The 57,671-nt window shown below is 61.0% G+C and carries 45 protein-coding genes, 1 pseudogene and 1 riboswitch (2 of these 47 running past the window's edge); of the genes and pseudogenes, 19 read left to right on the forward strand and 27 right to left on the reverse strand.

Annotated features, from left to right (window positions below; genetic code table 11):
• A protein-coding gene (locus J3P77_RS01570; RefSeq protein ID WP_434679159.1) for an NINE protein crosses the window boundary here: on the forward strand, positions 1-223 show its 3' portion. It extends 182 nt beyond the left edge of the window; 223 of the gene's 405 nt are visible here — the last part of the coding sequence; the start codon falls outside the window, past its left edge; its stop codon occupies positions 221-223.
• Positions 224-418: 195 nt separating this feature from the next.
• Here the strand turns inward: J3P77_RS01570 and J3P77_RS01575 are convergent, their stop codons facing one another.
• The 7 genes from J3P77_RS01575 to gshB all read right to left on the reverse strand — a co-directional run bounded on the left by J3P77_RS01575 (position 419) and on the right by gshB (position 6,441).
• A complete protein-coding gene (locus tag J3P77_RS01575; RefSeq protein WP_434679161.1) occupies positions 419-1,690 on the reverse strand; it encodes a dihydroorotase in 1,272 nt (423 codons plus the stop codon).
• Complete coding sequence (locus J3P77_RS01580; RefSeq protein WP_434679163.1) at positions 1,687-2,691, reverse strand: aspartate carbamoyltransferase catalytic subunit; 1,005 nt, start codon at positions 2,689-2,691, stop codon at positions 1,687-1,689. The genes J3P77_RS01575 and J3P77_RS01580 overlap by 4 nt, the downstream gene beginning before the upstream one ends.
• Positions 2,692-2,703: 12 nt before the next feature.
• Positions 2,704-3,222 (reverse strand): bifunctional pyr operon transcriptional regulator/uracil phosphoribosyltransferase PyrR, encoded by a 519-nt coding sequence (gene pyrR / locus J3P77_RS01585; protein WP_434679164.1) that lies wholly within the window; start codon positions 3,220-3,222, stop codon positions 2,704-2,706.
• Positions 3,223-3,315: 93 nt separating this feature from the next.
• A complete protein-coding gene (gene ruvX / locus J3P77_RS01590) occupies positions 3,316-3,756 on the reverse strand; it encodes a Holliday junction resolvase RuvX (RefSeq protein ID WP_434679165.1) in 441 nt (146 codons plus the stop codon).
• Complete coding sequence (locus J3P77_RS01595) at positions 3,756-4,325, reverse strand: YqgE/AlgH family protein (RefSeq protein WP_434679166.1); 570 nt, start codon at positions 4,323-4,325, stop codon at positions 3,756-3,758. The genes ruvX and J3P77_RS01595 overlap by 1 nt, the downstream gene beginning before the upstream one ends.
• A 74-nt stretch (positions 4,326-4,399) precedes the next feature.
• On the reverse strand, positions 4,400-5,302 hold the full coding sequence (locus J3P77_RS01600; RefSeq protein WP_434679168.1) for an energy transducer TonB: 903 nt from the start codon (positions 5,300-5,302) through the stop codon (positions 4,400-4,402).
• A gap of 185 nt (positions 5,303-5,487) precedes the next feature.
• Positions 5,488-6,441, reverse strand: a complete 954-nt coding sequence (gene gshB / locus J3P77_RS01605; RefSeq protein ID WP_434679169.1) for a glutathione synthase — start codon at positions 6,439-6,441, stop codon at positions 5,488-5,490.
• Positions 6,442-6,694: 253 nt separating this feature from the next.
• On the opposite strand from gshB, the gene pilG reads away from it, so the two are divergent.
• The 7 genes from pilG (at position 6,695) to trhA (ending at position 17,351) form a co-directional block, all read left to right on the forward strand.
• Positions 6,695-7,105, forward strand: a complete 411-nt coding sequence (gene pilG / locus J3P77_RS01610; protein ID WP_434679170.1) for a twitching motility response regulator PilG — start codon at positions 6,695-6,697, stop codon at positions 7,103-7,105.
• Positions 7,106-7,148: 43 nt separating this feature from the next.
• The gene (gene pilH / locus J3P77_RS01615) at positions 7,149-7,514 is read left to right on the forward strand and encodes a twitching motility response regulator PilH (RefSeq protein WP_434679171.1); all 366 of its coding nucleotides are present in this window, start codon (positions 7,149-7,151) and stop codon (positions 7,512-7,514) included.
• Positions 7,515-7,528: 14 nt separating this feature from the next.
• Positions 7,529-8,068, forward strand: a complete 540-nt coding sequence (locus tag J3P77_RS01620; RefSeq protein ID WP_434679172.1) for a chemotaxis protein CheW — start codon at positions 7,529-7,531, stop codon at positions 8,066-8,068.
• 70 nt (positions 8,069-8,138) lie between these two features.
• Positions 8,139-10,181, forward strand: a complete 2,043-nt coding sequence (locus J3P77_RS01625; RefSeq protein ID WP_434679173.1) for a methyl-accepting chemotaxis protein — start codon at positions 8,139-8,141, stop codon at positions 10,179-10,181.
• Positions 10,182-10,228: 47 nt separating this feature from the next.
• The gene (locus J3P77_RS01630; RefSeq protein ID WP_434679174.1) at positions 10,229-16,198 is read left to right on the forward strand and encodes an Hpt domain-containing protein; all 5,970 of its coding nucleotides are present in this window, start codon (positions 10,229-10,231) and stop codon (positions 16,196-16,198) included.
• Positions 16,191-16,658 carry a chemotaxis protein CheW gene (locus J3P77_RS01635; RefSeq protein ID WP_434679175.1) on the forward strand — a complete coding sequence of 156 codons (468 nt, stop codon included), beginning with the start codon at positions 16,191-16,193 and terminating at the stop codon, positions 16,656-16,658. Before J3P77_RS01630 ends, J3P77_RS01635 begins: the two co-directional genes overlap by 8 nt.
• Before the next feature lie 75 nt (positions 16,659-16,733).
• A complete protein-coding gene (trhA, locus tag J3P77_RS01640) occupies positions 16,734-17,351 on the forward strand; it encodes a PAQR family membrane homeostasis protein TrhA (protein WP_434679176.1) in 618 nt (205 codons plus the stop codon).
• Positions 17,352-17,839: 488 nt separating this feature from the next.
• On the opposite strand, the gene J3P77_RS01645 is transcribed toward trhA, so the two are convergent.
• Entirely contained in the window at positions 17,840-18,559 is a 720-nt protein-coding gene (locus J3P77_RS01645) for a 16S rRNA (uracil(1498)-N(3))-methyltransferase (protein WP_434679177.1), read from the reverse strand.
• 78 nt (positions 18,560-18,637) lie between these two features.
• Positions 18,638-20,044 (reverse strand): adenosylmethionine--8-amino-7-oxononanoate transaminase, encoded by a 1,407-nt coding sequence (locus J3P77_RS01650; RefSeq protein ID WP_434679179.1) that lies wholly within the window; start codon positions 20,042-20,044, stop codon positions 18,638-18,640.
• Positions 20,045-20,267: 223 nt separating this feature from the next.
• Here J3P77_RS01650 and J3P77_RS01655 point away from each other — a divergent pair, with 223 nt between their 5' ends.
• Positions 20,268-22,082, forward strand: coding sequence for a flavin monoamine oxidase family protein (locus J3P77_RS01655; protein ID WP_434679181.1), 1,815 nt, complete (start codon positions 20,268-20,270; stop codon positions 22,080-22,082).
• A 72-nt stretch (positions 22,083-22,154) separates the two neighbouring features.
• On the opposite strand, the gene J3P77_RS01660 is transcribed toward J3P77_RS01655, so the two are convergent.
• Positions 22,155-22,289, reverse strand: coding sequence for a hypothetical protein (locus tag J3P77_RS01660; RefSeq protein ID WP_434679182.1), 135 nt, complete (start codon positions 22,287-22,289; stop codon positions 22,155-22,157).
• Positions 22,290-22,935: 646 nt separating this feature from the next.
• Between J3P77_RS01660 and J3P77_RS01665 the strand changes: the two genes are divergently transcribed.
• Together J3P77_RS01665 and J3P77_RS01670 are read left to right on the forward strand one after the other, a co-directional pair.
• Positions 22,936-23,484, forward strand: a complete 549-nt coding sequence (locus J3P77_RS01665) for a cytochrome b (RefSeq protein ID WP_434679183.1) — start codon at positions 22,936-22,938, stop codon at positions 23,482-23,484.
• A gap of 25 nt (positions 23,485-23,509) precedes the next feature.
• Positions 23,510-24,088 carry a YceI family protein gene (locus J3P77_RS01670; RefSeq protein WP_434679184.1) on the forward strand — a complete coding sequence of 193 codons (579 nt, stop codon included), beginning with the start codon at positions 23,510-23,512 and terminating at the stop codon, positions 24,086-24,088.
• Positions 24,089-24,300: 212 nt separating this feature from the next.
• On the opposite strand, the gene J3P77_RS01675 is transcribed toward J3P77_RS01670, so the two are convergent.
• From J3P77_RS01675 to ahcY, 3 genes are all read right to left on the reverse strand, one after another.
• Positions 24,301-26,178 carry a DEAD/DEAH box helicase gene (locus tag J3P77_RS01675; RefSeq protein WP_434679186.1) on the reverse strand — a complete coding sequence of 626 codons (1,878 nt, stop codon included), beginning with the start codon at positions 26,176-26,178 and terminating at the stop codon, positions 24,301-24,303.
• Positions 26,179-26,486: 308 nt separating this feature from the next.
• Complete coding sequence (metF, locus tag J3P77_RS01680) at positions 26,487-27,332, reverse strand: methylenetetrahydrofolate reductase [NAD(P)H] (RefSeq protein ID WP_434679187.1); 846 nt, start codon at positions 27,330-27,332, stop codon at positions 26,487-26,489.
• 163 nt (positions 27,333-27,495) lie between these two features.
• Positions 27,496-28,905, reverse strand: a complete 1,410-nt coding sequence (ahcY, locus tag J3P77_RS01685) for an adenosylhomocysteinase (protein ID WP_434679188.1) — start codon at positions 28,903-28,905, stop codon at positions 27,496-27,498.
• 23 nt (positions 28,906-28,928) lie between these two features.
• Positions 28,929-29,037: riboswitch (S-adenosyl-L-homocysteine riboswitch) on the reverse strand.
• Positions 29,038-29,289: 252 nt separating this feature from the next.
• Here ahcY and J3P77_RS01690 point away from each other — a divergent pair.
• The gene (locus J3P77_RS01690) at positions 29,290-31,161 is read left to right on the forward strand and encodes a patatin-like phospholipase family protein (protein WP_434679189.1); all 1,872 of its coding nucleotides are present in this window, start codon (positions 29,290-29,292) and stop codon (positions 31,159-31,161) included.
• An 84-nt stretch (positions 31,162-31,245) separates the two neighbouring features.
• The gene (locus J3P77_RS01695; protein WP_434679191.1) at positions 31,246-31,641 is read left to right on the forward strand and encodes an acyl-CoA thioesterase; all 396 of its coding nucleotides are present in this window, start codon (positions 31,246-31,248) and stop codon (positions 31,639-31,641) included.
• Between the two features lie 129 nt (positions 31,642-31,770).
• On the opposite strand, the gene J3P77_RS01700 is transcribed toward J3P77_RS01695, so the two are convergent.
• The 9 genes and pseudogenes from J3P77_RS01700 to nhaA form a co-directional block, all read right to left on the reverse strand.
• Positions 31,771-35,541: a hypothetical protein gene (locus J3P77_RS01700; RefSeq protein ID WP_434679192.1), complete on the reverse strand. Its 3,771-nt coding sequence runs from the start codon at positions 35,539-35,541 to the stop codon at positions 31,771-31,773.
• A gap of 181 nt (positions 35,542-35,722) precedes the next feature.
• Positions 35,723-36,505 (reverse strand): 2-oxo-tetronate isomerase, encoded by a 783-nt coding sequence (otnI, locus tag J3P77_RS01705; protein ID WP_434679194.1) that lies wholly within the window; start codon positions 36,503-36,505, stop codon positions 35,723-35,725.
• Between the two features lie 35 nt (positions 36,506-36,540).
• Positions 36,541-37,998, reverse strand: coding sequence for an SLC13 family permease (locus J3P77_RS01710; protein ID WP_434679195.1), 1,458 nt, complete (start codon positions 37,996-37,998; stop codon positions 36,541-36,543).
• 177 nt (positions 37,999-38,175) lie between these two features.
• Positions 38,176-38,814: an aldolase gene (locus J3P77_RS01715; protein WP_434679197.1), complete on the reverse strand. Its 639-nt coding sequence runs from the start codon at positions 38,812-38,814 to the stop codon at positions 38,176-38,178.
• Entirely contained in the window at positions 38,814-40,103 is a 1,290-nt protein-coding gene (gene otnK / locus J3P77_RS01720; protein ID WP_434679198.1) for a 3-oxo-tetronate kinase, read from the reverse strand. The genes J3P77_RS01715 and otnK overlap by 1 nt, the downstream gene beginning before the upstream one ends.
• 9 nt (positions 40,104-40,112) lie before the next feature.
• Positions 40,113-41,009, reverse strand: coding sequence for an L-threonate dehydrogenase (ltnD, locus tag J3P77_RS01725; RefSeq protein WP_434679199.1), 897 nt, complete (start codon positions 41,007-41,009; stop codon positions 40,113-40,115).
• 303 nt (positions 41,010-41,312) lie between these two features.
• Positions 41,313-42,134 carry a DeoR/GlpR family DNA-binding transcription regulator gene (locus tag J3P77_RS01730; protein WP_434679201.1) on the reverse strand — a complete coding sequence of 274 codons (822 nt, stop codon included), beginning with the start codon at positions 42,132-42,134 and terminating at the stop codon, positions 41,313-41,315.
• A 189-nt stretch (positions 42,135-42,323) separates the two neighbouring features.
• Positions 42,324-42,928 (reverse strand): annotated as a pseudogene (locus J3P77_RS01735) (cation:proton antiporter domain-containing protein); the annotation flags it as partial.
• Positions 42,929-43,048: 120 nt separating this feature from the next.
• Positions 43,049-44,404: a Na+/H+ antiporter NhaA gene (nhaA, locus tag J3P77_RS01740; RefSeq protein WP_434679202.1), complete on the reverse strand. Its 1,356-nt coding sequence runs from the start codon at positions 44,402-44,404 to the stop codon at positions 43,049-43,051.
• 222 nt (positions 44,405-44,626) lie between these two features.
• On the opposite strand from nhaA, the gene J3P77_RS01745 reads away from it, so the two are divergent.
• From J3P77_RS01745 to J3P77_RS01765, 5 genes are all read left to right on the forward strand, one after another.
• Entirely contained in the window at positions 44,627-45,580 is a 954-nt protein-coding gene (locus tag J3P77_RS01745) for a TAXI family TRAP transporter solute-binding subunit (protein ID WP_434679203.1), read from the forward strand.
• 52 nt (positions 45,581-45,632) lie between these two features.
• Entirely contained in the window at positions 45,633-47,660 is a 2,028-nt protein-coding gene (locus tag J3P77_RS01750) for a TRAP transporter permease (RefSeq protein ID WP_434679204.1), read from the forward strand.
• Positions 47,657-48,043 carry a DUF1850 domain-containing protein gene (locus J3P77_RS01755; protein WP_434679206.1) on the forward strand — a complete coding sequence of 129 codons (387 nt, stop codon included), beginning with the start codon at positions 47,657-47,659 and terminating at the stop codon, positions 48,041-48,043. Before J3P77_RS01750 ends, J3P77_RS01755 begins: the two co-directional genes overlap by 4 nt.
• 107 nt (positions 48,044-48,150) lie before the next feature.
• Complete coding sequence (locus J3P77_RS01760) at positions 48,151-50,031, forward strand: DUF294 nucleotidyltransferase-like domain-containing protein (protein WP_434679207.1); 1,881 nt, start codon at positions 48,151-48,153, stop codon at positions 50,029-50,031.
• Entirely contained in the window at positions 50,028-50,750 is a 723-nt protein-coding gene (locus tag J3P77_RS01765; RefSeq protein WP_434679208.1) for a 3'-5' exonuclease, read from the forward strand. Before J3P77_RS01760 ends, J3P77_RS01765 begins: the two co-directional genes overlap by 4 nt.
• 56 nt (positions 50,751-50,806) lie before the next feature.
• Here the strand turns inward: J3P77_RS01765 and J3P77_RS01770 are convergent, their stop codons facing one another.
• On the reverse strand, positions 50,807-52,462 hold the full coding sequence (locus J3P77_RS01770; protein WP_434681832.1) for a BCCT family transporter: 1,656 nt from the start codon (positions 52,460-52,462) through the stop codon (positions 50,807-50,809).
• A 433-nt stretch (positions 52,463-52,895) separates the two neighbouring features.
• On the opposite strand from J3P77_RS01770, the gene J3P77_RS01775 reads away from it, so the two are divergent.
• On the forward strand, positions 52,896-53,297 hold the full coding sequence (locus J3P77_RS01775; RefSeq protein ID WP_434679209.1) for an MAPEG family protein: 402 nt from the start codon (positions 52,896-52,898) through the stop codon (positions 53,295-53,297).
• Between the two features lie 236 nt (positions 53,298-53,533).
• Here J3P77_RS01775 and J3P77_RS01780 read toward each other — a convergent pair whose 3' ends face one another.
• The 4 genes from J3P77_RS01780 to J3P77_RS01795 form a co-directional block, all read right to left on the reverse strand.
• Entirely contained in the window at positions 53,534-53,944 is a 411-nt protein-coding gene (locus tag J3P77_RS01780; protein WP_434679210.1) for a DUF1090 domain-containing protein, read from the reverse strand.
• 63 nt (positions 53,945-54,007) lie between these two features.
• Positions 54,008-55,708, reverse strand: a complete 1,701-nt coding sequence (gene ligB / locus J3P77_RS01785) for an NAD-dependent DNA ligase LigB (RefSeq protein ID WP_434679211.1) — start codon at positions 55,706-55,708, stop codon at positions 54,008-54,010.
• Positions 55,709-56,049: 341 nt separating this feature from the next.
• Positions 56,050-57,240, reverse strand: a complete 1,191-nt coding sequence (gene metK, locus J3P77_RS01790) for a methionine adenosyltransferase (RefSeq protein WP_434679212.1) — start codon at positions 57,238-57,240, stop codon at positions 56,050-56,052.
• A 22-nt stretch (positions 57,241-57,262) separates the two neighbouring features.
• Positions 57,263-57,671: the end of an ArsR/SmtB family transcription factor gene (locus J3P77_RS01795; RefSeq protein ID WP_434679213.1), read on the reverse strand. 587 nt of this gene lie beyond the right edge of the window; the window shows 409 of its 996 coding nt (coding positions 588-996); its start codon lies off the right edge, out of view; it ends in the stop codon at positions 57,263-57,265.

The raw sequence follows: 57,671 nt of genomic DNA on the forward strand, positions 1-57,671 counted from the left end.
TCGTCAGGCGGATCTGCGGTTTACCCAGGGGTCAACCGACTACAGCGTGGCGTGGGTCCTGCTGACCTTTCTCGGTCTGTTCGGCCTGCATCGCATGTATCAAGGCAAATGGATCACCGGGATCATTTACCTGCTTACGGGCGGCTTGTTCCTGGTAGGCGTGCTGTACGACTTCTGGACCCTGAACGACCAGATTTCCATGAAGAACGCACAGCGCGGGTGAGAGCCGGCAGTGCTATCGCCAGCAAGCTGCCTCCCACGAAGCTTGCGGTAACTTTGAATTGTGGGAGGGAGCTAGCTCGCGACTTCGATTTGCGTGCCCCCGCAGTACTGAATGACACAGTGCTGTGGCCAGCAAGCTGCCTTCCACAAAACAGCGAGGCAGTTGCTGGCTTTTACAAGTGCCGCGCTGCGGCGATCAGGCGCTGTGGCAGATCCTTCCATCCACCAACGTGTAGCGGACTGCGCCCGGCAGGCAATGGCCCATGAACGGGCAGTTGTCGCCCTTGGACAACCAGTCCTCACCGGCTACGGTCGATGCTGCGGGATCGAACAGCACCAGATCGGCCGCCGAGCCAGCAGCCAGCTGACCTGCCGGCAGGCGCAGGGCAGCAGCGGGGCCTGTGCTCAGACGAGCGATCAGGGTCGGAAGATCCAGCAAGCCGTCTTCGACCAGGGTCATCGCCAGCGGCAACAGCAGCTCCACGCTGCTGATGCCAGGTTCGGTCGCGCCGAACGGCGCCAGCTTGGCATCGCGCTCGTGTGGCTGGTGGTGGCTGGATATCGCCTGAATCACCCCGGACTTCACTGCTTCGCGCAGGCCATCGCGGTCTGCGCGAGTGCGCAGTGGCGGCTGCACGTGATAGAGGCTGGAGAAATCGATCAACGCCTCATCGGTCAGGATCAGCTGATACAACGCTACATCAGCCGTCACCGGCAGACCGCGCGCTTGCGCCTGGGCAATAAGCGCCGCGCCGCGAGCGCTGGTCAACTGGCTGAAGTGCGCACGCACGCCGCTCTGTTCCACGAGCAGCAGGTCACGGGCAAGTGCCACGGTTTCAGCGGTTTCCGGGATGCCGGCCAGGCCCAGGAAGCTGGCCGTTGGGCCTTCATGCGCCAGACCGCCTTCAGCCAGATCGCGGTCCTGGGAATTGAAGATCACGGTCAAATCGAAGGTCGCCGCGTATTCCAGCGCCCGACATAACGTGCGGCTATTGCTGAAACTGCTCAAGCCGTTGCCGAATGCCACGCAGCCCGCGTCGCGCAAGGCTACGAGCTCAGCCAGTTGCTCGCCCTCCAGCCCTTTGCTCAAGGCGCCGATCGGGAACACCTTGCTGTTGCCGGCTTCACGGGCGCGGTCAAGGATCAGCTCGGCGACAGCCGACGTGTCGAGAACCGGCCTGGTGCGCGGTGGGCAGCACAGGCTGGTGACACCGCCTGCGACTGCGGCACGGGTTTCGCTGGCAATGGTGCCTTTGCGGCTATAGCCCGGCTCGCGCAACGATACGTTGAGGTCGACCAGGCCGGGCGCGGCCACCAGGCCGTGTGCGTCGATGGTCTGAGTTGCTTCGAACCCGGCCGGAGCAGCGCCGATTGCGACGATCTTGCACGCTTCTATGTGCAGGTCGGTGACCTTGTCCAGGCCGCTGTTGGGGTCAATGACGCGAGCGCCGAGAATGCTGAGCTTCACAGGGCGTTCTCCTGCTGGAACTGACGTTGTGCGGTCTGGCCGCTCATGGCCATGGACAGAACCGCCATGCGCACGGCGATCCCGTAGGTGACTTGATTGAGAATGACCGAATGCGGACCGTCGGCTACTGCCGACTCGATCTCCACGCCGCGATTGATCGGGCCGGGGTGCATGACGATAGCGTCAGGCTTGGCACCCGCCAGCCGCGCGGTGGTCAGGCCGAACAGCCGGTAGAACTCGCCTTCGCTGGGCAGCAGTCCTCCAGTCATGCGCTCGCGTTGCAGGCGCAGCATGATGACCACGTCCACATCCTTCAGGCCTTCGGCCATGTCGGTGTAAACCTTGACTCCGTACTGCTCGATGCCGATCGGCAGCAGGGTTTTCGGCCCGATGACCCGGATGTCCGGACAGCCCAGCGTCTTGAGCGCCAGCATGTTGGAGCGCGCCACCCGTGAATGCAGGATATCGCCCACGATGGCGACCGACAGGTTCTCGAAGCCGCCCTTGTGACGACGAATCGTCAGCATGTCCAGCATGCCCTGGGTCGGATGCGCATGGCGGCCGTCGCCGCCGTTGATGATCGCCACCTCCGGCGAGACGTGTTCGGCAATGAAATGCGCCGCGCCGGAGTCGGCGTGACGCACCACGAACATGTCCGCCGCCATCGCCTCAAGGTTGCGCAGCGTGTCGAACAGCGTCTCGCCCTTGCTGGTCGATGACGTCGAAACGTTCAGCGTGATCACGTCCGCCGAAAGCCGCTGGGCCGCCAGTTCGAATGTGGTGCGGGTGCGGGTCGAGTTCTCGAAGAACACGTTGCACACCGTCTTGCCGCGCAGCAGCGGGACTTTTTTCACCGCTCGGGCACCGACCTCCAGAAAGGAGTCGGCAGTATCGAGGATCTCGGTGAGCAGCTCGCGGGGCAAGCCGTCCAGAGACAGGAAATGGCGCAGCTGACCCTGATGGTTCAACTGCAACGGGCGCTTGGCGTCGAGAGGCGTCATCGCAAAGGACTCTTATAAGGCGGTGGCGGTGGAGAGGTCTTGTATTTCCAGAGCCAGCGGCGCGGGGCCGCTGAGCTTGACGCGTTCTTCAGGGGCCAGCGACAGCGTCGCACCGACCACGTCGGGACGGATCGGCAGCTCACCGGCGTTCAGGTCGAGCAGGCACACCAGCGTGACGCTGGCTGGGCGGCCGTAATCGAACAGCTCGTTCATGGCGGCGCGAATGGTCCGGCCGCTCATCAGCACGTCGTCGATCAGCACCAGATGCTGGCCTTCGATTTCGAACGGCAGCTCGGAAGGACGCACCTGTGGGTGCAGGCCGTTCTGGCTGAAATCGTCACGGTAAAAGGATACGTCGAGGGTGCCTAGAGACGCTTCGCTGCCCAGGGTTTCGAGCAACGCCTGAGCGACCCAGACGCCGCCTGTGCGGATGCCGATGAAGCGAGGGTCGCTGATGCCGCGATGGCTGAGGTGAGCGTTCAGGTCAGAGGCCATCTGACGAATCAGTTCGGCGGGGTTGGGCAGACTCATGATTGCTCCTTTGAGGCCCGAGCGGCATCTGTTGGCGCTGCTCAGGCGGAAACTTGGAAATCCGGGTATCTCAGTGGTGGCAGGCGGCAGGCGTCACGCACCCAACAAGTCGGTGTTCGCCTCAAGCCAGCCTTGCAGCAGCAGTGCGGCGGCGATGGCATCCACCGGGTTGTCACGGTAACTGCCGCGCTGGCCGCCGCGCGCCATGCGCTCGCCCTTGGCCTCGAATGTGGTCAGGCGTTCATCATGGGTATAGACCGGGATGTTGAAGCGGCCATTGAGCTTGCGGGAAAATTTCTCCGCGCGGGCGCTCATCTCGCTGGGCGTACCGTCCATGTTCAGCGGCAGGCCAACCACGATGGCGTCGGGTTTCCACTCGGTGATCAGGGCCTGGACCTTGTCCCAGTCCGGAACGCCGTTCTGCGCCTTGAGTGTGCAGAGCTCGCGGGCCTGACCCGTGATGGCCTGGCCGACCGCTACGCCGATCTGTTTGGTGCCGTAGTCGAAACCCAGAAGCAGACGCAATGCAGCCATCAGGCGTGGCCCGCCTGAGTCGAAAGCAGGTTCAGGTTGATCCCCAGACGTGCCGCCGCCGCATCGAGCCGCATGTCGCTGTCCACGTCGAACAGAATGGCCGGGTCGAACGGGCAAGTCAGCCATGCATTGGCCGCCATTTCGGCATCCAGCTGGCCTGCGTCCCACCCGGCATAACCCAGCGTGATCACGCTCTGGTCAGGGCCGTAGCCATCGGCGATCGAAAACAGCACGTCCTGAGAAGTGGAGAGCGAGATGCCGCCAAGGTCCACGGTCGCTTGGAATACCTGGCCGCTGGGGTGCAGGACAAAGCCCCGGTCAGTCTGCACCGGCCCGCCGAAATGGATCGGGATGTGCTGGCAACGAGTCGGCGCCGGTAGCTCCGGTCGCAGTTGTTCAAGGACATCAGCCAGCGTCAGGCTTTGCGGGCGGTTGATCACCAGCCCCATGGCGCCATTGGCGTTGTGCTCGACAACATAGGTCAAGGTCTGGGCGAAGTTCTCGTCGTGCATATGCGGCATCGCGATCAAGAACTGATGCTTGAGATAACTCGGGGAGACTTTTTTCATGAGTCCTAGTGTGGCGCTGCGCAGCAGACCTGACAACTGCCAGATGCGCAGGCGTACCGGTTTCCGTCGGCCGATCAGTTGCTCGACAGTTTGTCGCCGCGGGCAAACTTCCAGGTGCGGATGATTTCCAGGCGGTCGATGTCGGCAAGATCGCCGGTGAACGGTGCAAATGGCGCAGCCAGACGCACTATTCGCTGCGCCGCCTGATCCAGCAGCGGCTGCCCCGACGATTCCAGAACCAGCACTTCGTAAAGCGAACCGTCACGGTTGATCGACACCAACAGGCGCAGGTTGCCGTAGATATGTTTGCGTCGTGCTTCTTCCGGGTAGTTCAGGTTGCCGACCCGCTCGACCTTCTTGCGCCAGTCGTCCTTGTACCAGGCACCCTTGTCGCGCATGGTCGAGGCGGCATTCAGGCGATGGATCTTCGGGCGTTTGGCGTACAGCTGCTGTTCGGCCGACAGCTCCGCCTCAAGGCTGGCGATCTCGTTGCTGAGTTCGGCGCTGTCGAAAGTCGGTGTCTGCCGCGCTGCCGGCTCCGGTTTGACTTCTTCACGCTTGGCGACGGTCTTGTTCGGGCTTGGTGCGACGGTCGCCACGGCAGTTTTCGGGGCCTGCTGTTTCACTACCGGCTTGCTGGCCGGAGGCGGCGTGACCTTGTTGACTTTGGTGTCCTGGTACGGCGCGATTTCAGTGGTCTTGAGCGTCTCGGCCTTGTCCAGCGTGCCGCTGCCTTGCTGATCTTCCTGAGCCAGAAAGTCGGCCTGTTTGGGCTTTTCGGTGCTCTTGAACGTGGCGAGGGTGATCTCAAGGGTTTGAGACACCTGCTCGGGTTTGACGTAAGTGAAACCGACGCCAAGGATCACCGCCAGATGGATCAGCGCCGCGATCATCATGGTGAAACCCAGACGATCCACCGGACGTACGCCCGTTTGGGAAAGCTCGAAGGGTAAGTCGTTTCTGGCCATCGACGTCATCAGCGGTTCAGCATCTCTAAAGCCTGCCTGTCAAAATCCGGGTTGCCTGCTACAGGTCGCGCATCATAACGCACAGTGGGCCATGCGCCGCTCGCGTATCGGATGAAGGGGCGCTAGCGGCCGCGCCCCTTTGCATCCTGTGTGCGACCCACGCACAAACGCGTGCAGCGCGGCAGTTGCGATGATCAGCGCGCCTGCAGCTTCTTCTCGATGGCGTCCATCAGCAGACCGCCAATGTTGGTGCCGTAGGCGTTGTCGATCTCGCGGATGCAGGTCGGGCTGGTGACGTTGATCTCTGTCAGGTGCTCACCGATCACGTCCAGACCCACGAACAACAAGCCTTTCTCACGCAAGGTCGGGCCGACCTGAGCCGCGATCCAGCGGTCCTTGTCGCTCAACGGGCGCGCTTCGCCACGTCCGCCCGCCGCCAGATTGCCACGGGTTTCGCCGGCGGCCGGGATGCGCGCCAGGCAGTAAGGCACAGGCTCGCCGTCGATCATCAGAATGCGCTTGTCGCCATCCTTGATCGCCGGCAGATACCCTTGAGCCATGATTTGCTGAGTGCCGTGCGCCGTCAGGGTTTCCAGGATCACCGAGAGGTTCGGGTCACCTTCGCGGTGGCGGAAAATCGAAGCGCCGCCCATGCCGTCCAGCGGCTTGAGGATGACATCACCCTGCTGACGGGCGAATTCGCGCAGGATGTCCGGGCGGCGGCTGACCAGCGTTGGCGGCGTGCATTGCGGGAACAGCGTGGCGAACAGCTTTTCATTGCAGTCGCGCAGGCTCTGCGGCTTGTTGACCACCAGCACGCCAGCCCGCTCGGCCTGCTCCAGCAGGTAAGTCGAGTAAACGAATTCCATATCAAACGGCGGATCCTTGCGCATCAGGATCACGTCCAGGTCTTCCAGGCCATTGTCGACTTCGGCGTCCAGCTCGAACCATTTCACCGGGTCGGCGTACACCTTGAGCGGTCGCATGCGGGCACGGGCCTGGCCGGCGGTCTGATACAGGTCGCGCTGTTCCATATAAAACAGGGACCAGCCACGCTCCTGAGCGGCAAGCAGCATGGCCAGCGAGCTGTCTTTCTTGTAGGAGATGCCCTCGATGGGGTCCATGACAATCCCTAAGCGAACGCTCATGGGCAATATCCTCTGATCGTTGGGGCCGCGAAGGCCGTGAAATGGCGTCAGGGTGGCGCTCTGAAAGCCTGGGGTCAAGGGGCAGTCAGAGGCCGGTCTCCGCAGCGGCGCACTTTATGGATTGCGCCTGGAGAGTGTGCTAAAAAGGCTCGGCACCGGGTCGCAAGCCCCGCAGTTCAGTGAAGCGTCACCATCAGGCCTTCAGGGCCACGCAGAACGCGCAAAAATTCGCTGCGGCGATGGAAGAGCAGACATGGAACAACACGCCACAGCATTGAAAGTCATGGTCATCGACGACTCGAAGACCATCCGCCGCACCGCCGAAACCCTGCTCAAGAACGCAGGTTGCGAAGTCATCACCGCAATAGACGGTTTCGACGCGCTGGCCAAGATCGCCGACAATCACCCAAGAATCATCTTCGTCGATATCATGATGCCGCGCCTTGACGGTTATCAGACCTGCGCGCTGATCAAGAACAACCGTGCATTCAAGTCGACTCCGGTCATCATGCTGTCTTCCAAGGACGGGTTGTTCGACAAGGCCAAGGGGCGGATCGTCGGCTCCGACCAGTTTTTGACCAAGCCATTCAGCAAGGACGAACTGCTCAGCGCGATCAAGGCCCACGTGCCGGGCTTTGTTGCAGTGGAACAACATATTTCGTGAGGCCTGCGCCCGGCGCGGGCCCGCACTCTGACGGGGAACACCCATGGCTCGAATACTCATCGTCGATGACTCGCCGACCGAGATGTACAAACTCACCGGGATGCTTGAGAAGCACGGCCACGAGGTCCTGCAGGCGGAAAACGGTGCCGACGGTGTGGCCCTGGCACGTCAGGAAAAACCCGATGCCGTACTGATGGACATCGTCATGCCCGGCCTGAACGGGTTTCAGGCCACACGTCAATTGACCAAGGACGCCGACACCAATGCGATCCCGGTCATCATGATTACCACCAAGGATCAGGAAACCGACAAGGTCTGGGGCAAGCGCCAGGGCGCAAGGGATTACCTGACCAAGCCGGTCGACGAAGAAACCCTGATGAAGACCCTGAACGCGGTGTTGGCCGGCTGATTGCCGGAATGACCATGGCCGAACCTCGTACCGCCTTTGAGCTGCTGCTCGACATCGACCAGCGTTGTCGTGCGCGGGCGGCCGGGCTGCCGTTGCAGGAAGCTCATCAGCAGGATTGGGCCGGAATCGGCTTTCGTCTGGGTGAACAGCGTTTCGTGGCACCCATGAGCGAGATCGCCGAAATCCTCCATGAGCCTCGCTATACGCCAATGCCGGGTGTAAAACCCTGGATGCTCGGCGTCGCCAACCTGCGCGGGCGGTTGTTGCCGGTCATGGACTTGTGCGGCTTTTTCGGACGAGAGCTGTCACCGGCGCGCAAGCAAAGGCGGGTGCTGGTAGTGGAGCATCAGGATGTGTTTGCCGGGTTGCTGGTGGATGAAGTGTTCGGCATGCAGCATTTCAGTCAGTTGAGCCTGATGCCGCAGGCTTTCGGGGAGATCGACCAGCAGATAGCGCCGTTCTTGCGCGGGCAATTTCTGCGCGAGCAGGCCTGGCAGGTGTTCAGCCCTTTTGCGCTGACGCGCGCTCCTCATTTCATGGACGTAGCATTCTAATTCGACGGGCCGGCCTTGCCGCGCGTGTTGTGTACCTCGAATCGCAGTGGGTCCAGGCGGGGGCCGGATAATGAGTAATACAGGCAGGTCACTGGAAGGCGCGCAGAGTCGGTTGCAGATCACTCTGCTGTTCATCGCGCTTATCGTCTTTATCATGTTGCTGTTCGCCAACTTCGCTTACCTCAACACTCAGTCGAACTACGACAAACAGTACATCGGCCACGCCGGCGAGCTGCGCGTCTTGTCGCAGCGCATCGCGAAGAACGCGACCGAGGCCGCATCCGGCAAGCTCCAGGCGTTCAAACTGCTGGCCGAGGCGCGTAACGACTTCGAGCTGCGCTGGGGTTACCTGAAAAAGGGCGACCCGGCGACCGGGCTGCCGGCCGCGCCGTCTGGCGTTCACGACGAGCTGCGTAATGTGCAGAGCGATTGGGACACTCTGCGCAAGAGTACCGATGTGATCCTGGCCAGCGAGCAAACGGTGCTGTCATTGCATCAGGTCGCCGCGACGCTGGCTGAAACCGTTCCCCAGTTGCAGATCGAATACGAGAAAGTCGTCGAAATCCTGCTGCAAAACCGTGCGCCGACCAGCCAGGTGGTTCTGGCTCAGCGTCAGGCGTTGCTGGCGGAGCGGATTCTCGGCTCGGTCAATACCGTGCTGGCCGGCGACGAAACCGCCGTGCAGGCAGCCGACGCATTCGGCCGTGACGCCACTCAGTTCGGTCGCGTGCTCAGCGGTATGCTCGACGGCGACCCGAGCTTGCGCATTCCCCAGGTCGAAGACCAGGACGCCCGCGCCCGTCTAGGCGAGATTGCCGAACTGTTCCAGTTCGTCTCCGGCTCGGTGGATGAAATTCTCGAAACGTCTCCGGAACTGTTTCAGGTGCGGGAAGCGTCGGGCAATATTTTCAACAGCTCTCAGACCTTGCTGGAAAAGACCTCGATCCTGACCAACGGTCTCGAAAGCCTGGCCAGCCGCCGCACGGTCAACTCGGTGGGCGGTTACGTGCTGGGCCTGCTGGCGCTGATGTCGATCATCCTCATCGGTCTGGTCATGCAGCGTGAAACCAACCGCCAGTTGCGCGAGACGGCCCAGAAGAGCGAGCGCAATCAACACGCGATCATGCGCCTGCTCGACGAGATCGAGAGCCTGGCCGACGGCGACCTGACAGTGACCGCTTCGGTGACCGAGGACTTCACCGGCGCAATCGCCGACTCTTTCAACTACTCCATCGACCGGTTGCGTGAACTGGTGGTGACCATCAACCACACCGCCGAACAGGTCGCGACAGCCGTTGAAGACACGCAGGCCACCGCCTTGCAACTGGCGGCAGCGTCCGAGCACCAGGCGCTCCAGATCAGCGCGGCGTCTACCGCCATCAACGACATGGCCGCGTCCATCGATCAGGTGTCGGCCAATGCGTCCGAATCTTCCGCGGTGGCCGAGCGTTCGGTGACCATCGCCAACAAGGGCAACGAAGTGGTGCACAACACCATTCACGGCATGGACAACATCCGCGAGCAGATTCAGGACACCTCCAAGCGCATCAAGCGTCTGGGTGAGTCGTCTCAGGAAATCGGAGATATCGTCAGCCTGATCGATGACATCGCCGACCAGACCAACATCCTCGCGCTCAATGCGGCCATTCAGGCGTCCATGGCTGGCGACGCCGGTCGTGGCTTCGCCATCGTGGCCGATGAAGTGCAGCGACTGGCCGAAAGATCATCGTCCGCGACCAAACAGATCGAAACCCTGGTGCGCGCCATCCAGAACGACACCAACGAAGCGGTCATCTCCATGGAGCAGACGACCAGCGAAGTGGTGCGCGGCGCGCGGCTGGCCCAAGACGCCGGCGTGGCGCTGGAGGAAATCGAAGGCGTTTCCAGAGTGCTGGCCGAACTGATCGAAAGTATCACCGACGCGGCGCGGCAACAGGCGGCGTCCGCTGGACAGATATCCCAGACCATGACCGTCATCCAGCAGACCACCACGCAAACCACGTCGGGCACTGCGGCAACGGCGGAAAGCATCGGCAACCTGGCGAAAATGGCCAGTGAGATGCGCCGCTCGGTTTCGGGATTTACCCTGCCGCCCTCGAATGAACTCGGGTAATGTTCAAGCAATGAACACATGTGAGCAGGAAATAGGCAGGGTTCGTCATGGCTGATCGTCACGACTACGTTGCTCTGGAATGGCTCAAGGGCGAAATCGCCGAGACGCTGACGCAGGCGCGTCTGGCGCTGGACGAGCACGTCGAGCAGCCTGGCGACACGGCGGCAATCGATCGATGCCTGGGCCTGGTGCATCAGGTGCATGGCAGCTTGCAGATGATCGAGTTTTACGGCGCGGCACTGCTCGCCGAGGAAATCGAACAGCTGACCCTGGCATTACAGCGCAACGACGTCGCGCATCGCGGCGAGGCCGTGGAGCTGCTGAGCCAGGCGATGACTCAGTTGCCAGCGTATCTGGACCGTATTCTCGACGCGCGCCGTGACCTTCCGCTGGTGGTCCTGCCGCTGCTCAACGACCTGCGCAGCGCGCGAGGCGAAAGCCTGCTCTCGGAAACCAGCCTTTTTGCTCCTCAACTGGCCACCTTGCCAAGGCTGGACGCCGAAGAGCTGGCCCGACGCAACACCCCCGACCTGCCGAATCTGCTGCGCAAGTTGCGCCAGACCCTCCAGGCGGCGCTGGCCGGGTTGATGCGCGAACAAGGGGTGCAGACCCAACTCGGTTACATGGCCAAGGTCTTCGCCAGACTGGAACAGCTGTGCGAGGACGCACCGCTGGGCGCTTTGTGGCGTATTACCTCGGCGCTGGTCGAAACGATGGTCAACGGCAATTTCACCAACAGCCCGGCGCTGCGCAGCCTGCTCAAGGATGCCGACAAGGAGCTCAAGCGCCTGGTCGAGCAGGGCATAGAAGGGATCAACCAACCTGCGCCAGAAGAATTGCTGAAAAGTCTGCTGTTTTACATCGCCAAGTCCGACAGCCAGGCGCCGCGCATGCAAGACCTCAAGGATCAGTACGCGCTGGCCGAAGCCTTGCCCGGCAACGAAGTGGTCAATGAAGAGCGGGCGCGCATGGCCGGCCCGGGCCGCGACGCAATGCGCTCGGTGATCGTCGCGCTGTGCGAAGGTCTGGTGCGAGTCAAGGAACGTCTGGACGTATTCGTACGGGGAGACCGTCAACACGTCAGCGAACTCAATGCGCTGTTGCCGCCGTTGCGCCAGATTGCCGATACCCTGGCGGTGCTGGGTTTCGGGCAGCCGCGCAAGGTGATCATCGACCAGCTGAGCGTCGTCCTTGGTCTGGCCCAGGGGCAACGCGAACCCGGCGACGCCGCCCTGATGGACGTCGCGGGCGCACTGCTCTATGTCGAGTCGACCCTGGCCGGGATGATCGGCACCGAGCCTGCGGGCCGTGAAGAAAGCCAGTTGCCTACCACGGACCTGACCCAGATTCATCAGGTTGTCATCCGCGAATCCCGGTTGGTGCTGCAACAGGCCAAGGACGTGATACTCGATTACATCGAGGGTCAATGGGACCGTGAGCGGCTCGAACCTCTTTCGGCGCTGCTGGTGCAGGTGCGCGGCGCGCTGGCAATGATTCCACTGGCGCGCGCGGCCAGTCTGCTCGCCGCCTGCAACGACTACATTCTCGAACGGCTGAAGGTCGACAAAACCCGGCCCGACTGGCTTCAGCTCGATTCCCTCGCCGATACCCTGACCGGCATCGAGTATTACCTCGAACGCATGGGCGAAGACCCGAACGCGCCCGGCGACCACATCCTCGATATGGCTCAGCAAAGCCTGGCGCGCCTGGGTTATACGCCCGAGCCTGAAGACGTGCCGGTGCTCGAAGAAGTCGTCACTCAGGACGAGCTGCTGGAGCTCAACGCCAGACATGCGCTGGTCAGCCCGGCGCAGACCATTGCTCAGGTGCTCGCCAGCCCGGTCTCGGCCGTCAACCCGCCAGCCCGTGATTTCCCGGCCAGCCTGTTGCCGCCACCCGGCGACGAGCCGCCGGTGGACGCCGAGTTGCGCGAAGTCTTCCTGGAAGAAACCGAGGAAGTACTTGATGCACTGCGCGAGTACCTGCCTCGCTGGCGCGCCGCGCTTGAGCAACCGGGAACAGGCCACGGCAGCGCGCTGACCGAAGTGCGCCGGGCTTTTCACACGCTCAAGGGCAGCGGCCGCATGGTTCGGGCGCTGGTTCTGAGCGAGCTGGCCTGGGCCGTGGAAAACCTGCTCAACCGGGTGCTGGAAGGCGATGTGCAGCCGGACGCGCAGTTGCATCAGCTGATGGACGAAGTGCTGGCCCTGCTGCCAGCGGTCATTCAGGATTTCGCTGACGGCAGACAGCGCCAGCGCAGCGACGTCGATCAACTGGCCGCGCGTGCGCGTGCACTGGCCAACCCCTCGATGGTCGGCACGCGGGCCGCGGCAGCAGCCGGCTCATCGAGCGAAGAACTGGACCCGCATTTGCTGGAGATTTTCCGTCAGGAAGCGCAAGGGCACTTGAACGCCCTCGGGCAATTTCTCGACGCCGCTGGCGGGAGCGAGTCGCCGCCCATTACCGACAACCTGCTGCGGGCGTTGCATACCCTGAAAGGCAGTGCACACATGGCGGGCGTACTGCCGGTCGCCGAACTGGCGAGCCCGCTCGATCAGCTGGTGCGTGAATACAAGGCCAATCTCATTTCGCTGGGCAGCGCGGAAGTCCTGCTGTTGCGCAGCGCCGAGCCGCTGCTGCGCAAAGGGCTGGATCAGCTCGACAGCACGCCGCTTGCCGCTATTCCGGGTGCGATCCGGGTGATCGAGAGCGCCGCCACGCTGCTCAGCGACCGGCTGACGGCTGCCTTGCGCGACTCGGATAACGGCCTGCGGATCAAACACAATCCGAAGCTGATCGAGACCTTTCTGGCCGAAGGCATGGACATCGTGCTCGATGCCGAGAACCTGCTCCAGCGCTGGCGCGCACACCCTGGCGAGCGCCAGGAACTCAGCGCGCTGCTCGACGAACTGACTACCCTGGGCCACGGCGCGCATCTGGCTGATCTGCCGCAGGTAGACGAGCTTTGCGAAGCCTTGCTCGATCTCTACGGTGCTGTCGAAGAAAGCAGTCTGGCGGTCAGCGAATGTTTTTTCGATGAAGCAGAGAACGCTCACGCCGCGTTGATTGACATGCTCGATCAACTCGCCGCTGGCCAGAACGTCGACCCACGCCCCGAGTGCGTCCGAGCGCTGCATGGCTTGCTGGACGAAGCGCTCGATCCTTCCGAAACGGGCCTGGTTCGGCGCGAAGGCGGGCTGACGACGAGCATCACCGCGCTCGACAACGCCACCCGCATGCTGGAGCATCAGGCACTCGACGCCGATCTGGCGGACCTGGACGACGGGATCGTCGAGATATTTCTGGAAGAGGCCTTCGACATTCTCGAAAGCGCCGGGCGCGCTTTACAACGCTGGCTGGATGAGCCGGAAAACCCTGCGCCGCTGCCAGCGCTGCAACGTGACCTGCATACGCTCAAGGGCGGCGCGAGAATGGCGTCGGTTGCCGCGGTCGGCGATCTGGGGCACGAACTTGAGAATCTGTACGAAAGCCTGCTGGACCGGCGCTGCAGCCATTCGCCAGCGCTGGCCGAGCTTCTGCTCAAATGTCATGACCAGCTGGCGACCATGCTTGAGCAGCTTCAGCGCAATGTCCCGCTCGATGACCCGGCGCCGCTGATCGAAGCTCTGATCGCGTATCGTCAGGGCATCGCACCGCAGCCAGACGCTGAACCGCTGTCGCCCATGGAGACGTCCGCCGAGGACCATCCCGAGCGCGATCCCGAGCTGCTGGAAATCTTTCTTGAAGAGGGTTTTGACCTTAGCGAAAGCTCCGCCGCCGCGCTGGCACGGTGGCAGGCCGACCCGCAGAACCTGCTGGAAGTCGAAAATCTGTTACGCGACCTGCACACGCTGAAAGGCGGGGCACGGATGGTCGAGATCACGCCTATCGGCGATCTGGCCCACGAGCTGGAATCGCTTTACGAAGGGCTGTCGACCGGAACAATGCACCCCAACCCGATGCTCATGAGCTTGTTGCAGAGCGGCCATGACGTGCTGGCCGATATGCTCGACGCCGTGCGCAAGGGCAAACCCCTGCCCAACGCAACGTTGCTGATCGACAGCATCCGCGCTTTCGCCAGCCTGGAACCTGCGCTTGCTGCACCGGATGCCGCGGGTCCTGAGCCGGAGACCGTGGAGACGCCAGCGCCGGCAGCCGAGGCCGAGCCTGAAAGGGTCGTACCGGAAACCGTCAAGGTGGTGGCCGAGCAGCTGGAAAATCTGGTCAACCTGGCCGGTGAGACCTCGATTTTTCGAGGTCGCATCGAACAGCAGATCTTCGATACCCAGGCCACACTGGCGGAAATGGAAACCACCATCGAGCGCATGCGCGATCAGTTGCGGCGGCTCGATATGGAGACTCAGGGCCGCATCCTCAGCCGCGAGCAAGCGCAGGCCGAGCGCCTGGGCTACGAAGAATTCGATCCGCTGGAAATGGACCGTCACTCCCAGTTGCAGCAGCTGTCCCGTGCCTTGTTCGAGTCCGCGTCCGACCTGATGGACCTCAAGGAAACATTGAGCGCCCGCGCCCAGGTCGCCGAAATGTTGCTGTCCCGTCAGGCCAAGGTCAATACGCAGTTGCAGGAAGGCCTGATGCACACGCGCATGGTGCCTTTCGAGCGGCTGGTGCCGCGTCTGCGCCGGGTCGTGCGTCAGGTGGCTTTGGAGCTGGACAAGAAGGTGCGCTTCGATGTCGGCAATGCCGAAGGCGAAATGGACCGCAGCGTGCTGGAGCGCATGGTCGCGCCGCTGGAACACATGCTGCGCAACGCCGTCGATCATGGCCTTGAAAGCGGCGAAAAACGCCTCGCCGCAGGCAAGCCCGAGCAGGGACAGATCACGCTGAATCTGATGCACGAAGGTGGAGACATCGTCATTGAACTGAGCGACGACGGCCCAGGTGTCGACCTCGCCGCCGTGCGCCGCAAGGCCATCAAGCGTGGCCTGATTCACCCGGACGCCGAGCTTTCCGATCATGAAGTGCTGCCGTTCATTCTGCAGGCGGGCTTTTCCACCACCGACATCATCACCCAGATCTCCGGGCGCGGCGTCGGCATGGATGTGGTGCATGCCGAGGTCAAGCAACTGGGTGGCTCGATGGTCATCGATTCAACTCCGGGCAAGGGCACGCGCTTCCGGATTCGCCTGCCATTCTCCGTGTCGGTGAACCGCGCGTTGATGGTGGTGTGCGGCGAAGAGCAGTACGCCGTGCCGCTCAATACCGTCGACGGCATTGTGCGCGTCATGCCCGGCGAACTGGAGGCTTACTACCAAAGCAGCCCGCCACGTTATCAATATGGCGGTCGCAGCTATGAACTGCGTTATCTGGGAGAGCTGCTGAACAACGGCCAGCCGAAACTGGTGGGCCAGCTGGAGCCGTTGCCGGTCTTGCTGGTGCATCTGCAAGACCAGTGGGTGGCGGTGCAGGTCGATGCGCTGGCCGGCTCGCGGGAAATCGTGGTGAAAAGCCTCGGTCCGCAGTTCTCGCGGGTACAGGGCGTTTCCGGTGCGACCATTCTGGGCGACGGCCGGGTGGTGTTCATTCTCGACCTGATGGCGCAGATTCGCCTCTTGCAAGGACGTTTGCAGGCGCAGCAGCTAGCCGGGCTGAACACCCCGCCGTACACCGAAGTCGAGCACGTCCGGCCTCTGCGGGTTATCGTCGTGGACGACTCGGTGACCGTGCGCAAAGTGACTGGCCGGCTGCTGGAGCGCCACGGCATGCACGTGGTAACCGCCAAAGACGGCGTCGATGCCATGACCCTGCTGCAGGACTTCACGCCGGACGTCATGCTGCTGGACATCGAAATGCCGCGCATGGACGGTTTCGAGGTTGCCGCGCACATTCGCAACGACGAGCGGCTGCGGGACCTGCCGATCATCATGATCACCTCGCGTTCCGGCAAGAAGCACCGCGACCGCGCGATGAGCATCGGCGTCAACGAATACCTCAGCAAGCCCTATCAGGAAAACATGCTGCTCGACAGCATCGCCCACTGGACCCAGGTCAATGTCTGAACGCCCGCTGCAAACCACCCGCCTGACGACGCTGACCGGGCTGCTGCTCGCACTGAGCGACCGCAGCCTGCTGCTGCCCAATGTCGCGGTTGCCGAACTGATCGACTATCAGGACTGCAGCGCGGACCCTGACGCGCCTGCCTGGTACCTGGGCCCTATCAGCTGGCGCGAACTGACCTTGCCGCTGTTCAGCTTCGAAGCGGCCTGCGGTGGCCGGACGCTGGTAGGCGGCAGAGCCCGCATCGTGGTCCTCAATGCCCTCGGCGGCCGCGACGACCTGCGCTTCATCGCCCTGCTGGTCCAGGGCATCCCGCGCTCCTGCAAAGTGGACAGCCAGCTGAGCTACGTCGACGTGCCGCTCTCCAAGCTCGAACTGGCAGCGGTCCAGGTAGGCGAGACCGTGGCACGCATCCCCGATCTGGTCGGGCTTGAGCAGTGGTGGGTGGATTCGGGGCTGTAGGCTGAAGATATCTTGCGCGCAGCCTGATTATTCGGGAGCCTTCACGACTGTGTCTGGCAAGCGGATAACGCACCGATGTATTACGGAGAAAAATTCAACGCCTGGTCGCATCTGATCGGCGCCGTGCTGGCGACGCTGGGCGCGGTTTTTATGCTGATCAAGGCCAGCCTGCATGGGGATGTCTGGAAAATTGTCGGTACTGGCGTTTATGGCGTGTGCCTGGTCGCGCTGTACAGCGTGTCGACGGTTTATCACAGCGTGCGCGGACGGACGAAAGCCATCATGCAGAAGGTTGATCACTTTTCGATCTATCTGATGATCGCCGGCAGCTACACGCCCTTTTGCCTGGTCACCTTGCGTGGTGCCTGGGGCTGGACCCTGTTCGGCATTGTCTGGGGGCTGGCGCTGATCGGTATCCTGCAAGAGATAAAACCCCGGTCAGAAGCGCGGGTGCTGTCCATTGTGATTTATGCGGTGATGGGCTGGATCGTGCTGATCGCGGTCAAGCCCTTGCTGGCGGCGCTTGGGCTGAGCGGTTTCATCTGGCTGGCCGGCGGCGGCATCCTGTACACCGTCGGCATTCTGTTCTTCGCGTTCGACCATATCCGCCACTGGCACGGTATCTGGCACTTGTTCGTGATCGGCGGCAGCCTCATGCATTTCGTGGCGGTCTGGTTCTTTGTGCTTGAGTGATAGCCGGCCCAATCCCGCGGGAGGCAGCTTGCTGGCGAAAGGGCCGCGGCATTCATCGCTGCTTTATTGCCCTTGCGTCAGTCTTCGCCAGCAAGCTGGCTCCCACAAAGATCGTTTTGCTGTCTGCGTGCTGTGCTGGAACACCCAGTCCGTGGGAGGCAGCTTGCTGGCGAACGGGCCGTGACATCCATCGCTGCTTTATTGCCCTTGCGTCAGTCTTCGCCAGCAAGCTGGCTCCTACAAAGATCATCTTGCTGTCTGCGTGCTGTGCTGAAACAGGCAGTCCGTGGGAGGCGGCTTGCTGGCGAAAGGGCCGTAACATCCATTGCTGCTTTATTGCCCTTGCGTCAGTCTTCGCCAGCAAGCTGGCTCTCACAAAGATCGTTTTGCTGTCTGCGTGCTGTGCTGGAACACGCAGCCCGTGGGAGCCAGCTTGCTGGCGAGAGGGTCGTGACTGCCACCGCTAGCGCCCACAGAAACGTACAGCGCTAGAAATCGCCCCACAGCTGCTGCGCCACGCTCAGCGCCACCACCGGCGCGGTTTCGGTGCGCAACACGCGCGGGCCGAGGCGCGCAGCGTGGAAACCGGCGTCTTTGGCCTGCTCGACTTCCGCATCGTTCAGACCACCTTCAGGACCGACAAGAAATGCCAGCGTGTCGGGCTTGTCATGGCTGGTCAGTGGTTCGGCGACCGGGTGCAGGACCAGCTTGAGATCCGCCTCGGTGCGCTTGAGCCAGTCGGCCAGCGGCACCGGTGAATGGATGATCGGAACAACCGACCGCCCGCATTGCTCGCAGGCGCTGACGGCGACCTGCTGCCAGTGGGCCTGGCGTTTTTCCGCGCGCTCATCCTTGAGGCGGACCTCACACCGCTCACTGACGATAGGCGTGATCTCGCTGACGCCCAGCTCGGTGGCCTTCTGGATAGCCCAATCCATGCGCTCGCCCCGGGACAGACCTTGACCCAGATGAATGCGCAGCGGCGATTCGGGTTGCCCGGCGAAGCTGTCGTCCAGTTGCACGCGGACACGCTTCTTGCCGACCTCCAGCAAGGTGCCGCGAAATTCCGTGCCCGAGCCATCGAACACTTGCAGCGCGTCGCCCTCGGTCATGCGCAGCACGCGGCCGATGTAGTGCGCCTGCGCCTCGGGCAGCTCGTGCTCGCCGAGGGACAGCGGGGCGTCGATGAAGAAGCGGGACAGTCTCATGGTTATCTCTGAATTGGCAAAGTCGGTGGGAATGTAACGGCGCTGTCGGTGCAGGAGCGCGCTTGCCCGCGACGGGTATCAACCCGGGTCGCGGAAATCGGGGTGAAAGTTCTCGCGGACAGCGACCGTAACGCCGCTGCGCGTGGCGATATCGATACCTTCGCTCGCCACCTCAGCCAGGAAATCGATCTGTTCAGGCGTAATCACATACGGCGGCAGGAAGTAGACCACGTTGCCCAGCGGGCGCAGCAAGGCGCCGCGTTCCAGCGCATGCTGGAAAACCTTCAGGCCGCGACGTTCCTGCCAGGGGTAAGCCGTCTTGCTGGCCTTGTCCTGCACCATTTCTATCGCAAGCGCCATGCCGGTCTGGCGCACTTCGGCCACGTTGGGATGGTCCGCCAGGTGCGCGGTGGCGGTTGCCATGCGCCGTGCCAGTGCCTTGTTGTTTTCGATGACGTTGTCCTGCTCGAAGATATCCAGCGTCGCCAGCGCAGCGGCGCAGGCCAGCGGATTGCCGGTATAGCTGTGCGAATGCAGGAAGGCCCGCAGCGTCGGATAGTCGTCGTAGAAAGCGTCGTAGACGTCATCGGTGGTCAGGCAGGCCGCCAGTGGCAGATAACCGCCGGTCAGCGCTTTGGACAGGCACAGGAAATCCGGCCGGATACCGGCCTGTTCGCAGGCGAACATCGTGCCGGTGCGGCCGAAGCCCACGGCAATCTCGTCGTGAATCAAGTGAACGCCATAGCGATCACACGCTTCGCGCAGCAGCTTGAGGTAGATCGGGTGATACATGCGCATGCCACCAGCGCCCTGAATCAACGGTTCGATGATCACCGCCGCGACCGTTGCGTGGTGCTCGGCAAGCGTCTGCTCCATGGCGGCGAACAGGTTGCGCGAATGTTCTTCCCAGCCCATGCCTTCGGGCCGGTGATAGCAATCCGGGCTCGGCACCTTGATGGTGTCCAGCAGCAGCGCCTTGTAGGTTTCGGTGAACAGCGGCACGTCGCCGACCGACATGGCGGCCATGGTTTCGCCGTGATAACTATTGGTCAGTGTAACGAAGCGCTTCTTCTCCGGCTGGCCGCGATTGAGCCAGTAATGAAAGCTCATCTTCAAGGCGACTTCGATGCAGGAAGAGCCGTTGTCGGCATAGAAGCAGCGGGTCAGACCCTCAGGCGTCAACTTGACCAGACGTTCCGACAGTTCGATAACCGGCTGGTGGCTGAAGCCTGCGAGAATCACGTGTTCCAGCTGGTCGACCTGATCCTTGATGCGCTGGTTGATGCGCGGGTTCGCGTGGCCGAATACATTGACCCACCAGGAGCTGACAGCATCGAGATAGCGCTTACCCTCGAAATCCTCAAGCCAGACGCCTTCGCCACGCCTGATCGGAATCAGCGGCAGGTTTTCATGATCTTTCATCTGGGTGCAGGGGTGCCACAAAACCTTGAGGTCGCGTTGCATCCACTGGTCATTCAGGCCCATTTGCATTCTCCGGGTAGCGACTCGCATGGCGCGAGGACGAACAATCGCGCAAGCCTATGCAATGCCCGACCGCGGGACAACCCATAGTGTCGCCACGGCTTCGGTAATGTGGTGAGCGAGATGGCTGGCGGCCACCTTGGGCGTGGCGTATCCTTCGCCGCTATTCGATGTGCCGGGCGTCTTCTTTGCCCAACCTTCCCTACGTTTTTTCGGAGTTCGCGGAATGCTTTCTGGGTGGCTGCGCGCCTGTGCGCTGGTGGTGATTGGGCTGGTCAGCGTTGCGACGCTCGCTGATGAAAAAAACAAGACGGCCATAGTCGTCGGCGGTGGCCTGGCAGGCCTGACCGCGGCTTATGAACTGCAGACAAAAGGTTGGCAAGTCACGGTACTGGAAGCCCGGCCAAGTCTGGGCGGGCGCTCCGGATTGGCGACCAGCGAATGGATCGGCAATACCAAAACGCAACCGGTGCTGAACCGCTATCTGGACGGCTTCAAGATCCAGAGCGTGCCGGCGCCTGAGTTCGTCCGCACGCCGAGCTACCTGATCGATGGCGTGTATTTCACCCAGGCCGAGCTGGCGCTCAAGCAGCCAGCGACCGCCGAGGGCATCAAGCGCTACAACGACACGCTGGATAATCTGGCGCGTTCTATCGAAAACCCGGAAAACCCGGCTGCCAACAGCACATTGTTCGCGCTGGACCAGATCAACGTCGCCAACTGGCTCGACCGTCTGAACCTGCCAACCACAGCCAGACAGCTGATCAACCAGGAAATCCGTACGCGCTACGACGAACCTTCGCGCCTTTCTCTGCTGTATTTTGCACAGCAGTCGCGCGTGTATCGCTCAGCCGATGAGCGCGACCGCCGCGCTGCACGCCTTCCGGGCGGCAGCGGGGTGCTGGCGCAGGCGTTCGCCAATCAGCTCAAGACGGTCAAGACCAATGCTCCGGTAACGGCCATCACGCAGGACAAGACCAATGTCACGGTCAAGGCCGGCGCCACCAGCTACACAGCCGACTATGTAGTCGTGGCCGTACCGTTGCGCTCGCTGAGCAAGATTCAGATGGCGCCTGCGCTGGACCCGCAGCACACGGGCGCTCTGAAAAGTACCAACTACGGTTGGCGCGATCAGATCATGCTGAAGTTCAAGACGCCGGTCTGGGACAGCAAGGCGCGCCTCTCCGGCGAGATCTTCAGTAACACCGGCCTGGGCATGCTATGGATCGAACCGGCGCTCAAGGGTGGCGCCAATGTGGTGATCAACCTCTCCGGTGATAACGCGCGGATCATGCAAGCGTTCGGCGACAAGCAGCTGGTCGATCAGGTACTGATCCGCCTGCACGCGTTCTATCCACAGGCACGCGGGGCTTACACCGGTTATGAGATCCGTCGCTACAGCGTCGACCCGTCCACCGGCGGTTCCTATCTGGCTTACGGGCCGGGACAGATCAGCAAATACTGGCGCTTGTGGGAAAAGCCCTTCCAGCGCGTGGCCTTTGCCGGTGAGCACACCGATACCTTGTATCCGGGTTCGCTGGAAGGTGCCTTGCGCAGTGGTCAGCGAGCGGCGGGTCAGGTAGTGGATCTGGCCGCAGGCAAGTCGTTCGAGCCGGTTAAAGTGGTGCCACCTGCAGCGCCAGCAGCCAAGAAATCAGAAGGTAATTTCTTCAGCAACCTGTTCGGCGGCTCTTCCGACAAGGCTGAGCCGGAGAAAACCGAGCCTGCCAAAGCGGTTGAACCAGCCCCGGCTCCGGCTCCAGCGCCCGTACCGCCTGCACCTGCGCCAGTCGCCGAGCCTGCCAAGGCTGAGCCGGCGAAAGCCGAGCCCGCCAAGAAAGCGCCAGTGAAGAAAGCGCCCGCGAAGGATGCGGCGAAAAAGGAATCGGCGAAGAAAGAGCCCGCAAAAAAGGAAGCTGCCAAGAAGGCACCCGCCAAACCTGCGGAAGCCAAAAAGGCGCCGGCCAAGGCTGAAGCGTCGAAAAAAGCCGAGCCCAAGACTGAAGCCGCTCCGGCACCGGTAGCTGAACCGAAAAACTGATCGGTTTAATGCTCCATTGAAAAGGGCGCGGTCTAGACCGCGCCCTTTTTGTTTCATTAATCCGACCTTGCTTCAGCGCTTGGCTTCGGTGGTGATGAAACTCTTCTGTCCTTCAAGACGACGGACCTCGACGAGTTCCGCCTGAGGTGCCTTGCGACATTTGTACTTGATGCCTTTCTGACGCGGCATGGTGCTGACCATTTGCATACATTCTTCCCGGGAGGTATAGGCGGCCGGCTTGCGCTCGTCCACACAACCCTCCATACCACTGCAAAAAGTCATAACGACAAAGTAAACAGTCATCATCGCGGCGCTGCTCCATTAATCACTACGATTTAAATGCCCTGCGCCGGTTCTCGTTAACTGTCTGAAGACTGGTAGCAGTGATTGTCGGCCTGGACGAAGGCGGTGAGGACCGACCCGTTCGCTTGCCTGATGCTCATGCTGACGCCTATGACATGGCCCAACAATGGCTGAAAGCTGCCATCTGTCGGAATACTGTCACTGCCTGCCATTTTGTTGGGCGGCGTCATTTATGCGTTACAGGAAATGGTCAGTATTTTGACTTTTTTGGGCTTTTTTGGCGTGCTGCGGTTGAACGCCACTCATCTGCATCGAATGCCGATTGCCATGGCGAGGTTTTTTCGGGTGTAACTTAACGAGATGCTACGTTTTGTAAGGGGCGGGAAACAGCACACTCAGATTTCCAGGCGGCCGGTGATGGCCATTGCGCACAGCTGTACTATACCGGTAACGCAATAATCGTAATTCTCGATATGTCAGAGCGAAATTTTGCGCTTTCATTCGATAGATAAAAAGCTAGTCTGTTGGCACTTCTTACAAGGTACAGGCAATGCAGTTACGTAATTCATCCACTCGCTACGGTCTGATCAGCAGGGTCCTGCACTGGGGTGTGGCGTTAACCGTGTTTGGTCTGTTTGCGTTAGGGCTCTGGATGGTCGGACTGGACTATTACGACACCTGGCGCAAAGCGGGGCCGGATCTGCACAAGAGCATCGGGATTACTCTGTTTGCAGTCATGCTGGTGCGTCTTGTCTGGCGCTTGGTCAGCCCGCCGCCGCCACCGCTGGCGACCTACAGCAGGATGACACGCATAGGCGCACATTTCGGCCACCTGTTTCTGTATATGGCGCTGTTTGCCGTGATGCTCGCGGGCTATCTGATCTCCACCGCCGATGGCGTGGGGATTCCAGTATTCGGCCTGTTCGAAGTGCCGGCGCTGGTCAGCGGCCTGCCGGATCAGGCAGAAACCGCAGGCACGATTCATCTGTATCTGGCCTGGGCTATCGTAGTGTTCGCGGTGCTCCATGGCCTCGCGGCACTGAAACACCACTTCATCGACCGCGACGTGACGCTCAAGCGCATGTTGGGTCGCAACTGATCGTCAACCAAAAAGGGAATAAAGCATGTTGAAGAAGTCTATCGCCGCTCTGGCTCTGGGTACCGCTCTACTGTCCGCCGGCCAGGCAATGGCTGCCGACTATGTGATCGACAAGGAAGGTCAGCACGCCTTTGTTGACTTCAAGATCAGCCACCTGGGCTACAGCTTCATCCACGGTACTTTCAAAGACTGGAACGGCGAGTTCAGCTTCGACGCTGCCAAGCCGGAAGCCAGCAAGATCTCGGTCGAGCTGAAAACCGCCAGCCTGTTCACCAACCATGCCGAGCGCGACAAGCACATCAGCAGCAAGGATTTCCTGGACGTCTCCAAGTATCCTGAAGCCAAGTTCGTTTCGACCAGCGTCAAATCCACTGGCGAAAAAACTGCCGACGTCACCGGCGACCTGACCCTTCACGGCGTAACCAAGCCGATCGTCATCAAGGCCACCTTCAACGGCGAAGGCAAGGACCCATGGGGCGGCTACCGTGCCGGCTTCAACGGCACTTCGACGCTGAACCTGAACGACTTCGGCATCAAAGGCCCAGGCCCGACTTCCCAGACTCTGGATCTGGATATCTCGTTCGAAGGCACGCTGAAGAAGTAAGCGCACCGCAAATAAAAACGCCGACCTCAGGGTCGGCGTTTTTATTTGTACCTGGTATTTGTAGGAGCGCGCTTGCCCGCGACGGCGTATTTTCGAGCGATACATGTGTTGCGACTGTACCGGCCTGGTCGCGGGCAAGCTCGCTCCTGCAGAGCAAAGCGAAAATAAAAACGCCCCGAACCAGTCGGGGCGTTTTTGGTGTTGCAGACCGATCAGCTGTCGCGATTGCGCGTCAGCAGGGCGGGTTTTTCACCGCGTGGGCGGGCGGGCAGCTGATCCAGCTGCTCGGCGGACGGGAAGCGGTCGATCTTTGACTCTTTATGCACGATCTTCGGCTGCGGCTGGCTGTCACGCGAACTGCGCACAGCGGGTTCCTGACGCGGTGCCTGATCGTCACGAGCCGGGCGGCGGTTGCGCGGCTGACCGTCACGCGGTGCGCCGTTGCGCGGAGCCGAACCGTTGCGCTTCGGAGCGCCGGTGCCCGTGCCGGTACGAGCGCCGCCACCATTGTTGCGACCCGAACCTGCAGGGCGCGGAGCTGCGCCGGCAGCGGGCGTGGCGGCAGGCGCGCCTGGACGGCGACCACGGTTCTGGTTCTTGCCCTGGTAAGGGCTGACGTAGTCGACGCGGTTTCCGAAGTTATCGACTTCGTCATCGCGGAATTCGTCGGGTGCGCGGTCCGGTGCCGGACGTGGCGCAGCCTGAGCCTGGGAGGAACGCTCGCCGCGTGGCGTGCCTTCACGTGGCTTGCGTTCGCGAGGTGGACGGGCAGGGCGTTCCCCATTGGCCGCAGCGGCCGCCGGTTTTTCCTTGCCCTTATCTTTCCCCTTGTCGCGGCGACCGCCGTTGTTCTTGTCGCCTTCACCGCGTGGAGCGCGTGCGCCACGTGGATTGCGAACATCCGGACGCTCGCGGACTTCAGGCTTCTCGGCCTCGACCGCGGACATGTCAAAGCCCATCAGATCGCCATCCGGGATCTTCTGGCGAGTCATGCGCTCAATGCTCTTGAGCAGCTTTTCTTCGTCTGGAGCGACCAGCGAGATCGCCTCGCCGGAACGACCCGCACGGCCGGTACGACCGATACGGTGTACGTAGTCTTCATCGACGTTGGGCAGCTCGAAGTTGACGACGTGAGGCAACTGGTCGATATCCAGGCCGCGTGCGGCGATATCGGTGGCGACCAGGATGCGCACTTCGCCCGCCTTGAAGTCGGCCAGTGCCTTGGTGCGAGCGTTCTGGCTCTTGTTACCGTGAATCGCCACAGCGCTGAGGCCGTGCTTGTCCAGGTACTCGGCCAGACGGTTGGCACCGTGCTTGGTGCGAGTGAAAACCAGCACCTGTTCCCAGGCACCGAGCGTGATCAGGTGCGCCAGCAGCGAACGCTTGTGGTTGGCCGGCAGGCGGAAGACGCGCTGTTCGATACGCTCGACCGTGGTGTTGGGCGGCGTGACTTCGATGCGCTCGGGGTTATGCAACAACTTGCCGGCGAGGGCCGTGATGTCATTGGAGAACGTGGCCGAGAACAGCAGGTTTTGGCGCTTGGCTGGCAGGCGAGCGAGAACCTTCTTCACGTCATGCACGAAGCCCATGTCGAGCATGCGGTCAGCTTCGTCGAGCACAAGGATTTCGACGTGGGACAGATCGACGCTGCCCTGGCCGCACAGGTCGAGCAGACGGCCTGGGCAGGCCACCAATACATCGACGCCACGGGCCATGGCCTGGACCTGCGGGTTCATGCCGACACCACCGAAGATGCAGGCGCTGACGAACTTCAGGTCGCGAGCGTACAGCTTGAAGCTGTCATGCACTTGCGCGGCCAGTTCGCGAGTAGGGGTCAGGACCAGTACGCGAGGTTGGCGCGGGCCGTGACGCTGGGATTTGTCCGGATGACCATTGGGGAACAGCCGCTCCAGAATCGGGAGGGCGAAGCCACCGGTTTTACCAGTACCTGTCTGTGCCGCAACCATCAGGTCGCGACCTTGCAACACGGCGGGAATGGCCCGCTGTTGCACCGGAGTAGGCTGGGTGTAGCCCGCTGCCTCGATGGCGCGGACTAAAGCCTCGGAGAGACCGAGGGAAGCAAAGGACATGAGTAATCCTGTTCTGTTGGAGCTTTAGCTCAAGGGATGTCTTGCCTGGCGCGAATGGCGTGTAAAGACAACGCGATCCCGTCCGGTCCTGCGGGGTCTTTAGTTCATCTGGTGACGTCGGCGCGGGGTGAAAATTGCGCTGTGGGCGTGACCGAGATGACTTCTGCAAGACCGAGCGTCCGGGCGTAAGCCTGGCGGGAAGGCTGGAGTATAACAGAGCAAACGTGCTGCGCTGCTTTCCGGCTGCTCAATGGTTGAGTCGTGAAGCGCACCCGGCGCGGGCCGGGTGCGTGAAGCCTCTGTCGCTGTCAGCGCGGCAGCTTCAGATTGTTCCACACCGCAAGGCTCGGCTCGGCCTGGTTCAGCGTATAGAAATGCAGGCCCGGCGCGCCGCCTTGCAGCAGGCGTTCGCACATCTGGGTGATCACCTGCTCGCCAAACGCCTGGATGCTGGCGGTGTCGTCGCCATAGGCTTCCAGCTGTTTGCGAATCCAGCGCGGGATTTCCGCACCGCAGGCATCGGAGAACCGCGCCAGCTTGGTGTAGTTGGTGATCGGCATGATGCCCGGCACGATCGGGATCTCGACGCCCATCTTCTGCACGCGCTCGACAAAGTAGAAATAGCTGTCGGCGTTGAAGAAATACTGGGTGATCGCACTGTCGGCACCGGCATTGGCCTTGTTGACGAAGTGCTTGAGGTCTTCCTCGAAATTGCGCGCCTGCGGGTGCATTTCCGGGTAGGCGGCGACTTCGATATCGAAGTGGCTGCCGGTTTCTTCACGAATGAAGGTCACCAGATCGTTGGCATGGCGCAACTCGCCACTGGCCATGCCCATGCCCGAAGGCAGGTCACCGCGCAGGGCCACGATGCGCTTGATGCCCGCTTCCCGGTATTGAGTGAGCAGGCTGCGCAGGTCGTCCTTGCTGTCGCCGACGCACGACAGATGCGGCGCGGCAGGGACTTTCACTTCGTTCTCCAGCTGCAGCACGGTATTCATCGTGCGGTCGCGGGTCGAACCACCGGCACCATAGGTGCAGGAGAAAAAATCGGGGTTGTAGCTGGCTAGCTGACGAGCAACAGTCAGCAGCTTTTCATGGCCAGCATCGGTCTTCGTCGGGAAGAACTCGAAGCTGAAGCGACGTTCTTGGCTCATCGTCAATAACCCTGGAAATCGGGAACATATGCTGTTCCTGTGGGAGCGAGCTTGCTCGCGATAAGGTCGCAACGACCTTCAGATACTCCGCGATACGCGAGCGCTGCGCGCTCGATCGCGGACAAGTCCGCTCCTACAGAGAAAGCGAACTTGTCCTTATCGATCAGTAGCGGTAAGCGTCTGGCTTGAACGGACCTTCGACGGTCACGCCGATGTAGTCGGCCTGGGTCTTGGTCAGCTTGGTCACGACGCCGCCGAAGCCGCGTACCATTTCCAGGGCCACTTCTTCGTCCAGCTTCTTCGGCAGCACTTCAACGGTCAGGCGCTGAGCCTTGTGGGCTGGCGACAGGTCGGCGTACTTCTGCTCGAACAGGAAGATCTGCGCCAGAACCTGGTTGGCGAACGAACCATCCATGATGCGGCTCGGGTGGCCGGTGGCGTTGCCCAGGTTAACCAGACGGCCTTCGGCCAGCAGGATCAGGTAGTCGTCGTTCTGCGGGTCGAACGAACCGGCACCGGTACGATGGATCTTGTGTACCTGTGGCTTCACTTCTTCCCATGCCCAGTTCTTGCGCATGAAAGCGGTGTCGATTTCGTTGTCGAAGTGACCGATGTTGCACACCACTGCACGCTTCTTCAGCGCTTTGAGCATGTTGGCGTCGCAGACATTGACGTTACCGGTGGTGGTCACGATCAGGTCGATCTTGCCCAGCAGAGCCTTGTCGATGCAGGCTTCGGTGCCGTCGTTCTCGCCGTTGATGAACGGCGAAACCACTTCGAAACCGTCCATGCAGGCCTGCATCGCGCAGATCGGATCGACTTCGGTGACCTTGACGATCATGCCTTCCTGACGCAGCGACTGAGCCGAGCCCTTGCCCACGTCACCGTAGCCGATGACCAGTGCCTGCTTGCCGGACAGCAAGTGGTCGGTGCCGCGCTTGATGGCGTCGTTCAGGCTGTGACGGCAGCCGTACTTGTTGTCGTTCTTGCTCTTGGTGACCGAATCGTTAACGTTGATGGCCGGGATTTTCAGCTCGCCCTTGGCCAGCATATCCAGCAGGCGGTGAACGCCGGTGGTGGTCTCTTCGGTAACACCGTGGATCTTCTCCAGCATCGCCGGATATTTCTTGTGCAGGATCTCGGTCAGGTCGCCGCCGTCGTCGAGGATCATGTTGGCATCCCATGGCTGGCCATCCCTGAGGATGGTCTGCTCGATGCACCACTCGTATTCTTCTTCGGTTTCGCCTTTCCAGGCGAACACAGGAATGCCGGCGGCAGCGATGGCGGCAGCGGCCTGGTCCTGAGTAGAGAAAATGTTGCAGGACGACCAGCGAACTTCGGCGCCCAGGGCAACCAGGGTTTCGATCAGTACGGCGGTCTGAATGGTCATGTGGATGCAACCGAGAATCTTCGCGCCCTTGAGCGGCTGCTCACCGGCGTATTTGCGGCGCAGACCCATCAGGGCTGGCATTTCGGATTCTGCGATGAAGGTTTCGCGACGGCCCCACGCGGCCAGGGAAATGTCGGCAACTTTGTAGTCGTTAAATTCTACGGGCGTGATTACAGCGCTCATTAAGAGTCTCCATTCCAAAAAAATGCGAATGGGCGCCGTTGTGCGTTTATGGTTCGCCGACCAGAGAGTGGCCAGGCAAACAACGCCCCATCCGAGCCTGACAGGAAACCTGCTGCAGCGCCCCTCGGACAGGTGGCGGGAACGGCATCGAGAGAAGATGACCGTTTTGAAACGACCGGCAGTATAGCGTCGCTCGGGATTCTACCCAAGGCTTTCTATCGGTTCCTTGTTATCGGCAGCCTGCCGCGCACCTGTACCTCAAAAAATATTTTTCTACCGCACTTTGCTCCGCCAGCGCTCATAACCTCGGTTCCTATCAAGCATGGAAGCGCGTTTACCGGCGCTTCCAGTCAAGCAGCGCGTCAGTGCGCGAGGAGCAACAACATGAACATTATCTCGAAAGGATTCGAGTCGACCCAGGTGCCGACTGCGCCGGGGAAGGGAACAAACATTGTCGAGCGTGCCGGCAGTCGGCGGATCACGCTTACGGAGTACGACAACGGCGCAAGTCGCCTTGAGCTGGACAGCCCGCCGATCAAAAAACTGATTCTCAGCGGCGGCGGTGCCAAGGGATTCGCCTACTCCGGAGCGGTCACCGCGCTGGAAAATCTCGGGGTTCTGCCGGGCATCGACGCCATCCACGGGTCTTCGGCCGGCGCGATCATGGCCACGCTGGTTGCCTCGGGTATGGATGCTGCGCAGTTCGACGCGCTGAGCGACAACACCGATCTGCTGGCATTGCTCGACAGCCCCAACGAAAGCGTCAGTTGGCTGCAACGTGGGTTCGCACGTGTGGGCGAAGCGGCAGAGAAGGCTTTGCCCGGCACCATAGGCGGCTTCACTCGCTTGCTGTTGAGCGTACTGCCGCGGGTCCAGTCACAAGCATTGCCACTGCAGACGCTGATCCGCGAAAAGGCGCGTACCGCAGTGCTCGCGCACATCACCGATGCCCACGCAGGCGAGGTACTTGCCGTTCGGGAGCGGCTGCTGGCCGGCGGTGTTGTGACTTTCGCCGATCTGGCGGTGCTTCACCGTCATATCCCGCAGATCAAGAACCTCAATATCACGGGCACAGCGATGCTTGGGGAAATGCCGCAGCTGGTGGTTTTCAGCGCGGCGCTCACGCCAGAACTGGACATCGCGCTTGCCGCGCATGTTTCGGCGTCGCTGCCGGTGGTCTTCCGCCAACCCGGTCGCAACGGCCTGGATTTTCAGGAAATCGACGAGCTGACATTCTTCCAGGATGGCGGTGTGCTGCTCAACACGCCGGTGCCGCAACTGATCGACCCCGGGCTTGCCACGGACCTGCTCTCGGGGTCGGACATGCTGATCCTGAGATTCGAGAAGAAAGCTTCTTCCGGTCGCGGCGGCCTCAAGAAATTTCTTACCGACTGGGCGGCTGGTGCTCCGGTGTCGGCCGGGCGGGAATTCCAAAATTTGAGTCTGAAGGCGTTCTCCGCGCAGACGGTCGTGGTTCCGCTGCGCACGGAGCGGGGTGACTTCACCAGTGCGTTGAACGGCACGCTCAACTTCACCATGAGCCTGGACATAAAGAACCATTTGCAGGAGCGGCTGGAGCAGGCAGTCAGAACGCATCTGCTCGAACGCGCCGAGCGGCGGGAACACTACGATTTCGGCTCGCTGACCGAGGCCTTGCAAAGCCTGGATGACGAGATGCTGGCCAGCATACCGACCACAGTCGCAGCGCCTGCGGTGGTTGAAGCACTGGGCTGGCGCAGGAACGCGCGGCGGGCGCTGGACAGGCTGGCAATCGCGACCGAAGCGGCTGATAAAGGCGCGCCGTTGTTACTGGCTGGCGAGGTACGGGACGCTCTCCAAGAACTCGACGCATTGGCGGTTCACCCGGCACACCTGCAAAGGCTTGCGTTGGAGTTGAATCGCTATGATCAGCAGGGTCTCAAGCGGCTGCTCGATGCCATGCGTGACCAGATCGTGGAGTCGCCGGTGCTGAGCGCCGCGCTGCTGGAAATGCGCAAGCGCGAGATTCGTGTTGTTGCGGGGAACATCCGCAAGGCGGTGATCTATCCGTCTTTGCACCTGCTCTGGCAAACCAGCGCCAATACCGAGTTGCTGTTGCGTGCAGACCAGATGCTGCTGCAGGCAACTCAGGCCCGCCAGGTCAATCAGGCGCTGGACGAGATCATCAATGGTTACCGGTCACGCAACAAGCTGCCCGAATTGTTCTGGAAGCCCAGGACGGTCGAACTGGCAGAAGCGTGGCGGGTCAAGGCATAGCCGCGATACAGGTAAATCATGGGCGCAGACGATTTGCTCTGCCATGATGTTCAGCATCCTTATGGCAGACGGTCAGGAGTGAACATGAATTTCCACACCCGCAAATGGGTAAAACCCGAAGACCTCAATCCGAACGGCACGTTGTTCGGTGGCAGCCTGTTGCGCTGGATCGACGAAGAAGCGGCGATCTACGCCATTGTCCAGCTGGGCAATCAGCGCGTGGTGACCAAGTACATCTCCGAGATCAATTTCGTCAGCGCCTCGCGGCAGGGCGACATCATCGAACTGGGAATCACGGCGACCGAGTTCGGTCGTACGTCGATTACCCTGACCTGTCAGGTGCGCAACAAGATCACCCGCAAGAGCATTCTGACGGTTGAGAAGATGGTGTTCGTCAACCTCGGTGAAGACGGCCTGCCCGCGCCGCATGGCCGTACCGAGATCCGCTACATCAAGGATCAGTTTGATATGCCTCAATAAGCTCGCGCTCCAGGGTTTCCGTAGGAGCGGACTTGCCCGCGAAGACTTGGGCATGGCCGACGCGAATCTGTCGACCGTACCGGCCCTTTCGCGGACAAGTCCGCTCCCACAGGTTTCAGCGAACGTCTATCACCGAAAACGCGGGAACTGGCTTGGTGGCTTCTCGTAGAACACGCTTTCGCCCGGTGTGCGGTCCATGACGCCGATCAGCTTCAGCCAGGTGTCCAGATCGTCAGTGCTGATCTTGGTGTCGTCCTTGCCTTTCTTCCAGAGGTTGTCCAGCAGGCCGAAGAAGTTGGTGTCGTCGAGGATGAACTTCGCGGCGGCTTTTTCCTTCTCGTCGCCCTCATTGAGGATCTTCTCGAAATCCTTCTTGCTGACAATGTCGTCCTTGCCGTTCCACTCATCCCACTTCTCGCGGATGGTCTCGATCTCTTCCTTGTGCGCGTCGTAGAAAGCCTTGTTGTAGACATCCATCGGCAAGCCGTTGGTGTTCTCGCCCATGATGCCGTTCTTGTCCTTGTGCAGACTTTCGTCCAGTCGGATCAACGATGAGCCCTGGTCCTGCGGCGTTTCCTGGAAGTGTTTCCACTCTTCGGACTGGTAATCGAAGATGCTCTGATCGGTCGGCGCGTCGCGACCTTCGTATTCATAGAAGCTGTAGCGAGCGTATTCCAGCTTGTCGCCCCAGTCGTCCTGCGCAAAGCCGATCTCGGCCTGGTCCTTGAACCACTGGCCCTCCTTATCCGTGGCTTTCTGCTTCTTCTGGTGGTCGACGAAGATGCTGATGATGCCGGTGATGATGCCCAACCCCGCCGTAATCAAAAACAATGGAGCGGTCGCACCTGCAATCGCACCGATGGCAGGTGTGATCAGGCCCGCGATACCGATACCAGCAGCCGCAGTGCCCGCGACGCCGGACACGATCTGCAGGCTGCCGTTGGCGATTGCCAGGTCGCTGCCGGACTTGATGCCGTCCTTGATCGCGATGCCGCCCATGACGATGTCGGCGATGCTCATGATGTCCGGCGCCACGCCCAACACCTTGACCACGGAACCTGCGATGCGCGCCGAGACATTCGGCAGTACTTTGGCCGCGCCCTCCGGTGCTGCGCCTTCGACGCTTTGCGTAACGCTGCGCACGTCCACCAGGCTGCCGGCACCCGCGTTTCCTGCCACGGCCTGGCCGACCGACGCACGCATGTTGTCGACCACATCGTCGGCAGGGATCGGCTGGTTGTCGGCTTCGAGCATGACGTTGATCGACTCGCGGTCGATCTCGCCGTTGCCGAGCATATCGGCCAGGTTCACACGGTCGTTGTCGGCGGGCACTGCCTGCCCGTTGCGCTCCAGCTGCTCTTCGATGCCTGCGGCGAACGCCTCGCGCGAGGGCGGCGGAAGATCGCGGGCGGTGAAGTAGCTCACGGAGTCCGAGTACAGCGAGGACACCGCGTCGGCGTAGCTGGAATAGCCTGAACTGCTCACCGACTCCGGCGCCGCGGTGTTGGCGGCTCGCTCCAGTTCGGTGGCGATGTTGTTCGCGTCATCGACCTCCAGCGGAGGCAGGTCGGCAGCGGCTCGCTGAGCGTTGATGCTCTGGAAGACCGAATCCTGGGTAATGTTCAGGTTCAGGTCGGTGGCCAGCTGGTTCAGGTTGCCGTACTTCGAGTAGTCCGCAGGCGGCACGCCGCCGGAGCGGGTAACGATATCGTCCAGCAGCTCGCGGCTGACGTCCTGTGAAAGCGTGCCTGCTTCGTTGACTTCATTGACCAGGCCGATTTGATCGACGACGTTGCCGGCACCGTTGCCCGCATTGATGCTCTGCAGTTCGTAGACGCTGCCCAGACGGTTTTCCAGGCCCTCGTCCACGGCCGGCACATTGTTGGCCGCCTGGGCTTCATCGATTTTCTTGGTCCAGGGCGCTTCCTTGCCCCAGATTTCCGGTAACGACTTGCTCAGGCCCAGCAGCTCGGCGGTGTTGGTCTTGGTGAACAGGTCGAACACGCCAGTCTTCTCAAACTGCGCGCCCGAGCCCAGGAAGGTGATGAAGTCCTTGGCGATGGCCAGGCGCTCCAGCGGGTCGTCGCTGAGCTGGCCGTTCTTGGCGGACAGCATGTAGATCGCGCCGCCCAGCGAGGTGAAACCGGCCGCGGTGCCGAACACGCCGCTCTGGTTGAGCTTGCCGATGGCTTGCTTGAAGCCCTCCCGGTCCTCGGCGCCGACGTACTTGTTGGCGGCGGCTTCCTTGAACTGTTCCTCGCTGATCTCGCCTTTGTTGAGCTTGGTGATCTGCTCGGAAAAATCGGTGAACTTGGTCTGGTCTTTCAGCAGTTCGTTGATGAACTTCTCGACAGTTTCCTGGGTTCGGCGGGAAATATCGAACATGCCTTTGATGCCCTGCTTGAGGGCCGAAAAGATGTCCTTGAGTGCCAGTTCCTTGAACTCGTCGGGAATGCCGCCGGGGTCGGCCATCAGCTTGTCGACTTCGGCCATCACACTGTTTTTCTTCAGCTCGCTCTGCGCATTCTTCGCCAGCTCAGGGTCAAGCAATTCCAGACTGGAAAGCAGCCGCGCGACGTCCGACTGTCCTTCAGAGTTCTTGCCGGCCTTTTCCAGGTCGTTGAGGTATTCGACGAATTCCAGGCTGGTGAGCTTTTCATGCAGCTCCTTGGCCAGGGATTCCTTGTCGCCGCCGCTGACCTTTTCAATGGCTGCGTCCATCTCGGCCTGGTATTCCTTGCCGATCTTGTCCTTCTCGCCATTGCCGTTGGCGAACAGCTCGGCCAATGCCTTGTCGATGTTGTCGCCGTTGAGGATGTCCTGCATGTCAGCGTCGGTCAAGGTCTCACCCTTGTCGTCGAACTTGCGCCATGACTCCGCGCCACGCGGGTCCTCCACGTACGGCGTGATGGTGCGCCCGCTCTCCATGGACGCCTTGGCTTCGATGGCCATGACCAGCTTGTAGATATCGCTGTTCTTGTCGACCTTCTTGTCGTCGACCAGCTTCTGGTACTTGTCCATCAGGTTCTTGGTAGCCAACTCGACCACCGTCAGATCCGCGGAATCCTTGTCTTTTTCGTCCGACTTCACGCCAGTGGAGCGGCTGAGGATGTCCAGTTCATCGAGATTGCCCATGCCGTGCTCATCGCGGATCTTCTGGACATCGCCCTGCGCGCCGTCGCTGCTGATCTGTGCAACGCGGTCGTACAGCTCCTTGTTTTCGAATTCGGAGACGACGTACTTCTTGCCGTCCCGACTCTCGAACTGAATCACGCCGTTGCCGAACTCGTCTTTGGGACCGGCCAGCATGATGTCGTGCTCGGCGACGTAGAGGCCTTCGCCGGCGACTTCACGCTTGTCGGTGTCGACCCGGTTTTCCAGCGTCACCCGCGACAGGCCCATCTGTTGCACGGAGGTGAACAGCTCAGGCGTCAACGCTTTGGAAACCGTGACCTTGTCGCCGTCGTGGGTAATGAAGGTCACTACTTCGGCGGTTTCCAGCTCGCCTTTCCACTCGAAATTCTTGATGTCGCCCCATTTCGGCAATTCGGTATTGCGATCAGCGACTGTGATGCCGTCTTCGATGGCTTTATCGACCTGCGCCTTCTGGTCAGGAGACTTGTTGAGGTCGTTGAGCCGGGAGAGAAACTTGAACAGCTGCGGATTGGTGGAGGCGGCGACGACCACACCCTGGCCATCGCGCTCGTAATGCATGTCGCCATTTTCCATGACCGACACCTTGGTGCCCTGAATGGGCGGCCAGGTTTCGTTGTCGGTCGCGACGCGGTCCGGCTTTTTCGAATCATTGTTATTGGCGACAAACAGGCTGCGTTTGAGCCGGGACTCGAAGTCCGGGGTGCCTTCGCGTGGGGTTTCGGTACTGGTTGGACGAATGTTCATCAGCAAGTGCCTCGCAGGGTAAGGCTGACCTCACGAGGCAAGGCAGCTAAATAAGAGTGCGAAAAGGACTTCGCCGATTCTTACTGTTAACGCCTGTAAATTGCTGTGAAACGTTGTGATTTACGCTGAAAATGATGGCTTTATGATGGCCCCTCCTTGGGCCCTTGAGTCCGTCTATATATTACAGAGCCTGCCATTGGCGCAGCCAGGCAAGGCCTTCCGAGGTGTCGCCCTTGGGGCGATACTCGCAGCCGATCCAGCCGGTGTAGCCCAGTCGGTCGATCTCCTCGAACAGCCAGGCGTAGTTCAGTTCGCCCAGGTCCGGCTCGTGGCGATCCGGAACACCCGCGATCTGGATGTGACCGATGCCTGCGAAGTCGCGGCGCAGTTTGGCCGTCAGATCACCCTCGACGATCTGGCAGTGATAGCAGTCGAACTGCACCTTGAGGTTGTCGGCACCCACCTGCTTGCAGATCTCCTGCGCCTGGTCCTGGCGGTTCAGAAAGAAGCCGGGCATGTCGCGGGTGTTGATCGGTTCGACCAGGATCGTGACGCCAGCGGCCTTGGCCTGCTTTGCGGCAAAAGCCAGATTTTCCAGATAGACCGCCTGATGACGCTGGCGCAGGTCTTCGCTCGGCAGAAGGCCGGCCATGACGTGAACCTTGTCATTGCCCAGCACCTGCGCATATTCCAGCGCACGTTCGATGCCGCTGCGAAATTCCGCTTCCCGGCCTGGCAGGGAGGCGATGCCGCGCTCGGCTGCATCCCAGTCGCCCGGTGGTGCGTTAAACAGCGCTTGAACCAGCCCGTAATCGTCCAGAGGCTGCTTGAGCTCCTGCGGGCTGTAGGCGTATGGGAACAGGTACTCCACAGCGCCGAAACCATCGGCAGCCGCGGCGGCGAAGCGGTCCAGAAAATCGTGCTGTGGGTACAGCATGCTGAGGTTGGCGGCGAAACGTGGCATGTTGGCTCCAGTGCGTTCAAAGGTTGAGACAAAGGTCAGACGAAAGGCCAGAGCAGCAGGGTGATGACAAAACCCAGCGTTCCCAGCAGCGTGACCAGCACAGTCCAGGTGCGCAAGCCGTCAGCTACGTTCAGACCGGCCAGTTTGGTAAACATCCAGTACCCGGCATCGTTGATGTGTGACATTGCCAGACCGCCACCGCCCATGGCCAGACACAGCAGGGCCAGGTGGTTGGCGCTCAGGTCCAGCGTTGCAATCAACGGGCTGAGAATGCCGGCAGTGGTCACCAGCGCGACAGTGGTCGAGCCCTGAACCGCGCGCAGCAACAGTGTCAGCAGAAAGCCCAGCGCCAGCACCGGCAGGCCGGTATTGCGCAGAGCTTCGGACACCACCGCGCCGATACCGGTATCCACCAGCACCTTGCCGAACACGCCACCGGCGCCGGCGATCAGGATCACCATTGCCACTCCCGGCAGTGCCGAGCCGATCACGTCGGAAACCTGCGAGCGGCTCCAGCCACGGCGCGAGCCCAGCAGCCAGGCGCACAGCAGGGTGTCGATCAGCAGCGCAACCAGTGGTGCGCCGAGCACGGTCAATACGCCGCGCAGCGTGGATTCGGCGGGCAACAGCGTAGTCGCCAGCGTGCCCAGCAGGATCAGCACAATGGGCAGCAGGATCAGCGCAATGATCAAACCGAAACCGGGCGCGGGGGCTGGCGGCAGTTTGGCGGCCAGGCTGCCGGCGGTTTCCTCTACACCGGTAGTTTGAGTGTGGGTCGTTTCGCGAACGCTGGAGTAGTCGTTGCGTGCCCAGGCTTCCAGGTCTTCATTGGTGACATGCGGGCCATAGACTTCGGCGCGGATGTCATCGGTCATCGGGTAAGTCTTGCGGGTCATGCGGCCCGCAACGAAATAACCGATCACGCACAGCACCGCTACGATGGGGATGCCGAGCATCAGCACGCGACCCAGATCGGCACCCAGCTGGCTCGCAGCCGCCACGGCACCGGGATGCGGAGGCAGAAACGCGTGCACCGCCAGCAATGCGGCACACATCGGCAGGGCGAAAATCAGCAGGGGCTTGCGCGCGGCACGGGCTACGCCGTAAGCCAATGGCATGAGGATGATTACGCCAACCTCGAAGAACACCGGAATGCCGACCATGAAGCCCGCGACCGTGAGCGCCAGCGGCGTGCGCTTGTTCCCGAAGCGGTCGATGAGCGTCCGTGCCAACGCCTCGGCGCCGCCGGACAGTTCGATGATCCGACCGATCATGGCACCCAGCGCGATGATGATCGCGATGTGGCCGAGGGTCTTGCCCATGCCGCCTTCAATGGTCGCCACCAGATCGGCCGGCTTCACTCCGGCTACCAGCGCCACGATGATGCTGACCAGCATGAGCGCCACGAAAGGCTGGAATTTGTACTTGAGCACCAGAAACAGCAGCAGTGCGATACCCGCGCCTGCGACGATCATCAACATTAACGGTGTCATGCCTGTGCACCCCGGTTACCGATTAACGAGGCGGGCGACACGCAGAAGCTGGCAACGCGGGAACGCAGATAAGTCATGCTGTTCATTCCTGTTGTTATTGTTTTCCGGCACGGCCGGAGTAGCTGATCGGGATCAACCGGACGGCTTGTTTCGAGCCGTCCGGTCATTACGCAGTGGTCACCACTTCGCGCCGAAGACCTGGCGCAGCTCTTCCAGCGCCGCCGGGTCCAGCGGTGCTGGCTTGGGGTTGGTCATCAGCCAGAGGCGGGCTGTCTCTTCCAGCTCTTCCAGGGCATAACAGGCCTTGGCGACCGAGCTCTCCCAGACCACCGGGCCGAGGCGTTCAAGCATCACCCCGCGAACACTGTTGGCCAGTTGCGCGACACGCTCGGCCACGATGGGCGAGCCGGGCCGCTGGTAAGCGATCAGCGGGATGTGCCCGACTTTCATCACCTGATAAGGCGTCAACGGCGGCAGGATGTCGTCGCCCTGCCAGACACCGGCCAGGGTCAGCGCGACCAGATGCGTGGAGTGGGTGTGGACTACGCCGCCGACTTCGGGATTGCGGTCGTAGACCTGTCGGTGCAGCGCGAGCGTCTTGGACGGTTTGTTGCCGGACACCCATTCGCCCGCCAGATTGACCTTGGCGATGTCGTCCGGATTCATACGCCCCAGACAAGCGTCGGTCGGAGTGATGAGCCAGCCGTCGTCGAGGCGGGCGCTGATGTTGCCGGCACTGCCGACCGTGTAGCCGCGGCCATACAACAGCCTGCCGACGTCGCAGATTTCCTGGCGCAGGGCCTTCTCATCGATCATCAGGCTTCTCCCGCCAGTTGCTTGAGCGCCTTGGCGAAGAAATCCCGAGCGCCAAAGTTGCCGGACTTGAGGGCCAGCGCCAGCGGTTGCGCACCACTGCTGACTGTCGCCGGAACACCGGGATCGATCTGCGCGCCGATTTGCAGAAGTTGCACGCCGAGCGCCTGCACCACCGCGCCGGATGTCTCGCCACCGGCGACCACGAAGCGTCGCACGCCAGTCTCCAGCAAGCCTTTGGCGATCTGGCCCAGTGCGTCCTCGACCATCGCGCCGGAGCGCTCGACGCCCAGCTCTTTCTGTACGGCCTTGACTTCATCCGACGTGCTGGTGGCGTAGATCAATACGGTCTGCCCGGCGTTTTGCGCAAACGCGATGGCCTGTTCGACGACCGGTTTACCGGCTGCCAGATCCAGCGGATTGATTCGCATGGCAGGTCGGTTGCTTTCCAGCCAGGCGGCGACCTGACCGTTGGTGGCTACCGAGGCGCTGCCTGCCAGCACCACTTCGCCGCCGCTTATCTTGATGGGCTGGGCGGCGTCGATGTCGCGCAATTTTCCGGCCTTGCGGAAATTGCCCGGCAGACCCAGCGCCAGACCCGAACCGCCGGTCAACAACGGCAAGTCCGCGCAGGCTTCGCCCAAGGTGTACAGGTCGGCATCGCTGAGCGCGTCAGCGATTGCCATGCCCACGCCGTCGGCGCGCAATTCGGCGATCTTCTCCCGAACCTTGTCCGCACCCTGAGCGACTGTGTCGTAGCGCAGCAGGCCGACCTTTTTGTCGGTCTGGGCCTGGAGCACGCGAATCAGGTTGGCGTCGGTCATCGGTGTGAGCGGGTGGTTCTGCATCCCCGACTCGCTCAGCAACTGGTCCTGTACGAACAGATGACCACGGAAAATCGTGCGGCCGTTCTCCGGGAAAGCCGGGCAGGCGAGGGTGAAATCGCTTCCAAGCTTGTCCAGCAGCGCTTCGCTGACCTGGCCGATATTGCCTGCGGCGGTCGAATCGAACGTCGAGCAGTATTTGAAGAAGATCTGCTCGCAACCGCGATTGCGCAACCATTCGAGAGCAGCCATGGACTCATCCACAGCTTCAGCCGCTGGCGTGGTACGCGACTTGAGGGCGATAACGATGGCGTCCGCATCCAGACCCGCCGCCATTTCAGCGGTGGGGATGCCGATGCTCTGTACGGTACGCATGCCGCCGCGCACCAGCATGTTGGCCAGGTCGGTGGCACCGGTGAAATCATCGGCGATGCAGCCCAGCAATGGGCGAGAGGAAGTCGAAGTCATGATCGTTCCTCAGGCTTTGGCTTTCGGCAGTTCGATGCCGGGGAAAATCTTGATCACGGCCGAGTCGTCTTCACGACCGTAGCCTGCGCTGGATGCTTGCATGAACATCTGGTGTGCGGTCGCCGACAGTGGCAGCGGGAATTTGCTGGTACGCGCGGTATCCAGCACCAGGCCCAGGTCCTTGACGAAAATGTCGACCGCCGACAGCGGCGTGTAGTCGGCGTTGAGGATGTGCGGTACGCGGTTCTCGAACATCCACGAGTTGCCGGCGCTGTTGGTGATGACCTCGTACAGCGCGTCGGCATCCACGCCTTCGCGCAGGCCCAGAGCCATGGCTTCGGCGCTGGCCGCAATGTGCACGCCCGCCAGCAGCTGGTTGATGATCTTGACCTTGGAACCCAGGCCGTGAACGTCGCCCAGACGGTAAACCTTGCCAGCCATGCCGTTGAGGACCGCTTCGGCCTTGGCGTAGGAGTCGGCCGGGCCGGAGGTCATCATGGTCATCTGGCCGGCAGCGGCCTTGGCCGCACCGCCGGAGATCGGCGCATCGAGATACAACAGGTTCTGTGCCGTGAGCCGCTCGCCGAGCTCGACCGCGAAAGTTGGTGCGACGGTGGCGCAGCCAATCACCAGGCTACCGGGACGCAGCGCCGCAACGGCGCCGTTCTCACCGAATAACACGGTTTCGGTCTGCTCGGCATTCACTACGACTGTGATGATTACATCGCAAGCGGCCGCCATGCTGGCAGGCGAATCGCAGGCCACGCCGCCTTCCTGAGCGAAGGCTTCAGTGACGCTGGTGCGCACATCGCACGCGTGAACCTTGAAGCCGCTGCGCAGCAGGGATCGGGCAATGCCCAGGCCCATGGCGCCCAGGCCGATAACGCCAACGTTCTGAGTGTTCATGCAGTAATCCTCAAGTCAGTGCCGATGCTCGTCAGTCCAGCATACGGACGATATTGTTCTGATCTGTGAATCCGATAGTGAACCTGTGAGTGGATAATGTGAAGTCTTTTTTGTTTTTAACAAATCTTCACATCATCGGTATTTTTCATCAGCCACAAAAAAGCCCCTTCATGAGGGGCTTGGTAATCGATCCGTGGGAGCGGACTTGTCCGCGAGAGGCCAGCGCATCCGCTACATATCCATTGTCAGGAACATAGTCTTCGCGGACAAGTCCGCTCCCACGGACCATTTCCCAGCGAAGATCTAGCGCTTCCCACCCACCGGTGCGAGGAGCAATTCGATGCGTTGCTTGCGGATCCCGTCGACCGCCGCTTCGGCCAGCGATGCGTCGGTGATGATGGTGTCGAACTGATCCAGCGCCGCGATCTTGTACATGCCAAAGGTGCCGTACTTGGAGCTGGTCGCAATCAGCACGGTTTGCGAAGCCGACTGCATCGCCGCCTGCTTCACTTCAACCTTCAGCGCCGAAGGCGTGGTGGTGCCGCGTTGCAGATCCCACGAACTGGTGGACATGAACGCCACGTCCGTCGCCAGCTGGCGCAGGGTCGCCGCCGCGAGTCCTCCGACGCTGGAGCGGTTGGGGTGATCGAGCAGGCCGCCGGTGTGGATCACGTCCACATGAGTCGCGTCAGCCAGCGCGTTGACGATGCCAAAATCGTTGGTCACTACCGTCATGCCTGACATCGCCACGATGAACGGCACGATCTCCAGCGTGCTGGTGCCGGCATCCAGATAGACCGTCATGTCGGGGTGCAACAAACCCGCCGCCAGCCGGGCCATGGCTTGCTTGTGCGGCAGCTCGACCACAGCCTTGGATTGGTGGCTGGGTTCGCTGTGTACCTGACTGACGATGCGCACGCCGCCCGTCACCGAATAAGCACGCCCTTCCTGCTCCAGCAGCGCGATATCGCGGCGAATGGTCATGTGCGAACAGTCGAACATCTCCATTAGCTGATGCACGCTGAGCACCTGGTGCTTGCGCAGCTCGCGCAGCATCAGCTCGCGGCGCTGATCGGGGATCATCGGTGTGCCGCCGGTAATGGCGAGCTCCTCGTCGGTGGACATTCCTGCTCCTGTGCATCGATGGACCGCCCACGGCGGGTGGACGGTCCGGGCATCTTAGCCAATCGGCCCGGCAATGGAAGCGCGGACTAGTGAGCGCTTTCCTGCGGCGCCGACGAACCGGTCACCGAGCGCACCAGTTTGCCGATGGTCAGGCCCTGCAGCAGGCTGGCGGCGGCCAGGTGCAACTGCGAACAGCATGGCGGTTTCGCCGACGCTCGGGGTTTCGCCCAATTGTGCGATGCCGAGCAGCACGGTGAATACCACTACCGCCGTGCCGTCGTTGAACAGCGACTCACCGACGATTGTGGTCTTGAGCGGCTTCGAAGCATTGGCGGTGCGCAGCACGCCGAGCACGGCAATCGGGTCGGTCGGCGAGATCAGCGCGCCAAACAGCAGGCAATACAGCGGGCTGACGTGCCAGCCGAACAGGGAGAAAATCCAGTACGCCAGCGCGCCGATGACGGTGGTGGCGGTCAGTACCCCGAAGGTTGCCAGCAGGCCGATGGGCCACCGATGGCTTCGCAGATCAGCGAGGTTGACGTGCAGCGCATCGGCGAACAGCAGGAACGACAGCATCCAGTTCATCAGCAGGTCGCCAAAGTCGATCTGGCCGATCAATTGCTGAACGTGTTCTTCGAGCCCAGGGAAACCCATGAAGCTCAGGCCTTGCAGAATCAGCGAAAACAACAGCGCGGTGACCATGACACCGATGGTGGGAGGCAGCCGATGAAGCGGAAATTCACATAGGTCAGCAGTGAGGTAAGGCAGATAAAACCAACAGCAAGTTCAAGCATCCGTATTCTCGATTCAAATCATGCCCGGGGAATGCGGTCTGCTTTCTGCCGGGCATTGTTAGGATGTGCCGGCAATGCCGCCGGACACATCCGATGAGGCAAACAGCAAAGCCGCTGTTGTCACCGGCGCAGTGGCGTGGAGCTCCGCAGCTTGCCCCACAACAACCCGATCACGGCGGCAATGGTCGATGCCGACAGCACACTGAGCTTGGCAGCAGCGAGCAGCGCAGGGTCGGAAAAAGCCAGCGATGCGATGAAAATGGACATCGTAAAGCCAATGCCCGCCAACAGGCCGACCAATGCCACACCGTTCCAGCTTACGCCTTCAGGCAACTGGCAGATATTCAGCTTCACCAGCGCGAAGCTGGTCAAGACAACTCCCAAAGGCTTACCCAGAACCAGTGCCACCATCACCCCGGCGAATACGTGCTGAGACATTGCCTCGCCCAGATCCGCGCCCGCCAGGTTGACTCCAGCGTTGGCAAGTGCAAAAAGCGGCATCACACCGAATGCGACCCAAGGGTGGAGCCCCATCTGGATCCGTTGTACTGGAGGCAGCAGTTCGCGCTGGGCGTGCTTGAGCTGTTTCAACGGCTCGGCGACGGTATGCGGGCTGTCGTCAGATTTGGAAAAGCGGTCGGCCAGTTCATGGAAGGTGCGTCTGATGGTTTCCAGCGGACGTTCCACGGCGGGCTTGCGGTTGACAGGAGTCATCAGGCCCAGAATCACTCCGGCGAGGGTTGGATGCACGCCGGTTTTCAGCAAGCCGAACCATACGATCGCGCCCGGAAGAATATACGCATAGGCCTTGCCTATGCCCATGCGCTGCAGCGCCACAACCAGCAGCAGGCCGACCACGGCGATCCCCAGGCCTTGGTAATCCAGGCTGGCGGTATAGAACACCGCGATGATCAGGATGGCTACGATGTCATCGATGATCGCCAGTGCCAGCAGCAGAACCCTTACCCCGCCTGGAATAGACTTGCCGAGCAGTGCAAGCACCCCGACCGCGAAGGCGATGTCTGTGGCGGTGGGAACGGCCCAGCCGCTACTCGCCACGGTGCCGTGGTTGAGCAGGGTATAAAGGATGGCCGGCATCAGAACACCACCCAGCGCCGCGCCTAGCGGGAGTGTCGCAAGCTTGAAGTTGGCCAGTGCGCCGTCTTTTATTTCCTGACGGATCTCTGCGCCTACGACCAGGAAGAATATGGTCATTAACCCATCGTTGACCAGAAAGTGCAGGGAACGCGAGACGCTGTACTCACCAATGCCAAGCGTGATTTGGGTATGCCAGAAATGGTCGTAACTGGCGGCTGCCGGGCTGTTGGCCCAAACCAGTGCCACCAGCGCGGCGAGTAGCAAGGCGATGCCGCTGACCGCTTCGATATGCGAGAAGCGCTCCAGTGCGGAAACCGCACGCTCGGTCAGCAATTGGGGACGCGGGATGTAAGGGCTGTTCGGATTTTTATCAGGCACGGCGGTTCTCCGCTAGCGGCCCGACCAGCGTTTGAGATTTAACCTGCCCTGTGCCGTATGCAGCAGCGCACCCGGAACGGATCATAAGAAGCACGGTGGCCGGATGCAAATCGATCCGGCTCGCAACGGCTCCGCCAGCCATCAGCTTGCCACTGTGAGCAAATGTTGGACTACAGTTGAGGGACTTCCGGACAAAGCCATAACAAGACGGAGCAACTCCCTATGTCAGCTCGTACCCGCTGGAAAATCCTGGCCGTCTCGGCGGCACTTTCGGTCACTAGCGCGGCCAGCGCCGCGCCCTCGTTCATCAACATTCTTACCGGCGGGACCAGTGGGGTTTACTACCCCATCGGGGTGGGACTGTCACAGATCTACGGAGATGGTATCGCCGACGTCAAAACCTCGGTTCAAGCGACCAAAGCGTCCGTCGAGAATCTGAACCTGCTCCAGGCCGGGCGTGGCGAACTCGCGTTCGCGCTTGGCGACTCGGTTGCCGATGCCAGCAAAGGCGTGGAGGAAGCGGGCTTCAAAGCGCCGTTGACCAAGTTGCGTGCGATCGCAGGCGCCTACCCCAACTACATCCAGATCGTGGCAAGCCAGGAATCGGGTATCAAGACGTTGGCTGACCTTAAGGGCAAGACCATTTCAGTGGGCGCTCCGAAGTCCGGTACCGAGCTCAACGCTCGCGCGATCTTCAAGGCTGCAGGGCTGACCTACGATGATATGGCCAAGGTGCAATACCTGCCCTTCGCCGAGTCCGTGGAGCTGATCAAGAACCGTCAGCTCGATGCGACGTTGCAATCCTCCGGCCTGGGCATGGCCGCCATTCGCGATCTGGCCTCGACCATGCCGCTCAATTACGTGGCCATCCCTGCCGATGTGGTCGCGAAGATAGGCAACGCCGCCTACCAGCCGGCCATGATTCCTGCCAATACCTACGACGGTCAGCCGGCGCCGGTGCCCACTGTTGCAATCACCAACATTCTGGTGACCCGAGCCGATCTGTCCGATGAGCTCGCCTACCAGATGACCAGGCTGATGTTCGAGAACCTGCCGCGGTTGGGCAACGCCCACTCGGCGGCCAAGGAAATCAGCGTGCAGAACGCCGCGAAGAAGCTGCCTATTCCGTTGCATCCCGGAGCCGAGCGTTACTACAAAGAAGCTGGAGCTCTGTGACGGAGGCCGGAACATTTCGTATCCAGAATTGGCGTGATAAGGCGGGCACTTGATGAGCGAAGAAACGCACGGCATCGCGGCGAATCCGCGCGACTGGCCAAGGACGCTGTTCTATGTGGCGTTGCTGTTTTCCGTTTTTCAAATTGTCACTGCGGCGTTTTCGCCGGTTTCCAGTCAGGTGCTGCGCGCTGTCCATGTAGGGTTTCTGCTGTGGGTGGTGTTCCTCAGCTACCCGGCATACGGAACGAATCGGCCATATCAGTCCGTTGCCTGGCTACTGAGTCTGGCGGGCATTTGCACCGCTGCGTATCAGTGGTATTTCGAGGCCGATCTGATACTGCGGTCCGGCGACCTGAGCGAGCTGGATATGGTGATCGGCCTGGTGCTGATTGTGCTGGTATTCGAAGCCGCGCGCCGCGTAATGGGGATCGCGTTGCCCATTATCTGCGGGCTGTTTCTGGCTTATGGTCTGTTCGGCGAGCACCTGCCCGGCGACCTGGCGCATCGGGGGTACGGATTCGATCAGATCGTGAACCAACTGTCGTTCGGTACCGAGGGCTTGTACGGTACGCCGACTTACGTGTCGGCGACCTACATTTTCCTTTTCATCCTGTTCGGTTCTTTTCTGGAACAGGCCGGGATGATCAAGCTATTCACCGATTTCGCCATGGGTTTGTTCGGCCACAAGCTGGGCGGCCCTGCAAAGGTCTCCGTGGTGTCATCGGCGTTAATGGGCACCATCACCGGCTCTGGCATCGCCAACGTAGTGACGACCGGGCAATTCACCATTCCGCTGATGAAACGCTTCGGTTACCGGGCTGCATTCGCTGGCGGAGTGGAAGCGACGTCGAGCATGGGCAGCCAGATCATGCCGCCGGTGATGGGCGCCGTCGCATTCATCATGGCCGAGACGATCAACGTGCCCTTCGTCGAAGTGGCCAAAGCCGCACTTATTCCCGCGATCCTCTACTTTGGATCGGTGTTCTGGATGGTGCATCTGGAGGCCAAGCGCTCCAACCTTAAAGGGCTGCCCAAGGATCAATGCCCCAGTGCGTGGGCCGCTGTAAAAGAGAGCTGGTATCTGCTGATTCCGCTGCTGGTGCTGGTGTACCTGCTGTTTTCAGGCCGCACGCCACTGTTCTCCGGCATGGTGGGACTGGCCTTGACGGCGATCGTGATTCTCGGTTCGGCGATTATTTTGCGAGTTTCCAGCTTCGCCTTGCGATGCGCGTTCTGGATCGCACTGGGTGTGCTTTGCGTCGGGTTCTTCCAGCTGGGGATCGGGGTGATCTTTGCCGTGATCGCCGGTTTGATCGTTGTGTGCTGGTTCATCAAGGGCGGGCGCGACACGCTGGACATCTGCCTGAACGCGCTGGTCGAAGGCGCCCGTCATGCGGTGCCGGTCGGCATCGCTTGCGCGCTGGTGGGTGTGATTATCGGCATCGTCTCGCTGACCGGCATCGCATCGACTTTCGCGGGCTACATCCTGGCCATCGGCAAGGACAATCTGCTGTTGTCACTGATCCTGACCATGGTGACCTGCCTTGTCCTGGGCATGGGCATTCCGACGATCCCCAACTACATCATCACCAGCTCCATAGCCGCACCCGCTTTGCTGGAACTCGGGGTGCCGTTGATTGTGTCGCACATGTTTGTGTTCTATTTCGGCATCCTCGCCGACCTGACGCCTCCCGTCGCGCTGGCTTGCTTCGCTGCTGCGCCCATCGCCAGGGAAACCGGCTTCCGGATCAGCTTGTGGGCGGTGCGTATTGCGTTGGCCGGTTTCGTGATCCCTTTCATGACGGTTTATAACCCGGCCTTGATGCTGCAGGGCGACGATTTGTGGGCGACCGCCTACATGCTGATCAAGACTGTGCTGGCGGTAGGACTCTGGGGCATGGCTTCTACCGGTTATCTGCAACGGCACATGCCTTGGTGGGAGCGCTTGCTGTGCTTTGCCGCCGGCGCATCGCTGGTCGTAGCGCTGCCGTTGACCGATGAGATCGGTTTCGCGCTGGGCACGCTGATGATCCTGCAACATGTCTGGCGGTTCCGTCGTCACGGCCTTCTTGCCCGATGATCGCTTTGTGTCTGGGGCTGGCCGGTACAGTGTGGGTGCAGCTGCCGATCTCGCACTTCACGCTGGGCTGGTCTCACACCATCGAAAAGATTCGCTGGGAAGAAGATTATCTCGTCACGGCGCAGGGGCTGGTTCTGACTGAAGCCCGGGTAAGGGGCAGCGGGGCGGGCATGGAGATCCCCAACGGGGCCCGGCTGGAGAACGGCAGCTGGCGGTACCAGCCTCGCGTACCGGCGTTGCAACCGCTTAAGCTGGCCCGTACCCCGCAGGCCGGCGATTATCAGATATGTGGCGAGGGCCGTTGTCGCGAGCTGAGCGAATGGCTCGGCCCTCCCAGCGCTGACCGAACGGCGTTGGAGTTGTGGGGTTGCCCGCTGGCTTGACTCAGCTTCTTGCCGACGCTGCGACAGATGCGTCGCAGCCCTGATCCCGGTATGGTTGTCTGCGCTTGTTATAGCTTTTGGTAAAAACCAGTTCAGCTAGAGGTCCCATGCAGATCGAGCTATTGGAGATCCGCGACCATCTTCAGCGCTTCGCGCCTTTCGACACATTGCCCGCTGAAACGCTTGATGAAATAGCGCGGCGTGTCGAGGTCAGCTATTTCAAGGCGGGCAGCCAGATTCTGGAGGCCGGGGCGGTCATCCATCATTTGCATTATGTGCGCAGCGGTGCGGTGGAAATCTCTCGCCGCAGTGGCGAGCTGTACAACCGTCTCGTCGAAGGCGATGTGTTCGGGCAGGCAGGCCTGTTGCGCAGCAACAAGGTGCGCTATCCGGCACGCGCTTTCGAAGACAGCCTGATCTATTTCATACCCGCTGACCTCTTCGCCCAACTTTGCGAGCGATACGACAGTTTCGCCGAGTTCGTCGAGGCCGAGGGGCATTCGCGGCTCAAGTCGGCGGTCGAGGCCCAGGGGCGGGCGAGCGAGCTGATTCAGCTCAAGTCGCGGGCGCTGATTTCGCGCGATCTGGTATGGGTGACGCCGCAAACGACCGTTCATGAAGCTGCGCAGTTGATGACCCGGGAAAGCGTGTCGTGTGTAGTGGTCATGGAACCGGTTGAACGCGGCGCCGAACGAATGCTCGGCATCCTGACCGACCGGGACCTGCGAACCCGGGTGGCGGCGAATGATCGAAGTGCCAGCGGGACGCTGATCAGTGAGGTGATGTCAGCCGATCCAATCGTGATCCAGGCTGATGACTCGGTATTCGAAGCCATGCTCTGCATGCTGCGTAACAATATCCATCACCTGCCGGTGGCCCACAAGGGACGCACGCTGGGCCTGATCAACCTGTCGGACATCATCCGGCACGAGTCGCAAAGCAGTTTGTATCTGGTCAACAGTATTTCGAACCAGACGTCGGTCTCAGGTTTGCGCTCGCTGCTGCGCGACTTGCGAGGGACATACATTCGCATGGTTCGCGACGGAGCCACAGCGCACATGATCGGTAGCGCCATCTCGGGCATCGGGCGGGCATTTACCCAGCGTCTGCTCGAACTGGCCGAAAAGGAATATGGGCCGCCGCCGGTCCCGTATTGCTTCATGGTGCTGGGCTCAATGGCCCGAGATGAGCAACTGCTGGTGACCGATCAGGACAACGCGCTAGTGCTGGACGACAGCTTCGATCCCGCTATCCATGATTCCTACTTCAGGAAACTGGCCGAGTTCGTCAGCGACGGATTGGCTGCCTGTGGTTACAGCTACTGCAAAGGCGGAATCATGGCCACCAATGACCAGTGGCGCCAGCCGCTGTCGGTGTGGAGATCCTACTTCACCCAATGGATCGATAAGCCCGATGCTGCCTCGCTGCTCAACAGCTGCATCTTTTTCGATCTGGACGGCGTCTATGGCCGCCTGGAGCTGGTGGCAGAACTGCAGCGTCTCTGTGCGCAGAAGGCCAGAACAGCGCCCGACTTCCTCAAGGCCATGTCCCGAAATGCGTTGAACAGAACCCCGCCGCTGGGGTTCTTTCGCACGTTCGTGGTTGAAACCGATGGCCGTCAGAAACAGATCATCAATCTCAAGGGACGCGGCACCGCACCCCTGACTGACCTGATCCGTATTCACGCGCTGGCCTGCGGCTCCACCGCGCAGAATTCCTTTGAACGTCTTGAGGCCATCAGCGCCACCAAGCTTATGCCGCCGGAGGCGATTGAGCATTTGAGGTATGCGCTGGAGTTCCTGTCCATGGTTCGCATCCGTCATCAGGCCGAAGCCCTGGAGCTGGGCGAGAAGCCGGACAATTACATCGAGCCGGGACGGTTTTCTCACAGCGAACGGCATAACCTCAAGGAAGCCTTTCAGGTGCTGAGCAATGCGCAGAAATTTCTGCGCTTCCGCTATCCTGGCGGCGTGCGGCAGAGCCGATGAAAATGGCGGACCCGACCAGCGCAGCGGGCGTCCTCGACTGGGCCAGGCGGTTCGAGACACTTGCCCTGGGAACCAGAAACCCGCTGCTTCAAGCGTTCTATCAGGCCGGAGCGGTCGGTGCCGACACGCCGCTGGGGCAGATCCCGATGCTGGCGATGGATGTGGAAACCACCGGCCTGGATCCGCGCAGCGATAGTATTGTGAGCGTTGGCCTGCTGCCTTTCACTTTGCAGCGGATACGGTGCGCAGAGGCGCTTTACTGGGTGGTCAAGCCGCCTTCGGAGCTGAGCAGTGAGTCGGTAACTTTCCACCACATCACGCATTCGGACATACGCCACGCGCCGCGGTTGAACGAGGTGCTGGAAGAGTTGCTCAAGGCAATGGCGGGCAGAGTGATGGTGGTTCACTACCGGGCCATCGAGCGAGGCTTTCTCGATCAGGCTTTACGCAGCACGCTGGGTGAAGGGCTGGAGTTTCCAGTAATCGATACTATGCAACTGGAGGCGCGGATGCACAGGCAGAAACGAGGCTGGCTCGACCGCCTGCTGCGTCGCCCGACCGTTTCCATCAGGCTCGCCGACAGCCGCACGCGTTACAACCTGCCGCCCTATCGGGCTCACCACGCTCTGGTCGATGCCCTTGCCACCGCAGAGCTGCTGCAGGCGCAAGTGGCAACTCATTACGATGCAAGTACCCCAATCGGCCATTTGTGGCAGTGACGCCCGGCTTCAGGCCATAAAAAATGCGCCTGAAAGGCGCATTTTTTCGGTTCCGTTCAGGAACGGGGTTCGGACATCAGACCCTTGACCAGCGATATGCATCCCACCGCCAGTACCAGTGCAAAAGGCAGGCCTGTCGACACAGCCATTGCCTGCAACGCGACCAGACCGCCGCCCAGCAGCAGGGCTATTGCGATCACGCCTTCGATCACCGCCCAGAAAACCCGTTGCGGTACCGGCGCGTCTACCTTGCCGCCTGCGGTGATGGTGTCGATGACCAGTGAGCCGGAGTCCGAGGACGTAATGAAGAAGACCATCACTAGAATGATGCCCAGGAAGGATGTGATTTCCTTGAGCGGTAGTGCTCCCAGCATGGCGAACAGTTTGAGTTCGAGCACCGCATCCTTGACCTCGACCAGCCCCTGCGTGGTGACCTGATCGATCGCCGTGCCGCCGAACGTTGTCATCCACAACACCGAAACCAGCGAAGGCACCAGCAGGACGGAAACCAGGAACTCGCGAACGGTACGGCCTCGGCTCACGCGGGCGATGAACATGCCGACGAAAGGTGACCAGCTTATCCACCACGCCCAGTAAAAGGCGGTCCAGCCCTGGGTGAACTCTGTGTCGGTTCGCCCGAACGGATTGGACAGTGCGGGCAGATACCCAACGTAAGTTGCCAGGTTTTTGAAAAACCCAGTGAAAATTGCCAGAGTCGGCCCGACGATGATGATGAACATCAGCAGCAGCAGGGCCAGGCCCATGTTGATCTGCGAAAGCATCTTCACACCCTTGTCCAGGCCCGAGACGACTGACCACAGGGCGACGAGCGTGATACCGACGATCAACAGAACCTTGCTTACATTGGTCGACTTGATACCAAACAGGTATTCCAGGCCTGCAGCGGCCTGTTCAGCGCCGATGCCCAGCGATGTCGCCAGCCCGAATAAAGTTGCGAACACCGCCAGAATGTCGATCACATGACCTGGCCAGCCCCAGACTCGCTCACCAAGCAGCGGGTGGAAGACCGAGCGAATGGAAAGCGGCAGACCTTTGTTGTACGAGAACAAGGCCAAGGACAACGCAACAATGGCGTAAATCGCCCAAGGGTGCAGGCCCCAGTGGAAGATCGTGGCCGCCATGGCGAGATCGGCCGAAGCTTTCATATCGCCCGCTGCGCCACCCAGGGGAGCCCAGTCGGTTCGCGCACCGGAAGCATCCGCCGTGACGCCACCCATAGCGGCGGCGTAGTGCGACATCGGCTCAGCAACGCCATAAAACATCAGACCAATACCCATGCCTGCGGCGAACAGCATCGAGAACCAACCCAAATACGTATGATCTGGTACTGCATCTCTGCCGCCCAAGCGCACTTTGCCCAAAGGCGAAACGATCAGGACCAGGCAGAGGATCACAAAGATATTGGCGACGCTCATGAAAAACCACGCCAAGTGGCCGGTAAGCCAGTTGCGGATCGAGCTGAAAAGCGGCTCGACTTCATTCTGCAGCGCCAGCGTCATGACTACGAAGAGCAATACAGTGGCTGCGGAAATGATAAAAACCTTTCCGTGAATATCCAGGGAAAATGAAAACTCTCCCTTGATGTTGTCTTGCCCGATGACGTAGTCGGTTTCGATCAGGTTAGCGTCACCGCTGGGAGCCGGTATTCCTTCGCCGCTGGTTGATCGAGTGTTTTCCGGCAAATCATCCATAGGGTTTTTACCCACAAGAGCCTCCTAAGACTGGCACGTACCGCGTGCGTTATGGTTATGCCCCGCTGTTCCTATGGTAAAACGAGAAAGTCGTGTATCTATCCTAGCAAGGTTTGATCGATATTCCGGACCGTCCGGCCTGTGCCACGTAAATTAGCCGATCGATTTGCGACCGGTTCACCTGCCGCCGACGCATTTGGCTATGTCAACGACGGTTGCGAACGCAGGCGCGCAAGTTGACCAACGAGATATGTTTAAGCAGCGGCCATGCGACCAGAAACATTTACGCTTAGTTCAGTGGCCGTAGGGCTGTATATCCAGATGCTCGACGCAAACTACTTGGGTTCGCAACCTTTTCCTCGACCGGAGCTCCTACTTGGGCTGGTCTTTCTCGATGGGCTTCTGATGAAGCGAACAATATAAGGATGGATGTATGACAGTTGCTTTCTGGTGTGTATTGATTGCGTTTCTTCTGCCCATCGCGTGCGCGGCGATCGCCAAGTTCGGCAGCGGCAAGTTCAAGATGGGGCACAATCACGATCCGCGCAGCTTTCTCGACAAGCTCGAAGGCTTCCCGAAGCGTGCCCACGCGGCGCAGCTCAACAGCTACGAGATCAACCCGGCCTTCGCCGCTGCGGTCATCATCGCGCACATCACCGACAATGCGTCGCTGGTCACCATTGATGTGATGGCTGTGCTGTTCATCACCAGCCGCTTGCTATACATCATTTTCTACCTGGCGGACCTGGCTGCCTTGCGCTCGATCATCTGGATCATTGGCCTGGGATTGGTCATTGGCCTGTTCGGAGTCGCCGCGGTACCCGCCGCGGCCTGATTTGGACGCGCCTTCACCAGGCTTTAATGTGGGAGCCAGCTTGCTGACGAAGAGGCTGGCACAGCCGCAACATGTGTGTAGCTTGTACCTAAGTCCTCGCCAGCAAGCTGGCTCCCACAAGATCGTGGCGCACTCCTAATCTGTAGGAGCCAGCTTGCTGGCGAAGGGGCCGATACAGCCGCAACCGGCGTGTCGCCTGTACCCGAGTCTTCGCCAGCAAGCTGGCAACCAGAGTCCTACTCCTGCGGCTGGACCTTTTCCAGTTCAGCCTGGGCATCCTGCAGCTCTTTGCGCGATTCGGCGAGTTTGTCTTTTCGCTTGTTGATTCGCTCCGGGTCGCCTTTGGTCATGGCCTTGTTCAGGTCTGTCTGACGGCGGCTGACTTCGCGTTTGGCGTCCAGCACCTTCTGTTCGCGCTGCTTGAGCAGAGAGGCTTCGGTGCAGTTGGCGTTGACTTCGCTCAACGCTTTTTCCAGCCCGGCCTGCTGGTATTTGTCGCCCTCGGCCTTGGCGTCCTGAAGCTTGCTACTGATCTCCTGGCTCTTGACCAGACACTCTGACGACGCAGGCGCCGCGTCGGCGGCCAGTAGCGGGGTCGCCAGCAATGTGCAGCTGGTGAACAGAATCAGGGGCGATAAAAACTTCATGTGAACTCCTTAACCAATACTTCCGGGCGTATGCACGCTTGAAACCCGGTAATCGAAATACGTCTAGAAACCGTTGATGCCCTGCGCTCTGAGCTGTGCCGCCAAAGCCTGCATCTGCGGGTGACTGAAAAATGCCTGGAGTGTGGCCGCACGGCCAGCGCCAATACCCGGCACGGATTGCCACTGCTCTGTGCTGCGTGCCGCCAGCTCGTCCCAGTCACCCGTCAATTGCGCACCGCCGGTGGGCGGCAAGCCAATGGCGATGAGCCATTTGTGAAACGGGCGGTCACGAGCTGTTTCCAGACTGCGCAACAGTGTAGCGCTGCTTCGTTCGGCCAAGCCGGGAATGTTAGCAAGCCGGGCGCTATCGAGTGTCATCCAGTCGAGCAAACCAGTGATTTGCCCGGCCTCGATCAGCCGGTCCCAGGTGCCCGGTCCGACACCCGGCAGCGCAAGGCCCCGCTTGCCGCCGAGCCAGTTCAGGCGGGCGCGAAACTGTTGCTCACAACCGGGTGCCAGCTCCAGACAGCTCAAGGCGTGATAGTCGTCGGCTTGCGGCACGGTCAGCTCCATGCGCTCGACACTGCGCGAGACCACGCCATCGAGCCGTGGGATCGTCAGCCCCGCCAGGCTGACTGCGACCTGATCGCCGGGGCGGATATCCATCGCCTGCCAGCGCTGCAGCGAACCGACGCTGATGCGAGCGATGTTGCGGTCGTCCAGCCGCACAGGCTTGAGGTCCAGCACGGGCGTGATTCTGCCGCTGCGACCGATATTGAAAGTGACTTTACGGACCTCGGCCAGCGCCTGTGCGTATGGATACTTCCAGGCAGCTATCCAGTAAGGCGGCTTTCGATAACCTGCCTTGGCTTGCCAGCGTCGCGCAGGCGGGCGCTTGCCCTGGCGCATCACCACGCCGTCAGTGGCGAAGGGCAGTGCGCTGCGATACCAGTAATCACGCCAGGCACTGGCCTGCGCAAAGCCGCGCAGGGGTTCGCTGAAACGCACGCTGTCCTCGAAGCCCAGCGCCTGCAGGCCTGCCAGCCGATCCTGCATGCTTGATGGACCATCCGGCCAGTCCCATACGAACAGGCCAATGTTCGCGCCTTCTTCGACTGTAATGATCTTGCGGCCCAGCAGCCCGGCGACTTTGCTGCGCGCGTTCAGACTCCCCGCTTGGGCCTGGATGTGGTCAGTCAGTTTCCAGTAAAGCTCGCCCTGCAAGATCAGCGTTTTCTGCCAAGGCAGGCTGGCGGGGATCGCCGCAATCCGAGGCGCATGAGGCGTCCAGTTCTGGCCGCTCAGCCCGTCGCCACGGCTGATTACCTGGACCAGTTCTCCCGCTTCATACGTCAGCGTAACCGCCACGCCGTCGACCTTCGGTTGAATCCAGAGGTCGGTTCTACCCTTGAGCCAGGCTTGTACGGCAATTTCATCGGCGAGCTTATCAAGGCCGGTGTGCGGAACAGGGTGCGCGACCGGCCCGCGAGCCGTGGCCAGCGGGCTGGCGGACGTTACTGGCAACGCAGCGAAGCAGGATTCGAGCAGCGTGAGCCGCTGGCGCGACTGGTCGTAAAGCTCGTCCGCCACCAGCGAGACGCCCTGGCGGTGATAGCTGTCGTCCCATAGAGCAAGGCGGGTTTGCAGAGCGCTCATTTCGAACCGGGCTTTTTCAGGCTGCCAGTCGGGACACGGGTCAGCATCGGCGGCGATGCAATACATCGTGAAGGCGGCACAGGCGAGCAGGCGGATTGAAAGCAGCATCGAAGCGTCCTTGCTTGGAAGTTGACTGAGCAAGGCTAGCGGGAGTTGGCGGAGCAGGAGGCAGCGAGGTTTTGCAGGGTTTTACCAGCTCCAGCCTGCGTCGCGAGACTGTGGCAGGAGCTCGCTGGCGAGGACGGCGCTCCGGGCAGTATATCTATTGCGGATCCACAGGCCCCTTCGCCAGCAAGCTAGCTCCCACATAAAGCCCAAGATCCGCCGCGAGACCGTGGGAGGCAGCTTGCTGGCGACGGCGGCGCCACAGGCGATAAAGATCGCCGGTATTGCTTGAAAAAAAGCCCCCGAGGCGCAGGCCGTCGGGGGCTTGGTAGAGCGGGGACTTATTACAGACCGGCAGCGGCGCGCAGTGCGTCGGCGCGGTCGGTTTTTTCCCAGGTGAAGGCGGTGAAGGTGTCATCGCCAACGGTCATTTCAACCGGGGTGCGACCGAAGTGGCCGTAAGCGGCGGTTGCCTTGTACATCGGGTGCAGCAGGTCGAGCATGGTGGTAATTGCGTATGGACGCAGGTCGAAGTGCTCGCGGACCAGCTTGATGATCTTGTCATCCGACAGCTTGCCGGTGCCGAAGGTGTTCAAGGAGATAGAGGTAGGCTGCGCCACGCCGATGGCGTAGGAAACCTGGATCTCGCAACGCTCGGCCAGGCCGGCGGCGACGATGTTCTTGGCCACATAGCGACCGGCATACGCTGCCGAACGGTCAACCTTCGATGGGTCCTTGCCGGAGAACGCGCCGCCGCCGTGACGGGCCATGCCGCCGTAGGTGTCAACGATGATCTTGCGACCGGTCAGGCCGCAGTCACCCACCGGGCCGCCAATGATGAAGTTGCCGGTCGGGTTGATGTGGAACTGGGTGTCCTTGTGCAGCAATTCGGCAGGAATCACGTGCTTGACGATCAGCTCCATGACGCCTTCGCGCAGGTCTTTGTAGGAAACGTCCGGGTTGTGCTGGGTCGACAACACGATAGCGTCAACGCCTACGACCTTGCCGTTTTCGTAGCGGCAGGTGACCTGAGACTTGGCGTCCGGGCGCAGCCATGGCAACAGGCCGGATTTGCGGGCCTCGGCCTGGCGCTGCACCAGCTGGTGCGAAAAGGAGATCGGCGCCGGCATCAGCACGTCGGTCTCGTTGCTGGCATAGCCGAACATCAGGCCCTGGTCGCCCGCACCCTGATCTTCAGGCTTGCTGCGGTCAACGCCCTGGGCGATGTCGACGGACTGTTTGCCGATGATGTTCATCACGCCACAGGTCGCGCCGTCGAAGCCGACGTCCGAGCTGTTGTAGCCGATATCGAGAATGACGTTACGCACGATCTCTTCCAGATCGACCCACGCCGAAGTGGTCACTTCGCCAGCGATGATCGCCACGCCAGTCTTGACCAGGGTTTCGCACGCAACGCGGGCGTATTTGTCTTCAGCGATGATTGCGTCCAGTACCGCATCGGAAATCTGGTCGGCGATCTTGTCCGGATGTCCTTCGGACACGGACTCGGAGGTGAAAAGTGAGTAGTCGCTCATCTCTACGGGTTTCCTGAAAATTTTACCGATGGTGAGTGTTGCCAGCCGGTCGCTGAAAATGGCGGACCTGAATCTGGAAACCATTACGTAAGCCTACGTACAGGCTTTCCCCGGGAACTAGCCCCGCAGCGATGGCCCAACGGGCCAGATCTTCCTGTTCGAAACCCAACCAGAGATCGCCACAGGCCTCCCTGGCCCAACTCTGATCGTGGCTGCACAAATCCGTTATCAACAAACTGCCGCCTGGCTGCACCAGCCCGGCCAATTGCTTCAAGGCATCGGCCGGCGCGGCGAAATGGTGAAGCACCATGTTCAATACGACGCAATCGGCACGCACTTTAGCGTCCACCAGCGCATCGGCCAGCCGCAGCTCAACATTAGCCAACGCCTGACGGGTGCAGGCTTCGCGGGCCAGTTCAAGCATGGTCGGG

The sequence above is a fragment of the Pseudomonas sp. R1-18 genome (genome assembly GCF_051132095.1).
Lineage (GTDB): Bacteria > Pseudomonadota > Gammaproteobacteria > Pseudomonadales > Pseudomonadaceae > Aquipseudomonas.

Excerpts from the sequence above, each read along its gene's own strand:
- J3P77_RS01580 (WP_434679163.1), bottom strand. The coding sequence starts at position 2,691 with ATGACGCCTCTCGACGCCAAGCGCCCGTTGCAGTTGAACCATCAGGGT.
- pyrR (WP_434679164.1), bottom strand. The coding sequence starts at position 3,222 with ATGAGTCTGCCCAACCCCGCCGAACTGATTCGTCAGATGGCCTCTGAC.
- ruvX (WP_434679165.1), bottom strand. The coding sequence starts at position 3,756 with ATGGCTGCATTGCGTCTGCTTCTGGGTTTCGACTACGGCACCAAACAG.
- J3P77_RS01595 (WP_434679166.1), bottom strand. The coding sequence starts at position 4,325 with ATGAAAAAAGTCTCCCCGAGTTATCTCAAGCATCAGTTCTTGATCGCG.
- J3P77_RS01600 (WP_434679168.1), bottom strand. The coding sequence starts at position 5,302 with ATGACGTCGATGGCCAGAAACGACTTACCCTTCGAGCTTTCCCAAACG.
- gshB (WP_434679169.1), bottom strand. The coding sequence starts at position 6,441 with ATGAGCGTTCGCTTAGGGATTGTCATGGACCCCATCGAGGGCATCTCC.
- pilG (WP_434679170.1), top strand. The coding sequence starts at position 6,695 with ATGGAACAACACGCCACAGCATTGAAAGTCATGGTCATCGACGACTCG.
- pilH (WP_434679171.1), top strand. The coding sequence starts at position 7,149 with ATGGCTCGAATACTCATCGTCGATGACTCGCCGACCGAGATGTACAAA.
- J3P77_RS01620 (WP_434679172.1), top strand. The coding sequence starts at position 7,529 with ATGGCCGAACCTCGTACCGCCTTTGAGCTGCTGCTCGACATCGACCAG.
- J3P77_RS01625 (WP_434679173.1), top strand. The coding sequence starts at position 8,139 with ATGAGTAATACAGGCAGGTCACTGGAAGGCGCGCAGAGTCGGTTGCAG.
- J3P77_RS01630 (WP_434679174.1), top strand. The coding sequence starts at position 10,229 with ATGGCTGATCGTCACGACTACGTTGCTCTGGAATGGCTCAAGGGCGAA.
- J3P77_RS01635 (WP_434679175.1), top strand. The coding sequence starts at position 16,191 with ATGTCTGAACGCCCGCTGCAAACCACCCGCCTGACGACGCTGACCGGG.
- trhA (WP_434679176.1), top strand. The coding sequence starts at position 16,734 with ATGTATTACGGAGAAAAATTCAACGCCTGGTCGCATCTGATCGGCGCC.
- J3P77_RS01645 (WP_434679177.1), bottom strand. The coding sequence starts at position 18,559 with ATGAGACTGTCCCGCTTCTTCATCGACGCCCCGCTGTCCCTCGGCGAG.
- J3P77_RS01650 (WP_434679179.1), bottom strand. The coding sequence starts at position 20,044 with ATGGGCCTGAATGACCAGTGGATGCAACGCGACCTCAAGGTTTTGTGG.
- J3P77_RS01655 (WP_434679181.1), top strand. The coding sequence starts at position 20,268 with ATGCTTTCTGGGTGGCTGCGCGCCTGTGCGCTGGTGGTGATTGGGCTG.
- J3P77_RS01660 (WP_434679182.1), bottom strand. The coding sequence starts at position 22,289 with ATGCAAATGGTCAGCACCATGCCGCGTCAGAAAGGCATCAAGTACAAA.
- J3P77_RS01665 (WP_434679183.1), top strand. The coding sequence starts at position 22,936 with ATGCAGTTACGTAATTCATCCACTCGCTACGGTCTGATCAGCAGGGTC.
- J3P77_RS01670 (WP_434679184.1), top strand. The coding sequence starts at position 23,510 with ATGTTGAAGAAGTCTATCGCCGCTCTGGCTCTGGGTACCGCTCTACTG.
- J3P77_RS01675 (WP_434679186.1), bottom strand. The coding sequence starts at position 26,178 with ATGTCCTTTGCTTCCCTCGGTCTCTCCGAGGCTTTAGTCCGCGCCATC.
- metF (WP_434679187.1), bottom strand. The coding sequence starts at position 27,332 with ATGAGCCAAGAACGTCGCTTCAGCTTCGAGTTCTTCCCGACGAAGACC.
- ahcY (WP_434679188.1), bottom strand. The coding sequence starts at position 28,905 with ATGAGCGCTGTAATCACGCCCGTAGAATTTAACGACTACAAAGTTGCC.
- J3P77_RS01690 (WP_434679189.1), top strand. The coding sequence starts at position 29,290 with ATGAACATTATCTCGAAAGGATTCGAGTCGACCCAGGTGCCGACTGCG.
- J3P77_RS01695 (WP_434679191.1), top strand. The coding sequence starts at position 31,246 with ATGAATTTCCACACCCGCAAATGGGTAAAACCCGAAGACCTCAATCCG.
- J3P77_RS01700 (WP_434679192.1), bottom strand. The coding sequence starts at position 35,541 with ATGAACATTCGTCCAACCAGTACCGAAACCCCACGCGAAGGCACCCCG.
- otnI (WP_434679194.1), bottom strand. The coding sequence starts at position 36,505 with ATGCCACGTTTCGCCGCCAACCTCAGCATGCTGTACCCACAGCACGAT.
- J3P77_RS01710 (WP_434679195.1), bottom strand. The coding sequence starts at position 37,998 with ATGACACCGTTAATGTTGATGATCGTCGCAGGCGCGGGTATCGCACTG.
- J3P77_RS01715 (WP_434679197.1), bottom strand. The coding sequence starts at position 38,814 with ATGATCGATGAGAAGGCCCTGCGCCAGGAAATCTGCGACGTCGGCAGG.
- otnK (WP_434679198.1), bottom strand. The coding sequence starts at position 40,103 with ATGACTTCGACTTCCTCTCGCCCATTGCTGGGCTGCATCGCCGATGAT.
- ltnD (WP_434679199.1), bottom strand. The coding sequence starts at position 41,009 with ATGAACACTCAGAACGTTGGCGTTATCGGCCTGGGCGCCATGGGCCTG.
- J3P77_RS01730 (WP_434679201.1), bottom strand. The coding sequence starts at position 42,134 with ATGTCCACCGACGAGGAGCTCGCCATTACCGGCGGCACACCGATGATC.
- J3P77_RS01745 (WP_434679203.1), top strand. The coding sequence starts at position 44,627 with ATGTCAGCTCGTACCCGCTGGAAAATCCTGGCCGTCTCGGCGGCACTT.
- J3P77_RS01750 (WP_434679204.1), top strand. The coding sequence starts at position 45,633 with ATGAGCGAAGAAACGCACGGCATCGCGGCGAATCCGCGCGACTGGCCA.
- J3P77_RS01755 (WP_434679206.1), top strand. The coding sequence starts at position 47,657 with ATGATCGCTTTGTGTCTGGGGCTGGCCGGTACAGTGTGGGTGCAGCTG.
- J3P77_RS01760 (WP_434679207.1), top strand. The coding sequence starts at position 48,151 with ATGCAGATCGAGCTATTGGAGATCCGCGACCATCTTCAGCGCTTCGCG.
- J3P77_RS01765 (WP_434679208.1), top strand. The coding sequence starts at position 50,028 with ATGAAAATGGCGGACCCGACCAGCGCAGCGGGCGTCCTCGACTGGGCC.
- J3P77_RS01770 (WP_434681832.1), bottom strand. The coding sequence starts at position 52,462 with ATGGATGATTTGCCGGAAAACACTCGATCAACCAGCGGCGAAGGAATA.
- J3P77_RS01775 (WP_434679209.1), top strand. The coding sequence starts at position 52,896 with ATGACAGTTGCTTTCTGGTGTGTATTGATTGCGTTTCTTCTGCCCATC.
- J3P77_RS01780 (WP_434679210.1), bottom strand. The coding sequence starts at position 53,944 with ATGAAGTTTTTATCGCCCCTGATTCTGTTCACCAGCTGCACATTGCTG.
- ligB (WP_434679211.1), bottom strand. The coding sequence starts at position 55,708 with ATGCTGCTTTCAATCCGCCTGCTCGCCTGTGCCGCCTTCACGATGTAT.
- metK (WP_434679212.1), bottom strand. The coding sequence starts at position 57,240 with ATGAGCGACTACTCACTTTTCACCTCCGAGTCCGTGTCCGAAGGACAT.